This is a genomic window from Polyangium sorediatum (assembly GCF_029946465.1).
Classification (GTDB): Bacteria; Myxococcota_A; Polyangia; order Polyangiales; family Polyangiaceae; genus Polyangium; species Polyangium fumosum.
The window spans coordinates 1-57,671 of record NZ_JARZHI010000031.1; the positions used below are offsets into that span (position 1 = coordinate 1).

45 protein-coding genes (1 of these 45 running past the window's edge) are annotated in these 57,671 nt (G+C 69.2%); 16 read left to right on the plus strand and 29 right to left on the minus strand.

Annotated features, from left to right (window positions below; translation table 11 throughout):
- Positions 1-240: hypothetical protein (locus QHF89_RS28740; RefSeq protein WP_284721055.1), on the minus strand; the 240-nt coding region annotated here is incomplete at its 3' end.
- Between QHF89_RS28740 and QHF89_RS50235 the strand changes: the two genes are divergently transcribed.
- Together QHF89_RS50235 and QHF89_RS28745 are read left to right on the plus strand one after the other, a co-directional pair.
- Positions 203-385, plus strand: a complete 183-nt coding sequence (locus QHF89_RS50235; protein WP_425440847.1) for an MYXO-CTERM sorting domain-containing protein — start codon at positions 203-205, stop codon at positions 383-385. The two genes, QHF89_RS28740 and QHF89_RS50235, sit on opposite strands and share 38 nt — an antisense overlap.
- A gap of 357 nt (positions 386-742) precedes the next feature.
- The gene (locus QHF89_RS28745) at positions 743-1,009 is read left to right on the plus strand and encodes a UBP-type zinc finger domain-containing protein (protein WP_136968975.1); all 267 of its coding nucleotides are present in this window, start codon (positions 743-745) and stop codon (positions 1,007-1,009) included.
- A gap of 252 nt (positions 1,010-1,261) precedes the next feature.
- On the opposite strand, the gene QHF89_RS28750 is transcribed toward QHF89_RS28745, so the two are convergent.
- Positions 1,262-2,077: a hypothetical protein gene (locus tag QHF89_RS28750; protein WP_136968847.1), complete on the minus strand. Its 816-nt coding sequence runs from the start codon at positions 2,075-2,077 to the stop codon at positions 1,262-1,264.
- Positions 2,078-2,761: 684 nt separating this feature from the next.
- Here QHF89_RS28750 and QHF89_RS28755 point away from each other — a divergent pair.
- Both QHF89_RS28755 and QHF89_RS28760 read left to right on the plus strand, forming a co-directional pair.
- Positions 2,762-3,199 (plus strand): acyltransferase, encoded by a 438-nt coding sequence (locus QHF89_RS28755; protein ID WP_232379388.1) that lies wholly within the window; start codon positions 2,762-2,764, stop codon positions 3,197-3,199.
- The gene (locus QHF89_RS28760) at positions 3,196-3,633 is read left to right on the plus strand and encodes a hypothetical protein (protein ID WP_136968848.1); all 438 of its coding nucleotides are present in this window, start codon (positions 3,196-3,198) and stop codon (positions 3,631-3,633) included. The genes QHF89_RS28755 and QHF89_RS28760 overlap by 4 nt, the downstream gene beginning before the upstream one ends.
- 343 nt (positions 3,634-3,976) lie before the next feature.
- Here the strand turns inward: QHF89_RS28760 and QHF89_RS28765 are convergent, their stop codons facing one another.
- The 8 genes from QHF89_RS28765 to QHF89_RS28800 all read right to left on the minus strand — a co-directional run bounded on the left by QHF89_RS28765 (position 3,977) and on the right by QHF89_RS28800 (position 19,275).
- The gene (locus QHF89_RS28765; protein ID WP_136968849.1) at positions 3,977-5,476 is read right to left on the minus strand and encodes a L,D-transpeptidase; all 1,500 of its coding nucleotides are present in this window, start codon (positions 5,474-5,476) and stop codon (positions 3,977-3,979) included.
- Positions 5,477-5,594: 118 nt separating this feature from the next.
- Positions 5,595-6,821, minus strand: a complete 1,227-nt coding sequence (locus tag QHF89_RS28770) for a hypothetical protein (RefSeq protein WP_136968850.1) — start codon at positions 6,819-6,821, stop codon at positions 5,595-5,597.
- 28 nt (positions 6,822-6,849) lie between these two features.
- Positions 6,850-10,266, minus strand: coding sequence for a hypothetical protein (locus QHF89_RS28775; RefSeq protein WP_136968851.1), 3,417 nt, complete (start codon positions 10,264-10,266; stop codon positions 6,850-6,852).
- A gap of 87 nt (positions 10,267-10,353) precedes the next feature.
- Entirely contained in the window at positions 10,354-12,948 is a 2,595-nt protein-coding gene (locus QHF89_RS28780; RefSeq protein ID WP_136968852.1) for a hypothetical protein, read from the minus strand.
- 27 nt (positions 12,949-12,975) lie between these two features.
- Positions 12,976-14,400 carry a hypothetical protein gene (locus QHF89_RS28785; protein ID WP_136968853.1) on the minus strand — a complete coding sequence of 475 codons (1,425 nt, stop codon included), beginning with the start codon at positions 14,398-14,400 and terminating at the stop codon, positions 12,976-12,978.
- Between the two features lie 99 nt (positions 14,401-14,499).
- Positions 14,500-15,924: a YncE family protein gene (locus tag QHF89_RS28790; protein WP_136968854.1), complete on the minus strand. Its 1,425-nt coding sequence runs from the start codon at positions 15,922-15,924 to the stop codon at positions 14,500-14,502.
- Entirely contained in the window at positions 15,921-17,768 is a 1,848-nt protein-coding gene (locus QHF89_RS28795) for a WD40 repeat domain-containing protein (RefSeq protein ID WP_136968855.1), read from the minus strand. The genes QHF89_RS28790 and QHF89_RS28795 overlap by 4 nt, the downstream gene beginning before the upstream one ends.
- 46 nt (positions 17,769-17,814) lie before the next feature.
- Entirely contained in the window at positions 17,815-19,275 is a 1,461-nt protein-coding gene (locus QHF89_RS28800; RefSeq protein ID WP_136968856.1) for a glycogen synthase, read from the minus strand.
- A gap of 201 nt (positions 19,276-19,476) precedes the next feature.
- Here QHF89_RS28800 and QHF89_RS28805 point away from each other — a divergent pair, with 201 nt between their 5' ends.
- Positions 19,477-20,601: an RluA family pseudouridine synthase gene (locus QHF89_RS28805; RefSeq protein WP_136968857.1), complete on the plus strand. Its 1,125-nt coding sequence runs from the start codon at positions 19,477-19,479 to the stop codon at positions 20,599-20,601.
- On the opposite strand, the gene QHF89_RS28810 is transcribed toward QHF89_RS28805, so the two are convergent.
- The 9 genes from QHF89_RS28810 to QHF89_RS28850 form a co-directional block, all read right to left on the minus strand.
- Positions 20,583-21,290: a hypothetical protein gene (locus tag QHF89_RS28810; protein WP_136968858.1), complete on the minus strand. Its 708-nt coding sequence runs from the start codon at positions 21,288-21,290 to the stop codon at positions 20,583-20,585. The two genes, QHF89_RS28805 and QHF89_RS28810, sit on opposite strands and share 19 nt — an antisense overlap.
- A 37-nt stretch (positions 21,291-21,327) precedes the next feature.
- Positions 21,328-21,636 carry a ribbon-helix-helix domain-containing protein gene (locus tag QHF89_RS28815; RefSeq protein ID WP_136968859.1) on the minus strand — a complete coding sequence of 103 codons (309 nt, stop codon included), beginning with the start codon at positions 21,634-21,636 and terminating at the stop codon, positions 21,328-21,330.
- A 9-nt stretch (positions 21,637-21,645) separates the two neighbouring features.
- On the minus strand, positions 21,646-23,022 hold the full coding sequence (locus QHF89_RS28820) for a ParA family protein (RefSeq protein ID WP_284721057.1): 1,377 nt from the start codon (positions 23,020-23,022) through the stop codon (positions 21,646-21,648).
- A gap of 219 nt (positions 23,023-23,241) precedes the next feature.
- Positions 23,242-24,822 carry a bifunctional phosphoribosylaminoimidazolecarboxamide formyltransferase/IMP cyclohydrolase gene (gene purH / locus QHF89_RS28825; protein ID WP_136968860.1) on the minus strand — a complete coding sequence of 527 codons (1,581 nt, stop codon included), beginning with the start codon at positions 24,820-24,822 and terminating at the stop codon, positions 23,242-23,244.
- A 78-nt stretch (positions 24,823-24,900) separates the two neighbouring features.
- Positions 24,901-27,393: an endopeptidase La gene (gene lon / locus QHF89_RS28830; RefSeq protein ID WP_136927876.1), complete on the minus strand. Its 2,493-nt coding sequence runs from the start codon at positions 27,391-27,393 to the stop codon at positions 24,901-24,903.
- A 131-nt stretch (positions 27,394-27,524) separates the two neighbouring features.
- A complete protein-coding gene (gene clpX, locus QHF89_RS28835; RefSeq protein WP_136927877.1) occupies positions 27,525-28,781 on the minus strand; it encodes an ATP-dependent Clp protease ATP-binding subunit ClpX in 1,257 nt (418 codons plus the stop codon).
- 441 nt (positions 28,782-29,222) lie between these two features.
- A complete protein-coding gene (locus QHF89_RS28840; RefSeq protein WP_136968861.1) occupies positions 29,223-29,936 on the minus strand; it encodes an ATP-dependent Clp protease proteolytic subunit in 714 nt (237 codons plus the stop codon).
- A 270-nt stretch (positions 29,937-30,206) separates the two neighbouring features.
- Positions 30,207-31,472, minus strand: coding sequence for a trigger factor (gene tig / locus QHF89_RS28845; protein ID WP_136968862.1), 1,266 nt, complete (start codon positions 31,470-31,472; stop codon positions 30,207-30,209).
- 342 nt (positions 31,473-31,814) lie between these two features.
- The gene (locus tag QHF89_RS28850; RefSeq protein ID WP_136928010.1) at positions 31,815-31,985 is read right to left on the minus strand and encodes a transcriptional regulator; all 171 of its coding nucleotides are present in this window, start codon (positions 31,983-31,985) and stop codon (positions 31,815-31,817) included.
- A gap of 457 nt (positions 31,986-32,442) precedes the next feature.
- Here QHF89_RS28850 and QHF89_RS28855 point away from each other — a divergent pair, with 457 nt between their 5' ends.
- Genes QHF89_RS28855 through QHF89_RS28865 form a run of 3 tightly spaced genes read left to right on the plus strand, consistent with a single transcriptional unit; the run spans position 32,443 to position 34,728 of the window.
- The gene (locus QHF89_RS28855; RefSeq protein WP_136927880.1) at positions 32,443-33,240 is read left to right on the plus strand and encodes a ParA family protein; all 798 of its coding nucleotides are present in this window, start codon (positions 32,443-32,445) and stop codon (positions 33,238-33,240) included.
- On the plus strand, positions 33,237-34,148 hold the full coding sequence (locus QHF89_RS28860; RefSeq protein WP_136968863.1) for a ParB/RepB/Spo0J family partition protein: 912 nt from the start codon (positions 33,237-33,239) through the stop codon (positions 34,146-34,148). The genes QHF89_RS28855 and QHF89_RS28860 overlap by 4 nt, the downstream gene beginning before the upstream one ends.
- Positions 34,149-34,206: 58 nt before the next feature.
- Positions 34,207-34,728, plus strand: a complete 522-nt coding sequence (locus tag QHF89_RS28865; RefSeq protein ID WP_136927882.1) for a VTT domain-containing protein — start codon at positions 34,207-34,209, stop codon at positions 34,726-34,728.
- Here the strand turns inward: QHF89_RS28865 and QHF89_RS28870 are convergent, their stop codons facing one another.
- Genes QHF89_RS28870 through QHF89_RS28880 form a run of 3 tightly spaced genes read right to left on the minus strand, consistent with a single transcriptional unit; the run spans position 34,729 to position 39,334 of the window.
- Positions 34,729-35,742 carry a tetratricopeptide repeat protein gene (locus QHF89_RS28870; RefSeq protein ID WP_284721058.1) on the minus strand — a complete coding sequence of 338 codons (1,014 nt, stop codon included), beginning with the start codon at positions 35,740-35,742 and terminating at the stop codon, positions 34,729-34,731.
- A complete protein-coding gene (gene glnD, locus QHF89_RS28875) occupies positions 35,739-38,525 on the minus strand; it encodes a [protein-PII] uridylyltransferase (RefSeq protein ID WP_136968865.1) in 2,787 nt (928 codons plus the stop codon). The genes QHF89_RS28870 and glnD overlap by 4 nt, the downstream gene beginning before the upstream one ends.
- The gene (locus QHF89_RS28880; RefSeq protein ID WP_284721059.1) at positions 38,522-39,334 is read right to left on the minus strand and encodes a CheR family methyltransferase; all 813 of its coding nucleotides are present in this window, start codon (positions 39,332-39,334) and stop codon (positions 38,522-38,524) included. The genes glnD and QHF89_RS28880 overlap by 4 nt, the downstream gene beginning before the upstream one ends.
- A 318-nt stretch (positions 39,335-39,652) precedes the next feature.
- Here QHF89_RS28880 and QHF89_RS28885 point away from each other — a divergent pair, with 318 nt between their 5' ends.
- A complete protein-coding gene (locus tag QHF89_RS28885; RefSeq protein ID WP_284721060.1) occupies positions 39,653-40,573 on the plus strand; it encodes a hypothetical protein in 921 nt (306 codons plus the stop codon).
- Between the two features lie 21 nt (positions 40,574-40,594).
- Here QHF89_RS28885 and QHF89_RS28890 read toward each other — a convergent pair whose 3' ends face one another.
- Positions 40,595-41,485: a lysophospholipid acyltransferase family protein gene (locus tag QHF89_RS28890; protein WP_136968868.1), complete on the minus strand. Its 891-nt coding sequence runs from the start codon at positions 41,483-41,485 to the stop codon at positions 40,595-40,597.
- 89 nt (positions 41,486-41,574) lie between these two features.
- Complete coding sequence (locus QHF89_RS28895) at positions 41,575-41,862, minus strand: hypothetical protein (protein WP_136927888.1); 288 nt, start codon at positions 41,860-41,862, stop codon at positions 41,575-41,577.
- 81 nt (positions 41,863-41,943) lie between these two features.
- Between QHF89_RS28895 and QHF89_RS28900 the strand changes: the two genes are divergently transcribed.
- Entirely contained in the window at positions 41,944-42,804 is an 861-nt protein-coding gene (locus QHF89_RS28900) for an ABC transporter ATP-binding protein (RefSeq protein ID WP_136927889.1), read from the plus strand.
- Here the strand turns inward: QHF89_RS28900 and QHF89_RS28905 are convergent.
- From QHF89_RS28905 to rpsB, 3 genes are all read right to left on the minus strand, one after another.
- Complete coding sequence (locus tag QHF89_RS28905; protein WP_136968869.1) at positions 42,801-43,736, minus strand: polysaccharide deacetylase family protein; 936 nt, start codon at positions 43,734-43,736, stop codon at positions 42,801-42,803. The genes QHF89_RS28900 and QHF89_RS28905 overlap by 4 nt on opposite strands.
- A complete protein-coding gene (gene tsf / locus QHF89_RS28910) occupies positions 43,729-44,667 on the minus strand; it encodes a translation elongation factor Ts (RefSeq protein ID WP_136968870.1) in 939 nt (312 codons plus the stop codon). Before tsf ends, QHF89_RS28905 begins: the two co-directional genes overlap by 8 nt.
- A gap of 223 nt (positions 44,668-44,890) precedes the next feature.
- Entirely contained in the window at positions 44,891-45,796 is a 906-nt protein-coding gene (gene rpsB / locus QHF89_RS28915; protein ID WP_136927892.1) for a 30S ribosomal protein S2, read from the minus strand.
- A gap of 316 nt (positions 45,797-46,112) precedes the next feature.
- On the opposite strand from rpsB, the gene QHF89_RS28920 reads away from it, so the two are divergent.
- From QHF89_RS28920 to QHF89_RS28940, 5 genes are all read left to right on the plus strand, one after another.
- Entirely contained in the window at positions 46,113-47,552 is a 1,440-nt protein-coding gene (locus tag QHF89_RS28920; RefSeq protein WP_136968871.1) for a DUF7125 family protein, read from the plus strand.
- The gene (locus tag QHF89_RS28925; protein WP_136927894.1) at positions 47,549-47,932 is read left to right on the plus strand and encodes a response regulator; all 384 of its coding nucleotides are present in this window, start codon (positions 47,549-47,551) and stop codon (positions 47,930-47,932) included. The genes QHF89_RS28920 and QHF89_RS28925 overlap by 4 nt, the downstream gene beginning before the upstream one ends.
- A 90-nt stretch (positions 47,933-48,022) precedes the next feature.
- The gene (locus tag QHF89_RS28930; protein WP_136927895.1) at positions 48,023-48,454 is read left to right on the plus strand and encodes a PilZ domain-containing protein; all 432 of its coding nucleotides are present in this window, start codon (positions 48,023-48,025) and stop codon (positions 48,452-48,454) included.
- A gap of 1,170 nt (positions 48,455-49,624) precedes the next feature.
- A complete protein-coding gene (locus QHF89_RS28935; protein ID WP_284721061.1) occupies positions 49,625-51,733 on the plus strand; it encodes an IPT/TIG domain-containing protein in 2,109 nt (702 codons plus the stop codon).
- 19 nt (positions 51,734-51,752) lie between these two features.
- A complete protein-coding gene (locus tag QHF89_RS28940; RefSeq protein WP_136968873.1) occupies positions 51,753-53,759 on the plus strand; it encodes an IgGFc-binding protein in 2,007 nt (668 codons plus the stop codon).
- A gap of 62 nt (positions 53,760-53,821) precedes the next feature.
- Here the strand turns inward: QHF89_RS28940 and eutB are convergent, their stop codons facing one another.
- Positions 53,822-56,140: an ethanolamine ammonia-lyase subunit EutB gene (gene eutB / locus QHF89_RS28945; RefSeq protein ID WP_136968977.1), complete on the minus strand. Its 2,319-nt coding sequence runs from the start codon at positions 56,138-56,140 to the stop codon at positions 53,822-53,824.
- 304 nt (positions 56,141-56,444) lie between these two features.
- Here eutB and QHF89_RS28950 point away from each other — a divergent pair, with 304 nt between their 5' ends.
- A complete protein-coding gene (locus tag QHF89_RS28950; protein WP_136968874.1) occupies positions 56,445-57,482 on the plus strand; it encodes a hypothetical protein in 1,038 nt (345 codons plus the stop codon).
- On the opposite strand, the gene QHF89_RS28955 is transcribed toward QHF89_RS28950, so the two are convergent.
- Positions 57,483-57,671 carry the 3' end of a hypothetical protein gene (locus QHF89_RS28955; protein ID WP_136968875.1) on the minus strand. 1,212 nt of this gene lie beyond the right edge of the window, so the window shows 189 of its 1,401 coding nt (coding positions 1,213-1,401); its start codon lies off the right edge, out of view — the gene reads right to left on this strand; it ends in the stop codon at positions 57,483-57,485.

Sequence of the window (57,671 nt, forward strand, 5' to 3'; positions counted from 1 at the left end):
CGGCACCGGCGGCGCCGGCGGCAGCGGCGGCAGCGTGATCGGCACCGGCGGCGCCGGTGGCAGCGGCGGCGGCAGCGGCGGCAGCGGCGGCAGCGGCGGCAGCGCGACCGGCAGCGGCGGCAGCGGCGGCAGCGGCGGCAGCGCGACCGGCACCGGCGGCGCCGGCGGCACCGGCGGCAGCGCGACCGGCACCGGCGGGATGATGGCGACGAGCACGACCACGGGAGCAGGCGGAGGCAACGGGGAAATCCCCTCCAGCGAGGATGGCTGTGGCGCCTGCGTCGTCGGTGGCGGATCGGCGAAAGGCGCCCCTTGGGTCGGTCTTGGGCTCTTGCTCGCGCTGCGGCGGAGGCGGCAGAGCCCTCGGGGCGGCGCGCCATCGTGACCCCCCGTTTCGGGCATCGTGCTCGGAGGCGTGTCGAGGGACCCGGCCGGGGCGTGACAGCTCCGGTGCCGGGTGTCGGCGCTGGGAGGTACGCCGCTCAGGGGTGCCGGACCCCTTAGCGGGGGCGGGAGCGGACGCGGCAGCGGAGGCGGCAGCGGGATAGGGTTCCGGTCGTTCTGACCCGGGGTCGCCAACCCCGTGAATCTCGGCTGAATTTCGACGGGTCGGGGACCCCCTGCAATGCCCGGTTCGCACGAGCGGGCCCGAGAGAGAGTGGAAGGGCGATCGCCGGTGAGGTCGAGCTACAATCGACCTACCATCGAGGAGGACTTCATGAGCACCAAGACGAGCGTGACCATGACCGCGCCGTGCGAGCACGTGGCGCAGGCGACCATCGACTCGGTCGCTCGTCCCGCCCCCGGCTGCGAGGACTGCATGAAGATCGGCGGCCGATGGGTGCACCTTCGCGAGTGCCTCACGTGCGGTCACATCGAATGTTGCGACTCGTCGCCGAACCGCCACGCGACGGCGCATTACCATCGGACGAACCATCCCATCATCTCGTCGGCCGAGCCCGGCGAGACCTGGTGTTGGTGCTACGTGGACGGGCGCTTGCTGGAGTAACGGGTCGAGAAACGAAGGGAGCGCCGGGGGCGGGAGCGGACGCGGCGAGCGGGAGCGGCGAGCGCCCTCCCGCGCCGGGATCTGCCCGCAGGTCAGGGGCCGCCGGCGTGGAGCGCCGCCCCAAAGAGGAGGGCGGCGACGCGCAAAGCCGCGCTCCTCCTGGGGTCGTGGCCTCGCGGATCCCGTAGGTCGACTCCGCGCGGACGGAGAGATTCACCGCGTCGGCTCCAGGTCATTCTTCGATCGCCCGGATCAAACGAATTCACCCCCCGCCATGACCGGTTGGTTCACTTGTGTCAAGTGGGCGGGCGGATCGACGCGGGTAAACCCGGTGGTATCTACATTCGTCCTCCAACCGGGTTGGACGCCGGGCTCGAGAGGTTCGACCTCCAAGGTCCTCGTCCACAGGTCCGGCGGCAGCGACTTGTCCACGCGCAGGTGTTGCTTCACCCTCCTCCAGACCGTGCCGCCTTGGACGCCGAGCGTGAAGAAGAGATACCGCTCCTTGACATCCCAGTCGCCGCTGAGGCCGATGCTGGGGACATCGTGTATCTCTATCGTGAGGATCCCGCCCTTCTTTCCAAGGTAGCGGCGGCTCGCCTCTGCCTGATCGTCCGCTGTATGGACGTTCTCCGTCCTCGGATTCGCGTCCCCTCCTCGCCGGTGGAAGAGCTGCGCGCCCCCCCGAATGACGGAGCCCGGCATCCCAACGGCGGAGCGATACCCCTCGCGGTACCGCGCGAGCCATGGCGCGAAATTGGGGCTGCCGGGGTTCCGCGCGTACTGGTCGACGCTGACCTCCCACCACGTCCGCGACTCCTTGGTCGGCGCGGCGACAGGCGTGATCGCATCGACATCGGCGGCATCCCCGGCCGGGCTGGGCCTCCCCCGAATTTCCATGCAAAGGATATGCTCGTGCCATACGAGCCTCGGGGTCTCGTGGAACCTGCTCATCCGCGAGGCATCATACCGCATCCGAAATAACGCGTGGACGTTATGGCCGAGGACCTCGTCGCTGGTGCGGTTCGTAGCGAAGATGGTGATATTCTCGAGGCGCCATTTTCCCATAGACTCGATTCCTTCCTCATGAGCCGAACGTCGGTTCTGCGCCAACGGACGTTCGAGACGGTATGTCCGATACGACGGCACCTCCGCTCGCCAAAGAAATCATGCGCCCCGTCCAGCTTAGCGCATCGAGCATCGCCCCCCGCGCGGAGAGCACAGGTAGGTTCACTAGAACATCGATCGGTTTGACAACCGCTCGATGTTCTAGCTCTTTTGTCCCGAGGGGGACGCCTCGCGTCCCCCTCTCGCCCGGGCAAAGCCCGGTCGATTCACCCCCCGAGGCGATCTCGCTTCGCGATCTCGCAGAGCGCCGAACGGGTCGGCGCTCTAGGAATTCGCAACACGACAAAACCTCCGCCCCGACGACCCACGCGAAGTGGGGCGAGGAGGGCAAGCACGGCCTGGTCCTGCAGAGGCCGAGCACGACGGTAAGCTCGCCGTCCCCGAGCGAGATCCCCCACGTCCGCGTCCCCCCTTGCACGGGCGCTTGACTTTGGCCCGCTCCCGCTTCCGCCCCGCTCCCCCTGCGATGCGTGGAACAGATCGTCCCCGGCACACGCACGTCGGGCACGTTCGGGACTCACCTACCTCTTGCGGTCCCTTGGTGTTTCGTCCAAACATCGTTCGGCGGACGGACGCCAAAAAAGTTCGCCAGGTCCGAGCGACCGGGATACTTCCAGGTACAACATGAACCAAACGCGCTACATCACCGCTCTCTGCGCTGCCGTGCTGCCCCTCGCTCTGGCCCTCGTGGCCAATGGCTGCGGCAACAAGGAAGAAGAAGTTCCGCCCGCGCCCTCGGCCATCCCCGCGCCGACGCCGACGCCGGCCCCCACGCCGACGCCGCTCGTGGTCGAGGAGGATGCAGGCTCGGACGCCTCGGACGCAGGCGAGGACGCGGACGCGGGCAAGAAGGTCGTCGGTACGGGCGATTCGACGGGCATCCGCGCCTGTTGCTCCGCGCTCCGTCAGAACGCGAACTCCGCGCCGCTCGATCAGAAGGCCTCGTACCTGGCCGCGGCTGGCATGTGTGACGGCCTCGTCAACTCGCCGGAGGGTCGCCAGGCCCTCACCGCGGTCCGCAACATGCTGAAGGGCGCCGGCGCCCCCGCAGCTTGTAAGTGAGACGCCCCCGCGTCCCGAGCGCCGCGGCCCGCCGATCGGCGGATGCGAGCCCGCGCGCGCGTCGCGTGGCCCTCGCCGCAGCGCTCGGGTTCGTGGTCGCCTCGTTCCCTTTCCGCGCGGCGCACGCGCTCGAACCCCCGCCGAGCCCAGGCCGCGCGAAGATCACCTCCGGCATCGCCTTGATGGTGAGCGGCGCGGTCGTCACCGGCCTCGGCGCGGGGCTCTACATCGCGAACGAAAACGCCGATCGCGCCGCGTGTGTCCCCTGCGCGAAGTCGTCCTGGGTCTTTCCGACCGTGCTCATGGGGATCGGCGGCGCCATGTTCGTCGCGGGTATCCCCGTGTTCGTCCTCGGACAGGTCGAACGTTCCCGCGAGCCCGCCGCCGTCGTCTCCCTCGGACCGTTGGGCGCGTCCGCGCGTTTCACGTTCTAGCGACCTGGGACCGACATTCCTCGAAGAACGCTTCCCGCGGGGGTCGACGCGTGGCGACCCCTTCGCGTCACGACGACCAGCGGAGGTCGACACGTGGCGACCCCCTTCGCGTCACGCTGACCGGCAGCGGTCGACACGTGGCGACCCCTTCGCGTCACGACGACCAGCGGAGGTCGACACGTGGCGACCCCCTTCGCGTCACGCTGACCGGCAGCGGTCGACACGTGGCGACCCCTTCGCGTCACGACGACCGGCGGAGGTCGACGCGTGGCGACCCCCTTCGCGTCACGACGACCGGCGAGGGTCGACGCGTGGCGACCCCCTCGGCCGCCCCTCACGACCCTCAACCCCCGTGCGTCCACACGAGCGTCCCGCCTTCGAGGTTGACGGCGCCGTGCCACTCGGGGGGGACGACGGGGTCGGTCCAGTCGAAGAGCCACTTCGCGTCGGCCGGGGCGAGGTTCACGCAGCCGTGGCTGCGCGCCTTGCCGAACTCGTCGTGCCAGTACGCCCCGTGCAGCGCGTAGCCCTCGTGGAAGTACTGGATGTAGGGCACGTCGCGTAGATCAAACGAGTCCGAGCCTTCCTCGCCGTCCATCGTCCCGGAGACGTGCTTCGCGTGCACGTAAAACACCCCGCGCATGGTGGCGGTCGTCTTCTCGGGATCACTCATCCCGCCGCGCCCCGTGGACACGAGCGTCGCGAACACCGGCCGCGTCCCCTCGTACGCCACGAGGAACTGCTTCTTGATCGACACGTCGATCCACTTCTTGCCCGCGCGCGCATGCCCGACGGGATCCTCGCGTGGCGTCCCGATCAGCATCGTCTCGGCGGGTAACCAGAACCCCTCGGTCGTCTCCCACAACCCGCGTTCGCCGCCCTTCGTGTTGCCCGTCAGGATCCAGCCCGATCGCCAGGGCGCGATCCCTTTTTCGTGCATCCGTCCGTCCGCCCCCTCGACGAGCTTCGACGCGCCGTGGCTGACGACGATGCCCGGCAGGCCCGGTTTGTCCACGACCACGCCGTGGTGCGCGCTGATCTTCGCGGGCTTCGTGCGATCGAGCGGGATCAGGTCGAGCTCGGTCGTGAGGCCGAACTTTCGGCTCGTCCATTCGAAGGCCGTGACGAGCCCGAAGGCCGACTCTTCCTTCGCGCGGCCGGCGTGCACGGTGTAGCGGAGCGGCTCGACGGCGCCGTACGGCTTCGGCAGATCGCGGCCCTCGCCGAGGAACGCGGGCACGGTGTCGAGCGGGACGTTCGGCGTGATCGCGAGGCGGACGTGCTCGCGCACGGTGGGCCCTTCGACGCGGCGTTGGTCCTTGTCGGTCGGCAGACGGAAGTAGAGGTGGGGCGCGGGGGAGCGCGACATCACGTAGGCGTAAGGCAACGTGGCGGCGCGGTCGGGGCCTCGCAGGGCGGCCTGGATGACCTGGTGATCGATCGCGAGCGTCGCGCCTTTGCCGACACACACGTAGCCGCGCGGCACGATGCGGTACCAGCCGCCCTCGCAGCGCCGGGTGCCGGCGGAGGCCTCGGCGCGGTCGACGACGGCGCCGGCGCGCAGGTAGCCGAGCTTCGTCGAGCGATCGTCGGGCGCGACGTAGATCCACGTCCGCATCGCGATGCTGCCGATCTTCGCGCCGTGGCCCGGCTCGGTGTCCTCCGCGGCGCGTTTGTCGGCGGCGGGGGTGCCTTCGGGCTTGCTGGGACGCTCGAGCGTCGCGCCGGGGGGGGTCCGATCGAGGACGCGCCCCGGCGGATCCTCGACGTTGCCGCAGCTCGGGAGAGCGAGCAGCAGGGCGAGGAGCGCAGGCCTTCGGGAGGGACGCGCGCGCGGGGACATCGGGGAGGTTCGCCGCTGCTTAGGACGAACGCGCGGCTCGGGCAACGTCTTGGCGAGGGGACTGCGTGGGAGGGTGGGTCAGGTTACGGGGTGGCGGACGGGCGGGCGGGGGCGCGGCTCAGCCGCAGATGCCATTGGTGCACACCATGTCGAGACAATCCGCATTTTTGAGGCAGCTCTTTCCGGGAGCACATTTCACGCAGCTCCCGCCGCAATCGACGTCGGACTCGGTCCCGTTCTGCACGGCGTCGCTGCAGGTCGGGACCGCGCACTTGCCGTCGGTGCACACACCGCTACTGCAATCGGCGCCCACGTTGCACGTGCTGCTGGTCGCGCACTTCAACTGACAGATGCCGCCACAGTCGACGTCCCCCTCGCCGCCGTTCTTCACGCCATCGAAGCAGCTCACACAAACGCCGTTGTTGCACGTCGAGGCCACGGCTACGCAGTCCGAAGCCTGCGAACACCCGATGCAAACACCGGCGCCGTCGCACTTGCCCATCCCCGTCGGGTTGTTCGGCGTCGCGCAGGGCGACTGCGACGCGAGCGGCGGGTTCACGGGGGCCATCTCGTTGCACTGATCGGCCGTGCAAGTATTGCCGTCGTTGAAGGGGTCCGTGGCATCCACGATCGTCTCGACGAGCCCCCCATGGCAAACCTTGGTCTTGCAGTTGCCGGTCGTTTGGTCGCTCGGGGGGAGCGCGCTCCCTTCATTGCGCGGCGTCGCAACGCATTGCTTTTCCGTGCACGCCCAGTCGCTACAGAAATCATCGGAGGGACAATCCCCGTCGCTCCCGCAGCCGATGCACACCCCCATGTCGTTGCACGTGCCATTCGTCCCGCACGGCGCCCCGTTCGCCGGCGTGTGGCTCTCCTTGCCGCCCTCGCAGGCGTCGACCGTGCACGGGTACATGTCGTCAGGGTCGGCGTCGCCGCTCGCCGCGAACATGCAGACCTGGCCGACGCACGAATCCACCGTGCACCGGTTCTCGTCGTCGCATTCCTCCGACGTCGCACACGGGATCTCGCATTGACCCGCCACGCACTCACCCATGCTCGTGCCGACCTGGCACGTCGTCCCGTCCACCGCGGTGTGCTGGGGCGCGCCCTCCGTGCAGGTGTCCTGCGTGCAGGGATTCGCGTCGTCCGGCGTCTCCGTGTCGCTCGGCACCACGACGAGCTTCCCGCCCTGGCATTCCTTGCGGATGCAATCGTCGGGCGTGGTCGGGTCCGTCTGCCCCGCCGTGCACTCTCCCGGGACATTGGCCTCGAGATCCAGGCATCCGCCCGCCCAGACGACCATCGCCGTCAGAACGAGCCCACCCAGTCGACGTCCCCATGCCATCACACACCTCGCCCGAAAAAAACCTCGCTCACGGCGCGCACACGTCGTTCTCGCAGTGGTTCGAGAAGCACTGCGCGTTGTCGGTGCACGTGAAGCCCGTGTCGCCGAGGCACACGCCCGCGCCGTCGCAGACCTCGGGGCCCGCCGCGACGCACGTGCCGTCGGTCGTGCCCGCCGGGACCGGCATGCATTGGCCCTCCATCCCATCGAGCGCGCAGGAGAAACAATCGTCGGCGCAGGCCACGTTGCAGCAGACGTCGTCCACGCAATGGCCGCTCGCGCAGTCCGCGTTCACCCCGCACAAGTCGCCGAGGTCGCCGATGCACATGCCCGCGCCGTCACACGTGCCCGGCGTCGTGCACTCCATGTCCGGATCGGTGCCGAGCGTGATCGGCTCGCAAACGCCGTCGGCGCCGCTGCCCTTTTTCCCCGCCGAGCACGCCTCGCAGATGCCCGTGCAGGCGTCGTCGCAGCAGACGCCGTCCACGCAATGGTCGCTCAGGCATTCCGCGTCCGCGCCGCAGAGCTTGCCCTGCAAGGTCTTGCACGCGCCCGCGCCGTCGCAGGTCTCGTCCGCCAAGTCGCACGTGCCGTCGTCGTTTTGCCCGCTCGCGACGAACGAGCAGACGCCCGGCGAGGCCGCGAGGTCGCACGCCAAACACGTGCCCGCGCACGCCGTGTCGCAGCAGACGCCGTCCACGCAGGTTCCGCTGAAGCACTCGGCGTCGGCGTCGCACGTGGCCGCGTTTTCTTTCTTGCACGCGCCCGCGCCGTCGCACGACTGGCTCATCCCCGTGCACGTCATCGGGTCGTCCTGCCCATTCGCGACGAACGAGCAGACGCCCGGCGAGGCCGCGAGGTTGCATGCCAAGCACGTGCCCGTGCACGCCGTGTCGCAGCAGACGCCGTCCACGCAATGGCCGCTCATGCACTCCGCGTCGCCGCCGCACGTGGCCGCGTTTTTTTTCTTGCACGCGCCCGCGCCGTCGCACGACTGGTTCATCCCCGCGCACGTGGCCGCGTCGTCTTGCCCCGCGGGGACGTTCGTGCAGGTGCCCGCCGAGCCCGCGAGGTTGCACGTCTGGCACGTGCCAGCGCACGCGCTCGTGCAGCAGACGTTCTCGTCGGTGCAGAACCCGAGCACGCAGTCCCCGCCGTCCTGGCAGGGCTCGCCCGGATCCTTCTTGCACGCGCCCGCGCCGTCGCAGGAGTTCGTTCCGACGCATCCCGGCGCGTCGTTCGTCGAGATCGGCACGTTCGTGCAGGTGCCGACGCTGCCCGCGACATTGCAGGCCGTGCACGTCTCGTCACAGGCCGCATTGCAGCAGACGCCGTCGGCGCAAAACCCGCTCAGGCACTCCGCCGCCCCGGCGCACGTTTCGCCCGCGACCTTCTTGCAGACGCCCGCGCCGTCGCAGGATTGGTTCGCCCCGGCGCACGTCCCCATGTCATCCTGCCCCTTCGCGACGAACGAGCAGACGCCGGCCGCGCCCACGAGGTTGCAGGCCTTGCACGCGTCGGTGCAATCCGTGTCGCAGCAGACCCCGTCGACGCAAAACCCGCTCAGGCAATCGCCGGAGGCCAGGCAAACGCCGCCGTCCTTCGATTTGCAGGCGCCGGCCGCGTCGCAGGACCGCGTGCCCGCGCAGGCGTTCGTGGGGTTCGTGTCCTCCGCGGAGACGAGCGGCGCGCACGTGCCGACGCTGCCCAGGAGGTTGCAGGCGAAACACGCGGTGTCGCAAGCGCCATTGCAGCAGACGCCGTCCACGCAGAAGCCGCTGACGCAATCGACCGCGCCCGCGCACGTCTGGCCGCTGTCCTTCTTGCACACGCCCGCGCCATCACAGGCGTTCGCGTTCGTGCAGGTGGGCGCGTCCTCGATCGCGGCAGGCACGTTCGTGCACGTGCCGACGCTGCCCGCGATGTTGCACGCCTTGCACGTGTCGCTGCAGGCCGCGTCGCAGCAGACGCCGTCCACGCAATGGCCGCTCAAACACTCGAGGGCCCCGCCGCACGTCTGCGCGGGCGCCTTCTTGCACACGCCGGCGCCGTTGCACACGGTGCCGCCGTTCTGGTCGCACGCGGCGTTGACGGGCCGGTTCGGGTTCGAGGGCACGCCGGCCGCGCTGCACACGTCGTCGGTGCACGTGTTGCCGTCGACGGGTTTGTCGGCCGTGTCGGGCGACGTGACGATGTGGCCCTGGCCGTCACATTCGACGACCTTGCAATCGAGGGCCGTCTGGCCGTCCGGCAGCGCCGTGCCCTCGGGCGTGTAGCTCACGCCGCACTGGTTGTTGATGCACGTGCGGACCTTGCAGAAATCGTCGGCGCCGTCGCATTGCGCGGCCTCGTTGCAGCCGACGCATGTCCCGCCGCCGTCGCAGTAGAGCCCGGCGCCGCACGCCGTGTTGATCGCCTCGCTCGGGAACGACGGCGCGCCGTTCGTGCAGACGTTCTTCGTGCAGGCGTTGTCGTCGTTCGGCAGGTCGGCATCGTCGACGATCTCCTTCGTCGCGCCCGCGCCGTCACACACGACCTGCATGCAATCGCCGGCCGCCTGGCTGGAGAACGGGGTGCCGTTCGCCGCGAACGTCTGTCCGCAGACGTGGTTGTCGCACGTGCGCTGCTGGCAGACGTCGTCCGGCGGCAGGTGGCCGCAATCGGCGGGGTCGTTGCATTCGACGCAGCCCGACGCGCCGTCGCAGACCTCGGGTTTGCCCGGCTCGCAGGGCTCGCCCGCGCTCACGGGCGGGTTCGTCGCCGCGCCCATCGTGCACACGTCGAGCGTGCAGGAGTTCATGTCGACGGGGATGTCCGTGTCGTCGACGACGGCCGTGTCGTCGCCCGCGACGCAGATATGCTGCAAGCAATCCCCGGGCACGGGGACGTAGCCCGGCGTGGGCAATCCGTCGAGATCCGTGAAGAGGCAGGTGCCCGCGCCCGCATTGCAAGCGTCCTCGGTGCAAGGATTGCCGTCCTCACACGGCTTTTGCGCGCTGCACTCGACCGAGCACGCCCCGCCCTGGCACGTCCCCTGCGCCGTGCCGAAGAGACAGCTCGCCCCGTTCTGCGCCGGCGTGTGGACCGGCGCGCCCATCACGCACGCGTCGTTCGTACAGCTCTCGCCGTCGTTCTCGATGTCGGCGTCGTCGTTCGTCGTGACGACGGCGCCGGCCACGCAATCGACCCGCTGGCAATCCCCGGCGACTTGTCCCGGCATCGGCCCGTCGTCGACCGGCACGAGGACACACGTCCGATCATTGCCGCACACGTCGACCGTGCAAGGGTTCTGGTCGTCGCAGTTCTCGTTGACGAGGCAGGCCTTCGTATCCTCGATCGGTAGAGACCCGTTGGTATCGAGCCCACACGAGGCGATCGGGGAGACGAGGGCGGCGGCGAGGAGCGTGGTGAGGAGAGAGGCGAGGATGCGGGGGCGATTGGGCATCGGTCGGGTGTTCTGTTCGTTCTGCAATCGGTCTTCGAGGGGAACGAGGCCGCCGTCATCCCCCGCAGGACGGCGGCCTCTGCGATGTCACGGCATACAGTTGTTGCCGCCCGGGCACTTGTTGCTCACGCAGTCGCTGTCGCTGCTGCAGTTCTGGCCGTCGTCGAGCTTGCACGCATTGGCGCCGTCGTTCGTGCCATCGCAGCTCTTGTTTCCGACGCATGCGTTCGCGGGGAAGGTGTCCTCGGCGTATTTCGCGACGGGCTCGCATTGCCCCAGGTTGCCCGCCTGATTGCAGGAGAAGCACGTCGTGTCGCATTCGCTCTCGCAGCACACGCCGTCGACGCAGGGGGCATTCAGACAATCCGCCGCGCTGGCGCAGGTCCCGCCCAGGTCGCCCTTGCACTCGCCCATGCCATCGCACGATTTGTCGTTGCCGACGCACGCGTTCACCGGGAAGTTGTCGTCGGTCCCCGACGGGATGTTCGAGCACATGCCGACGCTCCCCGAGACGTTGCACGCCTGGCACGTCCCGGTGCAGGCGCTGTTGCAGCAAACGCTATCCACGCAGTTCGTGGAGAGGCACTGCGACGCCATCATGCACGTCTTCCCGAGGTCCGTCTTGCAGCCGCCGTTGCCGTCGCACGATTGATCACCCGAGCAGGGGCCGTCATCCTGGCCCGACGGGACGTTCGAGCACGAGCCCAGCATCCCTGGGACGTTGCACGCCTGGCAGGCCCCGCAGCTCGACGAGCCGCAGCAGACGCCATCGACGCAGAAGTTGCTGAGGCAATCGCTCGCCCCGTTGCAGTTCGTCCCGTTGGAGCCCTTGCAGCCGCCGGAGCCATTGCACACGCTGCCGTTCGTGCACGTCATGCTCGCGCTGACGTCGGGCTGACCGGAGGGGATGTTGACGCACTTGCCCTCGTTCGCCATGACGTTGCACGCCTGGCAGGTCGTGGTGCACGACGACTCGCAGCACCGGCCGTCGACGCAGAAGTTGCTCACGCACTCGCTCGTGCCGCCGCACCCCTGCCCGTCGTCCTTCTTGCAGGCAGAGTTGCCGTTGTTCGTCCCGTCGCACGAGCTCGCGCCCGTGCACGAAGGCGCGTCCTCTTGCCCCTTCGGCACGGGGCTGCACGTGCCGAGGCTGCCCGCCAGGTTGCACGCGCGGCACGTCCCGTTGCAGTTCGTCGAGCAGCAGACCGCGTCGTTGCAGAACGTGCTCGCGCAATCGCTCCCGTTCGCGCAGCTCTTGCCTGGCGACTTCTTGCACTGCCCTCCGCTGTTGCAGACGTCGCCGCCGTTCTGGTTGCACGCCGTGCCCGAGGGCTGATTCGGGTTCGACGGCGTGGTCCCGTTGCACGTGTCCTGCGTGCAGTCGATGCCGTCGACCTTGGGATCCGTGGGATCCGCGACGGTGACCGTGTTGCCCGCGCCGTCGCAGACGAGGCGCTTGCAGTCGTCCTCGGTTTGTCCGTTCGGGAGCGCCGTGTTGTTCGGCGTGTACTCGACGCCGCACACGTTGCTGACGCACGTGCGCTTCTTGCAGAAATCGTCCGCGCCCTGGCAATCAGCGGCCGTGTTGCAACCGACGCAACCGCCGTTCGAATTGCAGACCTGGTTCATGCCGCAGGCCGTGCCCTGCATGACGGGCGAGGAATTCCCCGTGCCGCTCGAGCAGGTGTCCGTCGTGCAAGCGTTGTTGTCGTTCGGCTTGTCGGTGTCGTCGTTGACCTCCGTCGTGCCGCCGTTGCCATTGCAGACGATCTTCTTGCAGTTGCCCGCGGTCTGGAGGGCCGGGCTCGCCGTCGTGTCCGTCCCCATGTACTTCGGGACGCACGCATTGTTGACGCAATCGGCCTTCGTGCACTCGTCCTCGGTGATGATGCCGATGCAATGTGTGGCCAGGGTGCACTGGACGCAGTTGCTCGCGCCGTCGCACACCTTCGTCTCCTCGGGCGTGCACAACGTCCCCGAGGTCGTGGGTGGGTTCGACGGGGTGCCGTTCGTGCAGACGTTCTCCGTGCAGGGATTCACGTCGACGGGCACGTCCGTGTCGTCGGTGACGTCCGCGTCCTTGCCCATGACGCAGAGCTTCTGCTTGCAATCCCCCGGGGGCTGGGTGGCGCCCGGGGTGGGCAGGCCGTCGATGTTCGTGAAGACGCACTTGCTCGTGGCGATGTTGCAGAAATCGTCCGTGCAGGGGTTGCTATCGTTGCACGGGTTCTGCGCGTCGCACGAGATCTGGCAGACGCCCATCTCGCACGTGCCGCTCTGGTTGCCGCGCTGGCACGCCTTGCCTTCGGGCGCGTCCGTATTGCTCGGCGCGCCGGCCATGCAGACGTCGATCGTGCAGGGCTCGTTGTCGTCCGGGATGTCCGCGTTGTCGGTGACGTTGACTTCCGTGCCGGCCGCGCAATCGATCCGCTGGCAATCGCCGACGGTCTGCGCCGGGTTCGGCCCGTCTTCGATCGGCGTGTAGACGCAGATCTTCTCGTCGCTGCACGTATCGACGGTGCAGGAGCTATTGTCGTTGCAATTTGCGGCAGACTCGCAAGGCTCCTGGGTCTTCACAGGCTCCGAGCCGTTCGTGTCGAGCGCGCAGGAGGAGGCCTGTACGAGGGCAGAGGCCACGAACGCCGTGGCGAAGAGGGCAGACAAAAGGCGGGGGCGGGGCATGACGGAGGTCTCCGGGGATACGTGGCATCAATTGCAGAGCTTGTTGCCACCACAGCTATTGGAAGCGCAATCGCCGTTCTTCGTGCACATCTGGCCTGCAGCGCACTTGGTCTGGCAGGAACCGCCGCAATCCTCGTCCGACTCGGTGCCGTTCTTGACCCCGTCGTCGCAGGCTGGGGCGACGCACATGCCGGCATTGCAGACGCCGTTGAAGCAATCAGCAGGCACGTTGCAGGAGGCTCCCACCGCGCACTTCAGCACGCACAGGCCGCCGCAATCGACATCGCCCTCGCCGCCGTTCTTCGCGCCGTCGAAGCAGCTCACGCAGACACCGTTGTCGCAACTCTCGTCGCAGTCGCCCGGCACCTTGCACGCCTGGCCCGCCGTGCACCTGTCGATGCACTCGCCGCCACAGTCGATGTCCGTCTCGGTGCCATTCTTCGTGTTGTCGCTGCAACTGAAGCAAGTGTTGACGGCCACGTCGCACGTATGCCACGGCGGCCCCCCGCCGCAATCGAACGTCTGCGAGCATCCGAGGCAAACGCCGACGCCGTCGCACTTGCCCATCCCCGTCGGGTTGTTCAGCGTCGCGCATTGCGAGAGCGCCGGGAGCGGCGGGTTCACGGGGGCCATCTCGTTGCACTGATCGGCCGTGCAAGAATTGCCGTCGTTGAAGGGGTCCATCGTGTCCGCGTTCGTCACGACCTTCCCGCCCTGGCAAACCTTGACCTTGCAGTCGCCGGTCGTCTGGTCGCTCATGGGCACTTGCATTCCTTCATTGCGCGGCGTCGAGACACATTGCTTGTCCGTGCACGCCCAATCGCTGCAGTGATCGTCGACAGGGCAATCCGTGTCGCTCCCGCAGCCGATGCAAACACCCATGTCGTTGCACGTGCCGTTCATCCCACACGGCGCCCCATTCGCCGGCGTGTGGCTCTCCTTGCTGCCCTCGCAAGAGTCGACCGTACACGGGTTCATGTCGTCGGGATTGGCTTCACCGCTCACCGCGAACATGCAGACCTGGCCGACGCACGCGTCGACCGTGCACCGGTTCTTGTCGTCGCATTCCTCCGACGTCGTACACGGGATCTTGCATTGCCCGGACACACACTCGCCCATGCCGTCGCCGAGCTTGCACGTCGTCCCGTTCACCGCGGTGTGCTGGGGCGCGCCCGCCGCGCAGGTGTCCTGCGTGCAGGGATTCGCGTCGTCCGGCACCTCCATGTCGTTCGGCACCGAGACGAACTTCCCCCCCTGGCATTCCCTGCGAACGCAATCGTCGGGCATGGTGGCGTCGGTCTGCCCCGTCGTGCACTCGCTCGAAGGGTTCGAGCCTTGCTGGTCGAGACACCCGGGCGCCGAAACGACCATCGCGGACGTGATCACGAAGATCGACGCCAAGCCGTACGAGCGCACCGTGCTCCTGCGGAGGGAAGTCGCGAAGTTGGTCATGGAGAACTCCAAGGCAAGGCGCCGAGCCAAGACGCCGCCGCCAGTTTCGCCGATCTCGCCTCGCATGGGCGCAAAAAATCGGCGGCGCCGAGCGTGATCTCAGGGGCGCCGCAAGACCGCCACGGCGCGCGCCGACGCCGCCGCCACGAGCGCGAGACGCCCCCTGGGAGCCACCGAGACCACGTGGGATCCCTCCCCCGTTTGCAGCGTGGAAACGATTCGCAGCGGCTCGCCGCCGAGCACGACCGTGGTCGCGCCCTTGCCACGAGGCCCGCCGCCGAGCGCGACGAGGATCGTCCGGCCCTCGGGCGAAAGCGCGGCCGAGGAAGGGACGCCCCCGAACGCGACCGTGGCGAGCACTTCGCGGCGCTCCAGGGATACGAGCGTCCCCTCCCCCGCCGCGCCAATCACCACGGCGCGATCCTCGGGCCAAGGGAATGCAGCGATGGGCTGCGGCCCCGCAGGCGCGAGGCGCGGCTCGGCCCCCACGGAAAACCCCACGACCTTCGCCGTGGCCCGATCAAAGAGCAAGGCGCGCTCGGAGGAGGCCACCCGAGGCGCCGCCGAGGCGCGCGGCTCGAGGAGCGACGACCACGCCGCCCGGGCGCCGCCGAAGGGTTTTGCCGCAGGATCGAGGACAACCACGGATCCCGACTCGGTGGGCGTGCGCCCGTCGAGCAGCACGAGGAGCCGATCGCCGGCGGACGAAGGCAGGGGCGAAAATCCGCGGATCGGGGCCGGGAAGAGGATCTCGCCGTCCAGCGCGAGCTCGGTCCCCGCGAGGCGGACGACGCGGCTCCCCTGGGTACTCGCGGCGACGAGGACGGGCGGATCCCCGATCGCCGTGATGTCGAGGGCGCCCTTCACGTCGACTTTCTTCAGGTAGGCCGATGGCGCCGCGCCCGAGAGCCACGGCGCCGTATGCACGAGGGGCAGGCCCGTGGAGACGCCGAGCACGGCGAGCCGGCCCGCGGGGAGCCGCCGGAGGGCCGTGCCCTTGCCCGGGAGGCGCGCGCGGGCCTTCTCCGCGCCGGAATCGAGGGCGTGCGCCCGGAGCGTGCCGTCCTCGCAGAGGACGAAGAACATCGCCTCGTCGTCCGCAAAGGCGACGTCGACGGGCGGGGCGTCGAGGCGAATCGTGGAGGCCACGGCAAATGCGGCGGGCGCCTCGGGCGACGGAGGGGGCGTGTCCGCGGCCGGAGCGGCCGAGGCCAAAGCCGAGGACGCGGCGCTCGCAGAGGGCGCCGGGGGCGCCGCGGCCGAGCCGGGGAGCGCAGGTGGCGGCGCCAGGACGGGCGCGCGCTGGCCGCCGAGGCGGCCTTGCGAGGCGAGGACGGCCGCGCCACCGGCGAGCATGCCGAAGCCGCCGAGCCCCGCCGCGAGGAGCACGAGCCCGAGCGCGCCGAGCTGCACGCGGCTGCCCGCGAGCTTGGGCGAGCTCACCCAAGCGCGGCACGCGGGGCACTTCGTCGCCCCCTGCCGGATCGAGAGCGATCCGCATTTGGGGCACTTCGTCTTGCTCATCGGAGCACCCACACGCGGCGCGCGCGGGCCGAAAATGCCGTCGCGCTGCCGGCGTCTTTGCCGAATCGGACGCTCGTGACCTCGTCGGTGACGTCGACCCGAATGGGCTCGCCCGTCGCGAGATCCACGACGTACACGCCGGGAGAAGGCGCGCCCGTGGCGACGAGCGCCTGGTCGCCGGAGGGCGAGATTTCCAGCGCGGTCACGGGGCTGCCAAGCTCGAGGCGCGTGTCCTGCGCGAGCGTGGCCGGCGCATGCAACGAGAGCGCGCGGCCCACCCTGCAGCCGACGACGAGCGTACGGGGCGCGGCCCGAACAAATACGGGATCGGTGCACGTGTCGCGGGAAAGGTCGGGCGGCGCGAGGAGGCCCTTTCCTTCGAGCGGGATGCGCGTGATGCGGGAGGAGCCGAGCACGGCGAAGGCAAACCCCGACCGGACGGCGACGGCCGCGACGGGATCGACGAGCGAGAGGTGGCGGACGAGCTGCGCGCTCGGCGGCGTCCGAGGCGCGAAGACCTCGATCGCGTCGGGATAGGCGCGCGGGCGTGGATCGGCGACGGCCACGACGGCCCAGGTGCCTTCGGCGTCGAGCGCGACAGCGCTCGGGATCGCGCCTCCGAAGCGAAAACGCGCCATCTCGACGTGGTGCTCGGTGCCGACGACGAGGACGCTGCGGTCCACGGCCGAAGGAAAGATCGCGAGGCCGGCCGTGGAGGCAGCGGCGCCCGGGAGGAGCTGGGTGCGCGGCTCGATCCAGCGCAGGACACGGAGCGTGTCGGGTTCGAGCGCGCCGACGCGGGTCTGGCCGAGCGCATAAAGAGCGCCGCCGACGCGCTCGATCACGCGCGCGGATTGCGCCTCGCGCGAGCTCGTCATGACCACGCCACTCTGCGGATCGACGACGTCGAGCGCGACACGACGCGCGACGGCCACGTGGCCTTGCGGCAGGAGAATCGCGGCCTCGGCGTCGGCCGCGACGTCGATCTTCGCCGCGACCTTGCCTTCGAGCCGCTTCGCCCGAGCCGGCTCGACCGGCGGGATTGCCTGGGGATCGGCCGGTGCGCTCTCGGCGCTCGTCGTCGCGGAGGCGCTCGACGCCGGCGCCGCCGATCCGCCCGGCGAAGGCGCGGCGCTCGCCGAAGGAGTCTCGCCCCCCGCGCCGCGCCCTTCCCCACGCACCGAGAGCGCGCCCCCGAGGAGCGGCGCGACCACGAGCGCGAACCCGAAGATCACGAGGCCCACCACGCGCCCCAGCCCGAGCCGCGGCTGCGCGATGCCCACGAACTCGCCGCACATGAGGCAATGCGTGCTGCCGACCATCACGGGTTCGAGGCAATACGGGCAGGTGAACGTGGACAGCGGGCGCTTGCGAATCGCGGTCGCGCCTTCGAGCGCGGCCGGAAACACCGCCGTGCCGCGGATCCACCCGGGGACACTGACGAGCGAGACGCCCGAGGAGATCGGGATCCGGCCGGTCATGAGGCCCCGCACCACGAAGGCGCCCGTCACGGGCCCCATGACGCCGTCGGTGTCCTCGACGAACCAGAGGAGCTTGTCGCGGGCCTGGGGTTCGAGCTTGGCGAGGTCGCGCGGCAGCGCCTCAGCGACGGTGCCCTCGGGCCGATCGGGCGGGCTCGGCGAGGGAAAGAGGTCCGAGAGCGGATCCCACGCGGCGCCGGGGAGGAACCGCTTGCACCCTTCCATACGGAAGAGCGGCGCCTTCATCGCGCCCCCGCCGATTTCGCGGCGGACCGCCTCCAGCCGCATGGGTCCGCGGATGTTGCCCTGCTCGGAGACGTAGAATTCGACGTTCTGGGACACAAGCGCCCGAAAGGGGCGCATGCACTGTACTACGAAGCGTCCGCGCGCCGCATCTTCTCGGCGAAGGCTAGGCGACGCGCTTCGACATCGCCGAGCGATACACGTGCACGTAGCGGCGCGCCGGGCGATCCCAGCCGAGGTCGAGGCGCATCACGCGGCGCCGGAGCGCCGGCCAGCGGGGCGAGGCCATGGCCGCGAGGGCCCGCTGCACCGCGCCGACGAGGTGCGTCGACGTGGGTTTGTCGTACAAGAACCCCGTCCCGGTCTCGAGCGCCGCGTCGCAATCGACGATCGTGTCGAGGAGGCCGCCGGTCCGATACGCGACCGGGAGCGCGCCATAACGCTGCGCGTAGAGCTGCACGAGGCCACAGGGCTCGTAACGCGAGGGGACGAGGACGATGTCCGCGGCCGCAAACAGGCGGTGCACGAGCGGCTCGGCGGCGTCGCCGAGGAGACGCGCGCGCTCGGGGGCCTTGCCGATTGCGGCTTCGAGCTTCGTGACGATCGCGCGATCCCCCGCGCCCGCCACGACCACGGTCGCGTCGCTCTTCAGGAGCTTGGGCAGCGCGGTGGCGAGCAGGTCGCCGCCCTTCTGCGTGGAGATGCGGCCGACCGAGACGACGAGCGGGCGCTCGATGTCGATCGGGAGCCCGAGCTCGGCGAGGAGCGCGCTCTTGCAGCGCGCCTTGTTCGTCGTGTCCTCGGCGTCGTACCGCGCAGGCAGCGCGGGATCGGTCATCGGGTTGTACACGGCGTAATCGATGCCGTTCACGATGCCGACGATCTCGTTCTCCTTCGCGCGTGTCGCGAGCACGCCGTCGAGCCGCTCGCCGTGGTCGGGCGTGAGGATCTCGCGGGCATACGTCGGCGACACCGTGGTGATCGCGTCGGCGGCGAGCAGGCCCGCCTTGAGGAAGCTCACCTTGCCGTAAAACTCGAGGCGCGAAGGCTGGAAGTGCTCGTCGCCGAGGCCAATGACCCGGAGCGCGTCGCGCGGGAAGAGGCCCTGGCGCGCGAGGTCGTGGAGCGTGAGCACCGAGGCCGGGCGCGCGTCACCCTCCCGATCCCGCAGGAGGTACGGGACGAGCGCCGCAGGCCAGTCGTGCGCGTGGACGACCTCGAACGGCGTGCCCGCGAGCGCGCGCTGGCGAACGAGCTCGACGACGGAGAGCGCGAACACGCCGTACCGCCGCGCGGCCGCGAGATCCCCCTCGTCCTCGTCGGCGAGGCGCGACGGGCCCTCGCTGAAGAGCCCCGGGACGTCGAAGAGCACGAGCTCCACGCCCGAGCCGAGCCGCCCGTCGAAGACCGTGACCTCGACGCGCTCGCCGCCCATGGTGAGGACGAGCGGGGTCAGGCGCCGCGCGATCATGACGCCGGAGGCTTCGATCCCAGGGTAACGCGGCAGCGCGAGGGTGACCTTGTGCCCGAGGAGCCGGAGCGCCTTCGAGAGCGACGCGACGACGTCGGCGAGGCCGGTGACCTTCACCATCGGCGCGATCTCGGAAGCGACGAAGAGGATGTCCATGCGCGGGCGGGTGTAGCACGACTCGTGTCCCGCGGGGGATGCCTCGCGTCCGTGGTTTCCGCTCGGGGCTTCGCCTGGACAAGCCAGTCTTCGCCCCGCACCCCGTCGTCCAGCGGAGCCTGGCCGATTCACCCCCTCGATGGTGAGCTCACTGCGCGAACTCGCGGCGCCGATCCGGTCCGTGCTCTAAGATGCCCCGCCATGACGCGCATCAGCGCGCACGAGCTTGGCGCCACGGAAGGCCCTTTCGGGCGAGGGATGAAGGTCGTACGCCCGGACGAGGTGCCCGAGGGGTCCGTCGTCTCCATCCTCCGCGTGCCCCCGGAGGCGAAGGGCATGCGGCTCGACCGGTTCGTGCAATCGCAGCTCAGGCGGACGAGCCGGACCCGCGCCCAGAAGATCATCGCGCTCGGCGCCTACGCCCCGGATGCGCGCCGCCTGCGCGGCAACGACCGCGTGCAGCCCGAGCAGCTCATCCTGCTCTGGCGCCCGCCGTGGGACGAGAAGGCGCCCGACGTCACGCTGCGCATCCTGCACGAGGACGCGCACCTGCTCGCGGTGGACAAACCCGCCGGGATCCCCGTGCATCCCACGGCGCGGTATCACCAGAGCACCGTGGTCAAGCTGCTCGAAAACGCCCGCGACGGCGAGCGGCTCATGCTCTCGCACCGCCTCGATCGGGAGACGAGCGGGGTCCTCTTGCTCGCGCGGACGAGCGAGGCGGACAGGCAGGTGAAATGGCAGTTCGCCCGCGGCGCGACGCGGCCCGGCGCGCAAGAGCGCAGCGTGCACAAGGAATACCTGGCGATCACCTGGGGCGCGGACGAGGAGGACGCCTTTCGCGTGGAGGCGCCGCTCGAGCTCGATCCGACGAGCCGCTACGGCGTGAAGATGCGCGTCGCCCGGCCCGGCGAGGGTCTTCCCTCGGCCACGCGTTGCGCGGTGCTCGGGAGGCGGAGAAACCCGGCGACGGGGCGGCTCTACGCGCTCGTGCGCTGCACGCTGGAGACCGGCCGGCAGCACCAGATCCGCGTGCACCTCGCGTCGCGCGGGACGCCGGTCGTCGGGGACAAACTGTACGGGCCGGACGACGAGCTCTTCGCCCGCGGCGCGGACGGCCAGCTCACGGACGAGGACCGCGAGACGCTCGAGCTCGACCGGCACGCGCTGCACGCGGCGGTGCTGGAGCTCGATCACCCGGCGGACGAGGGGCGCAGGCTCCGCGTGGAGGCGCCGCTGCCGCCGGATCTCGCAGACTTCTGGGCGAGCCTGGAAGAGGTCGCGGTTTCCGTTTCTGCACCAACGGATCAGTACATCGGGATCTGATCCCCCGACGAAGGCCGAGGCGCCGGCGGGAGCGCGCCGCCACGACGGCGCCCCACGGCGCCGAGCGCGCCGCCGAACGTCGCCGCGAGGAGCGTGACCACGGCGCCTCCGAAGCTGAGCCACGCGGCGCGGATGAGCTCGCCGTGCTGGAAACGGAACGACGGGGGAAAGGGCTCGGTCCGCTGCGCGAACGTGATCGCGGATTCGAAGCCGGTCGGGCGGCCGAGCTCCTCCGTGCCGAAGAACGGCGGCGCCCCGTTCCCGACGACGAACACGAGCAGCGCGAGCGAGACGGCCCAGGTGAGCACCCCCGCGAGCGCGCCGTCCCCGCGGCGGATCGCGCCGCCAAGCTTGGCCGCCGCGTAGCTGCCCACGAAGAGCGCGACGAGCGAGGCGAAGCCCATCCACAAGGCCATGCCCGTAGCGAGGCGTTCGAGCGACGCGCGGCCGCTCGGATCGAGGACGGACACGCCGGTCGCGAACCCGAGCAGCCCGAGGAGCACGAGCGTGCCGAGCGAGAGGAAGAGGCCGGCGAGCACCGAGCTCCACCGGATGCGCGAGAGGTCTCGCTCCTCGAAGGCGTCGAGCATCTTCCGCACGCCGGACGGCGGCATTTGCTCGTCGATCGTGGGCGTCGCAGGGACTTCGCCGAGATCCTGGGGAGGTGGCTTGAGGGGCGCGTTCGACATCGCCCCGGCGCGGTGCAAGCGCCGAGCCGCGGACGGATCAGATCCCCTTCGGGACCTTCTCCAGATCAACCTGTTCGAGCGCGTGACGGATGAGCGCGCTGCGGCTCGCCTTGGTCAAGCCGCGCGCCTTCAAGGCCTCGACCATCTCGTCCAGGCGCTCGAGGTCGTCCGTGTACATCGAGATGCAGATGACCTTGTAATGCGTCGGGCGCTCCGCGGCGGGCTTCTGCGCCCGCGCGCTCGGCTTCCCCGCGGGCGTGTAAAACGCCCCGGAGAGGACCCCTTCGACCTCGTCGCGATCGAGGAGCGCGTGCGCGGCCTCGGAGAATTCGCCCTCGTGCTTCATCGTCCTCTCCTAAGCGGTCGCTGCGGCGGTTCGCGCGGGCTTCGTGTCCTTCGTGTCCTTCGCGCCCTTCGCCGCGCCCTCGCGGCTCTGGATGATGCGGTCCACGACGACGCCGTAGTCCTCCGCGGCAGGCGTGCCGGCGGCGTACTCGAAGATCGTTTGCCCCTGCGCCGGCGCTTCCTTCACCTTCATCGCGGCGCGCACCGGGGGGAGGCATCGATCGCCGAAGTGCTGCTTCAACGTGGTGACGGCCTCGCGGCAGATCTTCGCGCGTGAATCGAAGAGCGTGGGGAGCACGCCCCAGATCTGCACCGGGTGGTGCAGGAGCGCGTTCACGTTCTTCACGGTCTTGATGACCTGACGCACGCCGACGAGCGAGAGGTAGTCGCAAGCGACGGGCACGAGCACGCTGTCGGCGAAGACGAGCGCGTTCTGGTTCATCAAGGACAGGCTCGGCGAGCAGTCGAGCACGACGTAGTCATAACCCGCGGCGGCGGCGCTCAGGCGCTCGCAGAGCACGCGGTCGCGGTTCTGCCGGCCCGCGAGGTAGAGCTCCGCGGCGGCGAGCGTCTCGTTGGAGCCCAAAAGGTCCAGGTTCGGACGAACGACGCGCGTCGCGTCCGCGACCCGGAGGCCCATCACGAGGACGTGGTAGAGCGAGCGCTCGACGGTCGCACCGAGCGAGACGGACACGTTGCCCTGCGCGTCCGTGTCGACGAGCAGGACCTTCTTGCCGCGCGACGCGAGGCCCGCGGCGATGCTCACGGCCGTCGTCGTCTTGCCCGTGCCGCCCTTGTGGTTGAACACGGCGAGGTACCGCGGCACGGACGCGTCCGCGGCCGGCTCCTTCGGCGCCTCGGGCGCGGCGGGCGTCGCCTGCGAGGCCTGCGCCCCCGGGGCCGTCCGCTTGTTCGCGACCTGCGGCACCACGGGCACGGCCACGGCCGGCGAGGTCGACGAGGAAGCACGCTTCGGAGACGTCGTGGCGCTCGATGGGCCCGACGCGCGCGTCGCCACGGCCCGCGGCACCACCTGCGGAGGCGGCGAGGGCGCGACGGCCTGCGGCGTGACCTCGGCGGCGATCTCGCCGAGCCGCACGCCGCTCGCTTCGCGCTGGAGCTGGGTCCGGCAGGGCATCGAGCACGCGTAGGTGCGACGGCCCCCGAGGTACATCACCTGCGACGCGAGCTCGGGCTGGAACCGCTTCGCGCAGGCATCACACGTCGCGAGCTTGTCCCCCTGCCCTTCGCCGCCGAGCTGGCTCTTCTCCAGGCACTTCTGGGAGCAGTAGAACGAGAACCCGCCGCCCCGCTCCTCCATCTGGTAGCGGAACTGGACGTCGAAATCCGACCCGCAAACGCTGCACGACTCCCTGATCCCGGCCACCGCCACGCTCCTTGACGCTCGCCGCGGCGCCCCGCCGCGACGCTGTAAGCCACCAACAGCACAGCTAGATCGGGGGGGCCAAATTTTTGTGTGCGTTTTTTTTGCCGGGATCCGCGAGGCTGGATCCATCGGCGGTGCCCAAGGACACCACGAGAGGCCTAGGCCAGCGCGTTTGGCGAGGCGCGGGCGGCGCGGCGGGCAGGGCGAGAGACGCCGCGATCAGTGCCGGAAATGCCGGACGCCCGTGAAGATCATCGCAGCGCCGGCCTTGTCGGCGGCCGCGATCACGTCGGCGTCCTTCACGCTCCCGCCCGGCTGCACGAAGGCGGTGACGCCCGCTTCGAGGGCGAGCTCGACGCCGTCCGGGAACGGGAAAAACGCGTCGGAAGCGAGCACGGCGCCGCGGGCCTCGGCCTCGGCCTTGCGGCACGCGATGCGCACGCTCTCGACGCGCGACATCTGCCCCGCGCCCACGCCCACAGTGCGGCCGTCCTTGGCGAGGACGATGGCGTTCGACTTCACGTGCTTGCAGACCTTCCACGCGAGGTCGAGCGCCGCGAGCTCCTCCGGCGTCGGCGCGCGCTTCGTGACGACCCGCGCCTTCTCGACCTCGCCGCGCGCCGTCGCGTCGCGCCCCTGGACGACGAGGCCGCCGCCCACGCGCTTCCAGGTGAGCTCGTCGAGCTCGGCCGGCAGGAGCACGCGCGTGGCGAGCAAGCGCAGGTTCTTCTTCGCGCGGAGGACCGGGAGCGCGTCGTCCGCGAACGAAGGCGCCACGACGCACTCGAGGAACGTCTCGGCGAGCGCCTCGGCCGTCGCGCGATCGACGGGCCGATTCAGCGCGACGATCCCGCCGAAGGCGCTGAGGGCATCGGCGTCTCGCGCGAGCCGATACGCGCGCTCGATGGAATCGGCTACGGCCACGCCCGAGGGGTTCGCGTGTTTCACCACGACGGCCGCGGGCCGCTCGTGCTCACGTACGGCTTCGAGCGCGGCGTCGACGTCGACGAGGTTGTTGAACGAGAGCTCTTTGCCGCCGGCGCCGAGCGCGTCGGCGAGCGAGAGCGAGCCTTCGGGCGCCACGCGCTCGCGATAAAACGCGCCCGATTGATGCGGGTTTTCGCCGTACCGAAGGCCGTACGCGCGTTCGAACGTGAGCGTCAGGTACCGCGGATACGCCTCGCGCTTCGGCTGCGCCTTCTCCTCGGCCGGATCCGGATCCCCGAGCGACGACAGATACGCCGACACCGCGCCGTCGTACGCGGCCGTGTGCGCGAACGCCTTGGCCGCGAGCTTGCGGCGCGTCGCGGCCGACACCTCGCCGCTGCTCGCCTCGATCTCGGCGAGCACGGCCTCGTAATCGGCCGGATCACACACGACGGCGACGCGCCCGTGGTTCTTCGCGGCGCTGCGCACCATCGCGGGCCCGCCGATGTCGATCTGCTCGATGACCTCCGCGAGGAGCACGCCCGGCTTCGCGACGGTCTGCGTGAAAGGGTAGAGGTTCACGGCGACGAGGTCGATCGGGGCGCCGCCGAGGCGCTCGAGATCGGCTTGATCGATGTCGCCGCGCATGAGGATGCCGCCGTGCACGCGCGGATGGAGCGTCTTCACGCGCCCGCCCATCACCTCGGGCGAGCCCGTGAAGGACTCCACGCTGGTGACGGCGAGCCCCGCGTCTGCGAGCGCTTTGAGCGTGCCGCCGGTCGAGAGGATCTCCACGCCCCGCGCCGCGAGCGCGCGCGCGAACGGAAGGAGTCCCGCCTTGTCGTAGACCGAGATGAGGGCTCGTCGGATCATGGCGGCGAGCGACTAGCGCGCCGCGGCGATCCTTGCCAGCAGGGAGACGAGAGGAAACGAGGAGGGAGAGCGCTGGGCTTACGCGCCCGGCTGTTCGGCGGGCGAATCGGCCGGGAGGGACGGCAGGGACGGAGCCGCCGACCCGTTCGGCGTGACGAGCTCGCCGTCGCGGTACTCCAGGCGGGCGTGCGGCGGGCCGAACGTCGCCTCGGGGTCCTTCACGATGAGCGCCTCGCGCAAGACGTCGTCGACGTGCTCGACGAGCACGAGCCGGAGCGCGCGAAGCACGCGGCGCGGGACGTCGCGCAGATCCTTGCGGTTCTCCTTGGGCAGGACGACCGTCGAGATGCCGCTGCGGTGCGCCGCGAGCAGCTTCTCCTTGAGGCCGCCGATCGCGAGCACACGGCCCCGCAGCGTGACCTCGCCCGTCATCGCGAGGTCCTGGCGAACGGGGACCTTCATGAGCGCGCTGCACACGGCCGTCACCATCGTCACGCCCGCGCTCGGCCCGTCCTTGCGCACGAAGTCGGGGAAGTGCACGTGCACGTCCGCCTTCTGGTACGCGTCGCTCGACAGCCCAAGGCGTTCGAGGTGCGAGCGCACGTAGCTCATCGCGGCCTGCGCGCTCTCCTCCATGCCCTTCTCGATCAAGCCCGTCACCACGAGCTTGCCCTTGCCGGGCAGGACCACGGCCTCGGCGGGCAAGAGATCGCCGCCGACGCTGGTCACCGCGAGGCCGTTCACGAGGCCGACCTCGTCCTTCTCGGCGCGCCTGCCGAGCCGGAACTTCGGCACGCCGAGGAACTTCGGGATGCTCTTCGCGCTGATCTCGATGGGCTTTTCCTTCCCCTCGTTCACCACCTTGCGCGCGACCTTGCGGCAAACGCTGGCGATCTCGCGCTCGAGGGAGCGAACGCCGCTCTCCTTCGTGTAGTGGTGGATGATCGTCCGGACCGCGCCCTCGCTGAAGTCCATGCTCAGGTCCTCGAGGCCGCACTCCTTGCGCTGCCGCGGGATGAGGTACTTCAGCGAGATGTTGAGCTTCTCGAACTCGGTGTAGCCGGAGAGCTGGATGATCTCCATGCGGTCCTGCAGCGGCACCGGGATGCCGCCGAGGGTGTTCGCCGTCGTGATGAACATCACGTCGGAGAGGTCGTAATCGAGGTCGAGGTAGTGATCGTTGAACGCGTGGTTCTGCTCGGGATCGAGGACCTCGAGCAGCGCCGCCGCGGGGTCGCCGCGGAAGTCGGTCGACATCTTGTCGACCTCGTCGAGCAGGAAGACGGGGTTGTTCGTCCCGGCCTTCTTGAGGCTCTGGATGAGCTTGCCCGGCAGCGCGCCAATGTACGTGCGGCGGTGGCCGCGAATCTCGGCCTCGTCGCGAACGCCGCCGAGCGAGAGGCGGACGAACCTGCGCCCCGTGGCGCGCGCGATGCTCTTCGCGAGGCTCGTCTTGCCGACGCCGGGAGGCCCGACGAAGCAGAGCACCGGGCCCTTGAGCTTCTTCGTGAGCGCCTGGACCGCGAGGTACTCGAGGATGCGCTCCTTGATCTTGCGCAGGCCGTAATGGTCCTCGTCGAGGATCTTCTCGGCCTCGACGAGGTCGAAGCGCTCCTCGCTCTTCTCGTACCAAGGTAGGTCGAGGATCCAGTCGATGTAGTTGCGCACGACGGTCGCTTCCGCGCTCGTCGGGTGCATCATCTTGAGCTTCTTCAGCTCTTTCTTGACCTTCGCGGTGGCTTCTTTGCTCATCCGCTTGGTCTTCAAAGCTTCTTCGATCTCTTGGATCTCGTTCTTGAACTCGTCGCGCTCGCCGCCGCCCAGCTCCTTCTGGATGGCCTGCATCTGCTCGTTCAGGTAGTACTCCTTCTGCGTCTTCTCCATCTGCTTCTTGACGCGGGAGCGGATCTTCTTCTCTACCTGAAGGATCTCGATCTCGGCCTGCATCAGCTCGATGAGGCGCTCGAGCCGCTGCTTCGGATCGTCCGTCTCGAGCAGGCTCTGGCGATCGGCGAGCTTGATGGTCGGCAGGTTCGCGACGATGGCGTCGGCGAGGCGCGAGGCGTCGTCGATGGCCTGCACGGCCATCAACACCTCGGGCTGGATCTTCTTGTTGAGCTTTACGTAGACCTCGAAGGTGCTCTGCACGCTCCGCATGAGCGCCTCGACTTCGACGCTCGACGCGGCCTTCTCGGGGATCTCCTCGTACTCGACGAGGAAGAAGGCGTCCGACTGGACGAACTTCTTGATCTTCGCCCGGCGCTTGCCCTCGATGAGCACCTTCACCGTGCCGTCGGGCAGGCGGAGGAGCTGCATGATCACGCCGACGGAGCCGACGGCGAAGATGTCCTCGGCCGTCGGATCGTTCGTCTTGGCGTTGCGTTGCGCCGCGAGGAAAATCTCCTTGCCCCGGTTCATCGCCTCGTCGAGCGCGGCGATCGAGCGCTCGCGGCCGACGAAGAGCTGGGAGACCATATAAGGAAAGACGATGATGTCCCTGAGCGGCAGGAGGGGTGCGACCCCGCGCTCCGGGGCGGACTTGCCGCGATCGCTGTCGTTCTTGAAGAACATCCGACGTCTTTCTCGCCCCGGCGCGCGAGCCGGGGCAAACAGGCCTACGGGTGATCGCTCGCTCGTGACGATGAGCGAGGCGACGCGAGGAAGAGGATTGGAGTTGGGGGGAGGACGCGCCTCCCCCGGCGCTAAGCGAGCTCCGCTTCTTTCTGGTAAACGATCAGCGGGGCTTCGTGCTTGAGGATGACGTCCTCGCTGACGACGACCTCTTTCACGCCCGCGCGCGAGGGGACGTCGTACATGATGTCGAGCATCGCCGCCTCGAGGATGGCCCGCAGGCCGCGCGCGCCGCTGTTGCGGTCGAGCGCCTGCCGCGCGACGGCGGTGAGCGCGCCCTTCGTGAACTTGAGCTTCACGCCGTCCATCTCGAGCAGCTTCTGGTACTGCTTCACGAGGCTGTTCTTCGGCTTCGTGAGGATGTCGATCAGCGCGTCCTCGTTCAGCTCGTGCAGCGTGGCGATGATGGGCAAACGGCCGATGAACTCCGGGATCAGGCCGAACTTGAGGAGATCCTCGGGCTGCACCTGCGAGAGCAGGTCGCCGAGCTTGAACTCCTTCTTCGACCTGATCTCGGCGCCGAACCCGAGCGTGTTCTGCCCGACGCGGCGCTGGATGATCTGATCAAGCCCGACGAACGCGCCGCCGCAGATGAACAGGATGTTCGTCGTGTCCACCTGCAGGAAATCCTGCTGCGGGTGCTTGCGGCCGCCCTTCGGAGGCACGTTCGCGATCGTGCCCTCGATGATCTTCAGGAGCGCCTGCTGCACGCCCTCGCCCGAGACGTCACGCGTGATGCTCGGGTTGTCGCTCTTGCGGCTGATCTTGTCGATCTCGTCGATGTAGACGATGCCGCGCTGCGCGCGCTCGACATCGTGATCGGCGTTCTGCAAGAGCTGGACGATGATGTTCTCGACGTCCTCACCGACGTAGCCCGCCTCGGTCAGCGTCGTGGCGTCGGCGATCGCGAAGGGCACGTTGATGATCTTCGCGAGCGTCTGCGCGAGCAACGTCTTGCCGGAGCCGGTCGGGCCGAGCAAAAGGATGTTCGACTTCTGCAGCTCGACGTCGTCCGCGTGCACCCGGCTGTCGATGCGCTTGTAGTGATTGTGCACCGCGACCGAGAGGACCTTCTTCGCTCGGTGCTGCCCGACCACGTACTCGTCGAGGATGGCCTTGATATCGGCCGGCTTGGGGATCGGGGCGGAGCCGGCGTACGGCTCGTCCTTCTCGACCTCCTCGGCGATGATGTCGTTGCAGAGCCCGATGCACTCGTCGCAAATGTACACCGTCGGCCCAGCGATGAGCTTCTTCACTTCCTTCTGCGATTTGCCGCAAAAGGAGCAGCTCAGATTGCCGTTCGAGTGATCGTCCCGCCTTCGCTCCACTTCGCCTCTCGCCTCTCTCGCCTCGCCGCGGCCCTCGCGCCGAAACGGCTGAGGGCCCTTTTCATTCGAGCCTTCCCGGTGTCCGCAGAGGCGATCACCGAGGCGCTCGACGACGAAAACGATGCTGAAAATCCGCGTTTTTCCAGCGTATCGCCGTGAGCGGATTCTAGTCCCCTACCCTGTGACCCGCAAGTTAACGCTCGTGCTTCGCGCGCTCGGTCGCCGCCCGTCCCTACGGCTCCAGGCGGCGCGAGGCGTGCATTTCATGCACCTCGGGGCGCATTCATCTGACCGCAAGTCCCACCCACGACACGGCAAGACGCATACGGACGGATTGGTTTCGTCCAAGGCGCGTCTCCTTTCACGCGGCTCCTCATAGCCCGGGCCGCGTGCTCCCCACCCCGCCCACCCTTCTTCGCGGGCGGGCGTCGCGATCCTGCTTCACAAAGCCTGGGGCGTGCCCTTGATGCGCTTCGGCAAGACCTCGTCGATCAGGCCGTACTCCTTGGCCTGCGGTGCGCTCAGATAGAAGTCGCGCTCGATGTCCTTGGCGAGCTCCTCGCGATTCTTGCTCGTCGCGTCGGCGAGGATGTCGATCAAGGTCTCTTTCATCTTCTTGATCTCACGCGCCTGAATCTCGATGTCCGTCGCCTGGCCGCGCGCGCCGCCAAGGGGCTGATGGATCATCATGCGCGCGTGCGGCAGCGCGTACCTGCGGCCCCTGTGGCCCGCCGCGAGCAGCACCGCGCCCATCGATGCAGCCTGGCCGATGCACATCGTCGAGACCGGGCAACGGACGTACTGCATCGTGTCGTACATCGCGAGGCCGCTCGTCACGATGCCGCCAGGGCTGTTGATGTAGACCTGGATGTCCTTGTCCGGATCCTCGCTCTCGAGGAAGAGGAACTGCGCGATGACGGCGTTCGCCACGAAGTCGTCGATCTCGGTCCCGATGAAGACGATCCGGTCCTTCAGCAGACGGCTGAAGATGTTCCACTCGCGCTCGCCGCGATGGGTCACCTCGGTGACCGTCGGCAGGACGTAGCCCTGCTCCCGGAGCGTGGTGAGGCCCGACGCCCGGTCGCGTTCCACCGCATCGTGGTCCCGCTCGAGAAACTCCATCGCCTGCTTACGTGTCTCGACTCGTCGGATCATCCAGGGCTCCGCTGTGGTTCGGCAAAAGGGTGCCGGGAGGCCCTAGTCGTGAGCCAGAAGCCTGCCGTTCGCAAGCCCGAACCGTGGGGTCGGTGTGAAGAAATGCGACGGCCGAGCGTGAGCCGTTTTCGCGCTTCCGCGCGGGAATTTCGTTCGCGCTGGGAGAAGGAAGGAAGCCTGGAGAGACGTCGAACGACGTGAAGACGAAAACGGGCGTGCTGGGAACACCAGCACGCCCGTTCGTGAAACCGCAGATCGAGTGCGAAGCTCTCAGGCTTCCGTGATCTTCGAGGCGGCCTCGATGAGATCGAGGATCTTGTCCTCCAGGATCATGCCGATCAGCATCTCCTGCTTCTTCGGATCGCGGTACTCGGCCTTGACCTTGGCGACGTTCTTGCCGGTCTGCTCGGCGAGCTCCTCGTAGCCCTTGTCGATGTCCTGCGGCGTGACCTGGACCGTCTTCGCCTTCGCGATCTCGGCCATGAGCAAGCCCGCGCGAACCTTCGTCTCGGCGTCGGCGTGCACGCGCGCGCGGAGCTCGGGCGTCATCTCGAGGCGCTGGCCCTGGCGGCGCGCCGCCGTGACGAGCTCGCGCTCCGTGAGCTGCGCCTGCTGCTCGACGAGCGAGGGCGGCACCGGGATCGGGTTCGCCTTGCAGAGCTCGAAGACGAGCTTCTCCGCGACGGAGTCGGTCGCCTTCTGCTTGAGCTCCTTCTCGATCTTCGCCGAGAGCGCCGTGCGCATGGCCTCGAGGTTCTCGTGGCCCACGTCCTTCGCAAACTCGTCGTCGACCTCGGGGAAGTTCCGCTCGCGGACCTCCTTCAGCGAGACGTGGAACGTGCCCGTCTTGCCGCGGAGCGACTCGTTCGTGTGACGCTCCGAGAAGCTCACCGTCGCGTCCTTGGACTCGCCGACGTTCATGCCGGTGAGCACGTCCTCGATCTCCTTGAAGATCTGGCCGCTGCCGATCTCGGTCTCGATCTCCTGCTCTTTCCCCTCACGGACCTTGCCGTCGACGTCGAGGGTGAAGGCGATGCGCACGAGGTCTCCAGCCTTGGCAGGACGCTCGGGCTCGGGCGCGGAGAGCGTCGCGTGCTCGCGGCGGAGGCGCGCGACCTCGGCGTCGATCGCGTCGGCCGTGACCTCGGTCTTCGGCCGGCTGACCTCGAAGCCCTCCCACTTCACCTCGGCGATGTCGGGGCGGACCTCGAAGCGCGCCTTGTAGGAGAATGACTCCTCCGGGCGGAGCTCGACGGGGGCAATGTCAGGCTGCGAGAGCGGCTGCACCTGCTGCGACGCGAGGGCACGGTTCAGCGTGGTGTCGACCAGCCGGCGGGCGACGTCCGCGTGGATGCTGCCCGAGTAAAGATGGGCGAGCACATGGCGCGGCGCCTTGCCTTGGCGGAAGCCCCTCACGCGGGCGGAGCGCTGGAGGTTGGCGTAGGCCTTGTCCACCTCGGTGCGAACCTGCTCGGCAGGAATCTCGACCTTGAGCTCGACGAGGACCGGGGAGAGCTTTTCGACGGTGACTTGCATGGGCGTTCGTTGGAAGGAACGGCGCCATGCCATGCACGGCGGGAGGGGTCAAGCGAGGGCGGGTTTGAAGACAAAAAAAGAACCCCGACGGAGAGGCGCCGTCGGGGCTCTGGTGGACGTTCGGGACTTCGGATCACCTTCGGTGTCCTGCGCCCCGAACCCCCGCGGGTCCAAGCAACCCAGGAGGTCTGGCGAGACGTAGGGCTCGGCCCCCCGATGCGTCCGATGCCGGAGGGCATCGGGTGGACGCTCGGGGCTTCGGATCACCTTGGGTGTCCTCATGCCCCGCGCTCCCTCGGGCGCATCGGGGGACGGAGGCCCGCCCGCGGCGGGCCCCCTGCCTCAGAAGTCGCGCATCGAAGCGAAGGGATCGTCGTCCTGGTCGAGTTCGATCTCCTCCTCAAAGGAGGTGTCCTCGACGATGTCCTCGAGGCTCAGGTTGACGCGGGTACCCGCGCGGATGATCTCACGCTCGAACTCGGCGAAGTTCTGGAAGCTCTTCGGCAGCGGCATGGCTCTCTCCTCGGCAGCGCGCAGGTTCGGCAGCCCGCGCGCGAAATCAGCGCTCAGGTCGATCGGCGGTCGTGGTTCGGGAAAAGCGGCAGGACGCGGGCAGACGCGGGCAGGCTCGGCGCGGCCCAGAAGGCACGCGCGAGCACGCGGTCGCACGCGGTCGACTCGTGGTGGGTGGCGAGGGCGCTCGCGAGCCGAAGCCCGCGCGCCCCAGCGCCCCTTCGGCCCCCGGAACGGCGCGACGTCGTGGACGTCGATGACGTTGTCCCACATGCACCCACAGCGAGCGACATGTGCGCCACTGTAGATACTGGTGAGGCAAGGGCCAAAAAAACGTGATCGACGTGCCCTCGACGGGGGGGCGAGGGTCGTGTAAGCAGCCGCTATCCACGGGATCGTCCCCCGGGACGGACGACCCTCCACCGCGCCTTCAGGCGCGGCGTTCCCGGCACATTTCATGGCCCCTTCGCCCCTCATCTATGCCGTCGCCAACCAGAAGGGCGGCGTCGGCAAAACGACGACCTCGGTGAACCTGGCCGCGAGCCTCGCCGCAGCCGAGAAGCGGACGCTGCTCGTGGACTGCGATCCGCAGGGCAACGCTTCGAGCGGGGTCGGCGTGCGCCGGCCCAACATCGAGCGCTCGCTCTACGACGTGCTCATCGGCCGCTCGACGCTGCGCGAGTCGGTGATCTCGACGTCGGTGCCGCGGCTCGACGTGGTGCCGGCGACGCAGGACCTCGTGGCCGCAGAGATCGAGCTGGTCGACGCGCCCGACCGCGCGACGAAGCTCCGTGACGCGCTGCGGCCCCACGTCGCGGGTTACGAGTACGTGATCCTCGACTGCCCGCCGAGCCTGGGGCTGCTCACGCTGAACGCGCTCGTGGCTGCGGACCGGGTGCTCGTGCCGCTGCAGTGCGAGTACTACGCGCTGGAGGGGCTCACGTACCTGATGGCGACCATCGACCGCGTGAAAGCGGCCTTCAACCCGGACCTCGGCGTCGAGGGGATCGTGCTCACGATGTACGACGGGCGGACCTCGCTGACGCACCAGGTCGCCGACGAGGTGAAGGGTCACTTCAAGGTCTTCGACTCGATCATCCCGCGCAACGTGAAGCTCTCCGAGGCGCCGTCGCACGGAAAACCGGTGCTGCTTTACGACGCCTCGTCGAAGGGCGCGCAGGGCTACCTGAGCCTGGCGCGCGAGATCCTCGACGTGAACCGGCCGAAAGGCAAAGCCGCGAGGCCGAGGCCATGAGCACGGATCCGAAAAACGCGCCGCGCCGCGCCCTCGGACGCGGGCTCGACGCGCTCCTGCCCGCAGCCGCGCCCCCGTCGCCTTCTGGCGCGTCGTACGGCGACAAGAGCGTGTTCACGTGCCCGATCGAGCGCATCGGCCCGCAGCCCGGTCAGCCGCGGCAGCACTTCGACGACGAGGCGCTCGAAGAACTCGCCGCGTCGATCCGGGAGCACGGGATCCTGGAGCCGATCGTCGTGCGCCGCGCGCAGGCGGGCGCCGACAAGTACGAGATCATCGCGGGCGAGCGGAGGTGGCGCGCGGCGCAACGCGCGGGCCTGAAGGACGTGCTCGTCGTCGTGAAGGACGTCTCGCCGAAGGAGGCGTTCGAGCTCGCGCTCGTCGAGAACGTGCAGCGCGAGGACCTGAACCCGATCGAGCTCGCCGAGGCCTTCGACAGGCTGCTCCGGGAGCACGGCTACACGCAGGAATCGCTCGCGGAGCGCGTAGGCAAGAACCGCACGACGGTGACGAACAGCCTGCGGCTCTTGAAGCTGCCCGCGCGCGTGCGCTCGATGGTGATCGGCGGCGACCTCACCGAGGGCCACGCGCGCGCGCTGCTCGGCGCGCCCGACGACAAGGCGATGGAAGAGATCGCCGACAAGGCGGTGCGGGGTCGGTTGCCGGTGCGGAAGGTCGAAGAACTCGTGCGCACCTCGCGCGGCCCGAAGGAGGGCGGCGGAGGCAAAGGCACGAAGGCCGACGCGCCCGCGCCGAAGTCGCCGGGGGTGAAGGACCTGGAAGCGCGGCTCATGCGCAAGCTCGGCGCGAAGGTCGAGGTGCGCGACAAGGACGGGAGCGGCGAGATCGCGATCGCGTACGGATCGCTCGACGAGCTCGATCGCATTCTTTCCCTGCTCGGCGCCTGAACGAGACGTGTGAGGGCGGGCGCTTGCGGTGCCCGCCGGCTCGCCGCACGATGCCCAGGTGCCGAACGTCGTGCCCGCGCTCGCGATGTTCTTCGGGCTGATGGTGCTCGCTGGCTTCGTGCCACAACCGCTGACGCCCGCGACGCTCCTGGCCGCGAAGACAGCGCCGCCGTGGGCCCTTGCGCTCGTCGCGGCCGTAGCGGCGGCGAGCGCGGCGTTCGTGGATCATCGGCTCGTGCGCACGACCTTCCAGATCAAGGCGCTCGCGGAGATCCGGAAGAAGCCGCTTTTCCAGCGTGCAGAAGGCTGGGTGAAGGTCGCGCCGTTCCTGACGACGGCGGCATTCGCGGCGCTGCCGCTGCCGTTCATCATCGTGCGTGTCTTGATGCCGCTCACGGGGTACCCGGCGTGGCGATACGCCGTGGCCGTGGGGCTCGGGCGGGCGCCGCGCATCTACGTGATCGCGGTCGTGGGCAAGGAGCTCGACATCCCGACCGAGCTCCTCGTCGGGGCCCTCGCGCTCGGCGCGCTCGTCTCGATCGCCGCGTACGTGCAGCAGAGGCGCGCGCCGAAGGCGTGATCAGCGCTTGTTGATCGCCTTGATCTCGCGGAGTTTGTCCTTCGCGGCCTTGCCGATCGGCGCGTCCTTTCCGAGCTCCACGGCCTTGCCCATGGAGAACTCGGCGCTCTGCGGCTTCTGGAGCGCGAGCTGCGCGAGGCCCATGTAGTAGTACCCCGCGGCGTAGTCGGGCTTCACCTTCACGGACTCCTGGTAGTCCGCGAGCGCGCCGGCCTCGTCGCCGAGCTCGTGCTTGCAGGTGCCGCGGCGGACGAACCACTCGGGGTCGGTCGCCTTGAGCTTGATCGCTCGGTCGAACGCGGCCACGCAGTCGCCGAACGCCTTGCCGTAGCCGAGCATGCGACCGACCGTGACGAGCATCGCGGGGTCGTCCTTCGTGCCTTCGAGGACCTTCTTCAGGTGCGGCACGGCCTTCTCGTGTTGCTTCGCCTCGGCGAGCATCGCGGCGTACTCGAAGCGCACCTCGACGGTGTCGCCCTTCGCGATCGCCGTGTCGTAGGCCTTCGACGCGCCCTCGACGTCGCCCTTCAGGCCGAGCGCATAGCCGAGGTTGCGCAACATGCCGACATCACCGGGCACCTTTTCGAGCGCCGCGCGGAGGTGCTTGATGGCGTCGTCGGTGCGCGGCGGGCTCGTCGAGAGGTAGATCGCCGCGAGGTTCTGCGCGGCCGCGGCGAGCCCCGGCTTGAGCTTCAGCGCGGCGAGGTAGGACGCCTCGGCGCCGGCGAGGTCGTTCTCCTTTTCGAGCACGAGGCCCATGTACGCGTGCGCCTCGGCGTTGTCTGGCGACGCCTTGAGCGCGCGATCGAGGTGGACTTTGCCGGCCGCGTACTGCTCCTTGTCGATGTAGGCGACGGCGCGCTGGAAGTCGGTCTGCGCGGCGCCCTCGTTGATGCCTTCGTTCCCGCCAAGAGGCGGATCGGCGACGAGATCGGGATCCTTCGGCGGCGGCGTGCTGCCGCCGCACGCCATGAGGAGGAGCGCCGTGGCGCAAGGGAGGAGGAAGGCTCTCATCGCTCTGTGCGAGGAGGAGGAGGAGAAGACCATGGCCCGCTGTTTCCTTCTTGCTCGAGCGATTCGAGCACCGACTCGATTCCTTGCCGCACCTCGGCGGCACGCTTGCCCGGCGCCACTTTACCGCCGTCCGCCTCGCTGACGTAGAACACGTCGGCGGCGCGCATGCCCTCGGTGTTGATCTTGGCGACCACGATGCTGAGGCCGAGGCGGTAAAGCGCGTCGGAGATGGCGTGCAAGAGGCCCGGGCGATCCCGGGTCATCACCTCGAGGACCGTGTGCCGCGGCGAGGCGCGATCGTCGATGGAGACCTGCGTGCGCACGCGCGGCGTCGCCCGCCGTGGCAGCGCGCTCTTGCCGCGCTTGCTCGCGAGCTCGGCCGTGGTCGTGCGGCCTTCGAGCACGGCGTCGAGGTCCCGCACGAGCACCGGCAACGCGCGCGCGACGCCCTCGACCCCCTCGGCACGATCGCGCACCCAGAAGAGGTCGACGGCCTCGACCGCGCCGCCCGGCAGATGCCGCGAGTGAATCTGCGCGGCGTGCACCTCGAGGCGCGAGGCCGCGAGCGCCGCCGTGATCGACGCGAGCAGGCCCGGTCGATCCGCGGCGACGACGCAGATCTCGGCGGCCTGCGGGTGCCGGGAAGGGACGAGCGCGACGCTGACCGTCCGGCCCTCATGCTTGCGCGCGAGCTCCGCGTGCGAGGCGATCGCCGCGGGCGCGTTCGAGAGCAGGTACCGCTCGGGCATCGACACGAGGTACGTCGGGACGAACGCCTGCCGCGCGGCCCGCTCCTCGTCCGAGGACGCGGGGAGCGCGAGCGCGGCGTCGAGCACGGCCGACTGCGCGCGGGCGGAGCGCTCGTCCTCGCCGGGGTTGCCGGCGAGCGCGCGATCGGCGGCGAGGTAGAGCTCGTCGAGCATGCGCGCCTTCCACGAGGTCATCGACGTCGGGCTCGTCGTGGAGAGGTCGGCGACGGTGAGCAGGTAGAGCTCGGAGAGCGAGTCCCGGTCGGGGATCACGCGCAAGAACTCCTCGATCGTCGCGGGATCGTCGAGGTCCCGGCGGGTCGCCACGTGGTACATGACGAGGTGCTGGCGCACGAGGTGGCACGCGGCCGCGACGTCCTCGGCCGGCAAGCCGAGGCGCTTCAGGATGCCGTCGGCCATGACGGCGCCGCGCTCGCTGTGATCCTTGCCGCCGATCGCCTTGCCTACGTCGTGCAGGAGCGTCGCGAAGAAGAGCATCGTCTTGCGCGTCGCCTCGGCGGCGAGGCGGCACGCGAGCGGGTGCTCGGCCGTGAGCTCTCCGCGCACGAGCGCCGCGAGCCTGTCGACGGCGGCCACCGAGTGAACGTCGACCGTGTACACGTGGTAGACGTCGTGGTGCACGCGCCCGACGACGGGCAGAAACTCGGGGATCATCGCGAGCAAGAGCCCGAGGTCATGCATCTCCGCGAGCGGAGAGCCGCGCTTCAAGCGGGTCTCCTCCGTGGTCGAGACGAGCGCGCAGAAGAGGCGCGCGGCCTCGGGGCTCTCGCGCAGGCTCTCGGTCCAGGAAGGATCCGCGGCGGCGCGCGCGATGGCGTCGCGGGCCCACGGCAGGAGCGGCGCGCGGCGCTCGACGGCCGCCGCGAGCATGCGCAACGCGAGCGCGGGCTCTTTCGTGACGAGCTCGAGCTCGCTCATCGTCACGCAGCCGTCGAACATGCGCACGCCGCCGCCGAGGTCCTCCTCGCGCGGCTTCTTCTTGCCGAGCAGCGGCGCGGCGCGCGCGAGCATGGTCTCCCGCGCGCTCGAGATGATGCGCGCGCTGCGGTAGTACGCGCTCATCATCTTCTCGACGGCCTCGCCGCCCTCGCCGTAGCCGAGCAGCGACGCGATCGACTCCTGCTCGTCGAACGTGAGCCTGTCGCTGCGCCGCCCCGCGTGTGCGTGGAGCAGGTTCCGGATGCGGAAGAGCAGCTCGCGCGCAGCAGCGATCTCCGCCGACTCGCGCGGCAAGAGCGCTCCCACGCGCACGAGATCGTCGAGCTCGTGCACGCCGAAGCGCGCCTTTCCCGCCCAGCACGCGATGTCGAGATCCCGCAGGCCCCCCGCCCCGTTCTTCACATCGGGTTCGAGCAGATACACCGACCCGCCGAACCGCGCGTGCCGCTCGCGCACCTCGTCCTCGAGCTGCGCGAGGAACCGAGGCAGCTCCGTGTGCGCGAAGAGCCCGGCGTCGCACCGCGTCTTCAGCTCGTCCGAGAGCGCGCGGCTCCCCGTGATGTGCCGGTAGTCGAGCAAGCTCGTCGCCGTGGGCAGGTCCGTGCGAGCCGCCTCCACGAGCGCCTCGACCTTGCCGACCTGATGGCCGATCGTCACGCCCATGTCCCAGAGCGGGTAAAGCAGCGCCTCCGCCACGGACGCGGCGGCGCCGAGGTCGCGCGCGAGGAGCCGCACATCGAGGTCGCTGCCGAGCGCGAGCGCGCCGCGCCCGTATCCACCGACGCCGCCGAGCGCGACCTCTTCGAACGCGCCCGCGACTTCCTTCGGCGCAGGCTCGCCGCCGGGCAAACGCAGGCGCCCCTCGCGCGCCTCGGTCCGCAGGATCTCGAAGAGCTGCGTGAGCAGCTCGTCACAGACGCGCGCGTGCTTGCGCCCGAGCACGAGCCCACACGCGTCGAGCGGCGCGGCGTGGCTGCCCGATGGCACGAGCGCTTCGAGCTCGGCGCGGCGCGCGGACCATTCGCGGCGAAGATCCACGAGCACGCCCGTCGGATCCTTCACCTCGGCGGTCATGGTCGTCGCTTCGGGGGGCGCAGCGCGGTGACGGTCTGCGCGAGCCGGAACGGTTCGAGGCCCATGCTGCGCAGGCGCAGGACCTCACTCGCGGCCGAGAACAGAAGGCCCCCGTCTTCGAGCTCGTTCGCGAGCCGCGTGGCGACCTGCTCGCCGGCCTGCGTCGTCAGGTAGAGCAGCACGTTCTTGAACAGGATGATGTGGAACGGCCCCTGCGGCACGCGCTTGACGAGGTCGCACTCCTCGAACTCGACCGCGTTGCGGACGAGGAGGCCGACGCGCAGGCGGCCGTTCTGTTCGTCGCAGAAGCGCTCGACCCACGCGGGCGGGATGTCGCGCGCCGCCTCGCGCCCGTACGTCGCCTCGCGCGCGACCGCGATCGCCTCGGCCGAACGATCCACGCCGAGCACGCGGAAGCGCCGACGCGCCGCCGTGAGCAACATGCCCATCGTGTACGCCTCTTCGCCCGTGCTGCAGCCGGCCGAGAGCACCGCGAGCTCCACGTCCGCGGGGAAGAGCTTTTCGAGCTGACGCTCGATCGCCTCCCACTGCGCGCCGTCGCGGTAGAAGCGCGTCTCGCCCACGCGGAGCGAGGTGACGATCTGCTCGACCGCGGTCTTGTCCTTGAGCAGCTCCCGCGCGACCGCGTTCATCGACAGGCCGCTCCTGTACGACTGATGTTCGAGGTAACGACGCACGCGATCGCGCACCCAGCCGGGCGTCGCGCCACTCGAGCCGAAGCCGAAGAGCTCTTCGGCGAGCTTCAGCGCGACGTCGACGGCGCGATCGCCCGAGTCAGGTCCAGACACGGATGAGCCCTTCGCGCGCGCCATGACGTTCGTGTTCGCTCTCGAGAAGCTCGCACGACGCATGCACGCTCTGTCGCGCGCCGTCCTCGGGGCGCGCGCAGGGCATGTCGTCGGTCGACTGGCTTCCCGCTTCCATCGCGCCGCCAATTTATCACCAAGGCTCGGCCATCCAGGCCAAACATTCATCTTTCCGCCCCCCGCCGCCGTGAACCGGAGTCCACGCCCCCGCTCGTCCGGCGAGATACACCTCGACCCCCGAGACGCGCGCCCGCCCGAGGCCCCTCGCTTCAACCCCGGAAAGCACGTATGGCTTGGAACTTGCTCCCTTTCGCCCTCGCCATGCGCAAGACGATGCTCTGCTCGACCGCGGCGCTCGCCTGGTTCCTCACCGCCGGGACGGCCTCGGCCCAGGCGCCGCCCCCGACGCTCGAACCGCTTCCGCCCGGAGCGCCCCTCCCGCCCCACATCGTCCAGCACTCCGACGGCCGCACGACCGTCAGCCGCACCCCCGAGGAAGGCGTCGACGTCCACGCGCAGACGAGCGCCGGCACGGTCCACGCCTACGAATGCGGCCGCGTCGACGTCGATCCGCGCGCCCCTGCATCCGCGTCCGCGCACGGCGCGTGCCCCCTCCCCCACGCGCTACCGTACCCCTACCCCTCGGCGCCTCCGCCCGCCTACGCCTACCCGCCCCCGCCTCCGCCGATCGCGCCGCGCAAGCCCAAACCTCGGTACGCCCCGGATCCGGCCCGCCGCGGCGCGCTCATCGCGTCGAGCATCATCTTCGGCCTCGGCACGGTCACGACCGGCGCCGCGTACCTCATCTCCCTCGGCGCGAGCGCGGCCTGCGGCGCCACGGAGGCCTGCAGCGTCGAGCCTTCGAAGTCCGCGCTGTACGCGATGGGCGCGATCCTGACGATCACGCCGAGCGTCCCGCGCTTCGTCGTAGGCGACTGGGGCAAGGGCCTGCTCTACACCGCGCTTCGGGGCGGCTCGTTCGCAGCGGGCACGATGATCGATTGGGACGACCCGACCCGCCTTGTCCCCCTCACGTTCGCGTTCCTCGTGCCGCTCACGCTCGGCATCGTGGACCTCGCGACGACACCCCACCGCGAGCAGCTCGAAGCCAAGAAACAACAAGCCGCGAGCAGCTTCGAGCTTCGTGGCCTCGGCCCGACCGTCGCGTACGATCTCCGCGGCAACACAATCCCGGCCCTCGGCGCGATCGGCACGTTCTGACGCTGCCGCCCGCCGTTCTGCTCAGGACCGCCTCTTCTCCCTCGACAACCCCTTCCACCGCCGGTGCAACCACAACCATTGCGCCGGGTACGTCTCGACAAACGATGCGAGCGCGTCCGTGATCCGCGCCGCGACATGCTCCACGTCGGTCCGCGTGGCGAGCGCCTCGGGCTCGATCAGGTCGAAGGCGTCGAGCTCGTGCAAGCCATCGTCGCGGCGGCGGCCGAAAGCGACGACGATCGGCGCACGCGCGCGTGACGCCATCAGCACCGGCGCGAGATCACACCACGCAGGCGCTCCGAGGAACGGGAGTTGCGCGACGCCGGCAGCACGCTCGGGCGCTTGATCGATCATCATCGCGACGACGTCGCCACCGGCGAGCGCTCCCCGCACGCGGGCCGTGGCACCGCGGGCGTCGACGAGAAGGACACCTCGTTCAGCGCGCAGGTGTTGCCACGTGCGATCGAGCGCGCGCCAGGACAAACGCTTCGTGAGGACGTGCAAGGCTGGCGCGCGCCCCGACGGACCCACGTGCTCCCGAAGCCACGCCGCCGCCGCACACGCCGAGAGATCCCAGTTGCCCGTGTGCGCCGTCGCGACCACGACACCACGCCCACGCGCGAGCGCGCGCGCGAAAAACTCCGCGGCGCGCGGCGATACCACGAGCTTCGATGCGAGCGGCGCCTCCGGCCTCCCTGCGGTCCAGAGGAGCTCGAGCAGACCTGCGCCGAGCGAGCCGTACATCGCCGCCGCCGCGCGCCTCGGCGCCGGCACGCCTGCGCGCGCCATCGCGGACTCGACATGACGTCGCCGCACCCGCAATAACCCGCCCACGAACGCGCCCAGCGCCGCGCCGAACGAGCGCAGCGCGTGGTACGGCAGGAGCCCCACGAGGCGCGCCACGAGCCACATCCACAGCGGTCCTCGTGGACGCTGCGGGACGGCCTCGGGCGCGCCTCCTGCGCGAGCGCCGAGCGTCTCGGCCGCTCGGCCTCGTGCGTTCAACCCAAGAAGCCCGCTTTGCGGCCCGCGGCGAGCTTCGTGCCGCCGTCGACGCTCACCGCAAAGAGGTCCTCTCGCGCCACGAAAAACGACTCGCCCTTGATCGAGCGCGCCCGGATGACGCCATGGGCGATCCGCAGCGACTCCACCTTCGCGATGTTCAGCGAGACGCCGTCGTGCGCGACGTACAGCGTCAGGAGCTGACCTTCTGGCAGGCGGAGCCAACCCTCGGGGTCGGTCGTGACGGAAGCGGTGTCGAGCACGGTACGGAGCATGTCCTCGGTCATGCGGCACATTTCCCGCCGTAAGCCCCACGCGTCAAGCGCGAGGGCCCCTCGGACGAGACCGCGTGGTAGCCTCCACGCGCGATGTCCGCCGGAGGCACGAGCCAAGCACCCCGGATCCCGCCGGAGGATCACGTCTTCGTCGACAACGTGAAGAAATCGTTCGGGACGACGCAGGTCCTGAAGGGCGTGACGATGCACCTCCGCCGCAAGGAGACGGCGGTGATCATCGGCGGCTCGGGCGCAGGCAAGACGACGCTGCTGCGGCTCCTCATCGGCCTGGAAAAACCCACGAGTGGGCACATCTGGGTCGACGGCGAGGACATCGGCCCGCTCGGCGAGCGTCAGATGAACCGCGTGCGGCAGAAGTTCGGCATGGTGTTCCAGTACGCCGCGCTGCTCGACTCGCTGAACATCTTCGACAACGTCGCGTTCCCCTTGCGGGAGCACCGCAAGCAGATGTCGGAGAAGGACATCCGCGACAAGGTCGTGGGCATGCTGAACCTGCTCGGCCTCGAGAACAAAGAGCAGCGCATGCCGAGCGAACTCTCGGGCGGCCAGAGGAAACGCGTGGGCCTCGCGCGCGCGCTCATGCTGGAGCCGAAGATCCTGATCTACGACGAGCCCACGAGCGGCCTCGATCCGCAGACGAGCCGCATGGTCGACGATCTCATCGAGGAGACGCGCGACCGGTTCGGCGTGACGAGCGTGGTGATCTCCCACGACATGGCGAGCACGTTCCGCATCGCGCACCAGGCGTTCCTCGTGATCCAGGGTCAGGTCGTCGCCTCGGGCACGCCCGACGAGCTCGCGTACGGCGAGAGCGAGATCGCGCGCGAGTTCATCGCCGCCTCCGGCATCGCACCCGAACGCATCTCGCGCGTCGAGAGCCTGAAACAAGCTGCGGAGGGCGGAGCCGCCGTGCGGTACCACCCGTCGAGCTAAGGAACTTCGTTCGCTGCTTCTTCGAGCGTGACGAACCGCGCGCCGCGCTTCGCGAGCACGTCGAGGGCCGCGGAGAGCGCGTCGAGCCTTCGGGCGAGCGGGATCCGGAGCTCGCGCTGGTGCGGGACGAGGTGCGCGAGGCCGTCGTCCGCGTCGAGAAAATCGATGCCGTGAAGCTCGAGGTTCACGAGCGGCTCGCCCGCGCACGGAGCGGCGAGCAGGCGCGCGGTACGAGGCCCAGCGAGGGCGAGCGAGGTGCCGATGAAGGGCAGGCGCAGCCCGGGCGTGACCTGGATCGGGAGCTCGACGAGGGCGCGGTTTCCCGGGCGAAACAAGGGTTTGCCCGGGCGATACGGGCGTGTCGGCGCGGCGAGCACGCGCGGGGTGTCGAGCACCGAGGCGCTCGTGCGACCGACGAGGCGCATCGCGCCCATCACGAGCGCCTTCGCGCCGTAGTACGCGGGGCACGGGAACACCGACGAATCGAAGCGCAAACCGAGCGCCTCCAGCGCGTCGAGCACGACGTCGGTCACGGTGTACCCGGGCGCGCGGAAACCCACGGGGCGACGACCCGTGGCGCGCTCGATCGCGTCCTGCCCGGCTGCGATGTCGCGCTGGATCTCCTCGGGCGAGCCGCGCGTGAGATCGTACCGGTGCGAGAACGAGTGGTTCTCGACGACGTGCCCGCGCGCCGCGAGCGCCGCGAGCTTGGCCGCGCTCGCGGGCCTCGCGAGATCCGCGCCGATGGCGAAGAGGGTCAGGGGAAGATCGTGCGCCCGCGCGAAGTCCGCCATGCGGACGAGGGCGATGTCGTAGACGGCGTGACGGGCCACGGCCTCGTCCGCGAGCGGAGCGAGGCCGTGGATGTGGTGGTAGTGCGAGATCCCGTCGAGATCGACGGAGACGGCGCCGAGGAGCGCCCTCTCAGCCACCGGCCATCTTCGCAACTTCCGATGCGAAGTCGGGGCCCTGCGGCTTCTCGATGCCCTCGCCGCGCTCGAAGCGGACGAAGCGCACGATCTTCACGGTGCCGCCCGCGGCCTTTTCGGCAGCCTGGCGGAGCTTGTCGATCGTCTGGCCAGGGACCACGACCGACTCCTGCTCGGTCAGCGTGACCTCGCTGAACCACTTGTTGAACTTGCCCTCGATGATCTTGGGCCACGCGCTCTCGGGCTTCGGCTTCGGGTCCTCGCGGAGCTGCCCCTCGAAGATCTCCTTCTGCTTGGCCTTCGCGTCGTCGCCGATGTCCTCGCGGACGAGCGCGACCGGGTTCATCGCCGCGATCTGCATCGCCGTCTCGTCGGCGAACTTCACGACCTCGGCGTGCTGCGCGACCGCGTCGCTCTCGGTCTCGAGCGCGAGCACGACGCCGATCTTGCCGCCGAGGTGCACGTACGCGTGCGAAAGGCCCGACTTGCCGGCGGGGACCTCAGCGCGATCCCAGCGGCGAATGTCGATCTTCTCGCCGATACGCGCCGTGAGGTCGACGATCACGTCGCTCACCTTCTTGCCGTTGAGCTCGCTGCTCTTGAGGTCGGCGCCGAGGGGCGCGGCCGCGGCGAGCGCGAGCACGTCGCCGACGAAGTTCTTGAACTCGTCGCTGCGCGCGGAGAAGTCCGTCTGGATGTTGACCTCGACGAGCGTGGCGGCGCGCTTGTCCTGCGAGACGGAGGCGCGGACTTCGCCCTCGCTGGCGACGGCGCCGGCCCGCTTGGCGCTCTTCGCGAGGCCCTTCTTCAGGATGATCTCGACGGCCTTTTCCATGTCGCCCTCGGCCTCGACGAGGGCGTTCTTGCAGTCGCTCATGCCCGCCTGCGTACGCTCGCGGAGCTCCTTGATCGCCTGCGGATTGATGCCGGCCATGGCTCGTATTCCTCCGGAAAATGTATCGTTCGTGTTGGGGAAATCTTCAGAGGTTCGGGCGCCGGCTCGGCTCGTCCGAGCGGAGCCCCGAACGTGGACAGGATGCTCTCAGGGGTCCCCGGGGGCCGATGGTGGCAGGAAGGGCGCCACCCCGAGCGAGGCGTGAAACCTCGAGCTCGAAAGGGAGCGCCCTCCCGTCACGCTCGCCCGGCCGGGCGCGTGATCACTGCTGGGGCTGATCGCCGCCGCCGCCGCGACCGCCACGGCCGCCGCGACCGCCGCGGCCGCCCTGGTACACGTTGATCTCGTCGCGACGGCCGCCGCCCTGCTGCGGGCCGCCCTGCTGCGGACGCTCGCGATCCTGCTCGCGCTCCACGTCCTTGCGGCGCTGCGAGCCCTCGAGCGCGGCGTCGGCGATGCGGGCCGTGATCAGCCGGATCGACCGGATCGCGTCGTCGTTGCCCGGGATCACGTAGTCGATGAGGTCCGGGTCGCAGTTCGTGTCCGTGATCGCGATGACCTGGACGCCGAGCTTGCGCGCCTCGTTCACCGCGATCGACTCCTGGTGCGGATCGATCACGAAAATCGCCGCCGGCACCCCGCCCATGCCCTTCAGGCCGCCGAGGTACTTCTCCAGGCGATCGCGCTCTTTCTCCATCCGCGCGACCTCCTTCTTGACGAACTGCTCGTACGTCCCGTCCTCCTTCATGCGCTCGAGCGTGCGGAGGCGGTCGAGGCCCTGCTTGATCGTGCGGAAGTTCGTCAGCGTGCCGCCGAGCCAGCGGTTCGTGACGAAGTACATCCCGGAGCGGCGGGCCTCTTCCTGGACGATGTCCTGGGCCTGGCGCTTCGTCCCGACGAACAGGATGCTGCCGCCGCGGCCGACCGCGTCGACGACGAAGTCGTACGCGCGCTTGAAGAGGCGCACCGTCTGGTCGAGATCAACGATGTGAATGCCGTTGCGCGCGCCGTAAATGAACGGGCGCATCTTCGGGTTCCAGCGCTTCGTCTGGTGGCCGAAGTGCACGCCCGCGTCGAGCAGCGAGCGGAGGGGCAGCGGGAACTCACCGGGGCCGGGGGGCACGAAGGTGCCGGCGGACTCGGCAGTGGACATCGAAACGTCGGTCATGGCACGGATTCCTTACTCGGGTTCGGTTGGACCTCCGCTCCCCATCCTGCGGACAACCCCCCGGGATCAACAGATCCTTGGGAGCACCGGCCGCAGGTCCCACCTCATGGGGCGTGTGCCGGGGGAGCGTGTGGAGTCCGTTTGCCGTTGCAAATGCGGGGGCAAACGGGGGCGCGCATCCTGCCCCGCGCGTTGGGGCTTGTCAACGGAAGGAACGGGCCTTTCGTTCGGTTCCTCGCGGTGAACCTCCTCACGCGCTATCCCTACGGGAGAACCTGCGACGGCGGACGGACCATCGGCATCCCAGGGGCACGCCATGAAACAGGATGACGCCGAGCGACCCAGCCTCGACCGGATTCCCACAGGGATCACGGGTCTCGACACCGTCCTCGGCGGAGGCTTCCTGGCCGGCAGCGTCCACCTCGTCGTGGGCCCGCCCGGCAGCGGCAAGACGATCCTCGCCAACCAGATCACCTTCCGCCGCGCCGCGACGGGCCAGACGGCCGTGTACGTCACGCTGCTCGCGGAGGCGCACGCCCGCATGCTCGCGCATCTCGCGGCGTTCGAGTTCTTCGACCCGACCTTCGTGCCGCACCGGATCGTCTACATGAGCGGGTACGGCGTGCTCGAACAGAGCGGCCTCGACGGCCTGCTCGAGCTGCTCGGCCGTACGATCCGGGAGCACGGCGCGGTGTTCCTCGTGCTCGACGGGCTCGGCACGGCGGAGGAGTTCGCCCCGACGACGAGCGTGTTCAAGCGGTTCTTGTTGACGCTCTCGACCTCGGCGAGCTTGACCGGCTGCACGATGCTCCTGCTCGCCACGCAGCGCGCCTCGGACATGCCGCGGCCCGAACAAGCGACGGTGGACGGGCTCATCACACTCGACAAGCGCCGCATCGGCGCGCGCTCGGAGCGCGAGCTCGTGGTCGAGAAGATGCGGGCCACGAAGTACGCGCTCGGCGCGCACGCGATCGACATCGACGAGAAGGGCATCCACGTCTACCCGCGGCTCGAAGCCTGGCCCTTCCAGCCGCCCTCCTCGGCGCCCCCGCGCGGGCGGATCGGCTTCGGCGTGCCGGGGCTCGACACGATGCTCGGCGGAGGTGTCCTCGCCGGTTCGTCCACGGTGCTCGTCGGAGCGCCCGGGACGGGCAAGACGCTGCTCGGGATGAGCTTTCTCCTCGAAGGCATCCGTCGCGGCGAGCGCGGGATTTACCTGGGTTTCGGCGAGGCGCCCGCGCGGATCGTCCAGGCGGCGAAAGGCATCGGGCTCGACGCCCAGGGCGCGCTCGCTCGCTCCGAGCTGACGATGCTATGGTACCCTCCCACCGAGGGTACGGCGGACGCAGTTGCGTGGCGCCTGCTCGAGGAGGCCAGCGAGGAGGGGCAGAAGCGCGTGTTCATCGACGAGCTCCGCGGCTTCCGCAACATGGTGACGGACGTCGAGCGACTCGATCGCTTCCATGCAGCGTTGTGGGCCGCGCTCGCGAGGCGCGGAGCGACCACGCTGCTCGCGGAGACGAACTCCACGTGGGAGCGCGCGCCAAGCACGACCTCGCTGCCGCAGACCGCGTTCGTGGACAATGTCATCCTCCTCGAGGAGGAAGAAAAAGGGCGGCGGCTGCGCAGGTACGTCGCGACCCGCAAGGTCGCGGGCGGTAAGCACGATCCCTCCTCGCGGAGGCTCCGGATTTCGAGCCAGGGCATCGAGGTGGAGCAGCCGAACGCGCGAGGGCGCCTCCGGGGGAGCGCGTGAAGACGATCCTCGTCGTGGACGACGAACTCGACATCGTCGACGTGCTGAGCGACCTCCTCACCGCGGAGGGCTACCGCGTGATCACGGCGTCGAACGGGCGCGAGGGGCTCACGCGTATCGCCGAATCGCGGCCCGACCTCGTGCTGCTCGATCGGATGATGCCCGTCGTCGACGGGGCCGAGATGCTGCGGCTCATGCGCGAAGACGCGTCGCTCGGGGGCATCCCAGTCGTGATGATGAGCGCGGCGGAGGGGCGGAGGCTCTCGCAGGAGCTCGGATGCGCGGCGTTCCTCAAGAAGCCGTTCGACCTCGGGACGCTGCTCGACACGGTCGCGCGCCTCGCTGGTAGGGGCGATCGCGAAGAGGTCGCGCGGAGCTAGGCGACGCCAAAAAGCCTGGGGCGTTCGGCCTTGTCACGAGCGGCGCTCCCGCGGGAAGATGGCTCCCCGAGCGCGCGCCGAGGAACGTCCATGAGCAACCAAGATCGTGAAGAAGAAGCACCGCTTTCCGAAGGCCCCGTATCGGGCCCAGCATCGGACCGCCGCACCGCGTTGCGACACATGGCCGTCTTCCCCGCGCACGTCGACACGGGCAACGGGACCAAGCGCACCGCCGTGATCCGGGATCTGAGCGTCTCGGGCGCCCTCCTGCTCACCCGCGCGCGCGTGAAAATCGGCGATGAGGTCACGCTCTCGCTGTACCTCACGGGCGATCCAAACCAGGCCCGCGAGGTGAAGGGCCGCGTCGTGCGGGACGAGCGGCGCAGCGTCGAGGTCTCGGACATCTGGCCGTACGCCGTCGCCATCCACTTCAACGAGCCCTTCGAGGACATCGAGCCGGCCGTGAAGGCGCTCGCCGAGAAGCAAGCGAGCCTCGGCCTCGTCGGTGGCAAGGATCCCTGAGAGGACGCTCCGCAGCGTATCGCCGGGGTTTCACCCCGGACCCGACCAGGGGCTCTTCGCCCCTGGACCCGAACCAGGGCCTGAGCATTGGTCTCATCTGGGAAGCGCCGCGCCCGGGGCGCTGCCCCGGACCCCGCGGGGGGCTGTCCGCCCCCTCGACCCCGGACCAGCGAGGCGCTGGACCCAGGGTTGAAAAACTGCGCGATGCGCAGTTTTTCAAACAGGCCGACGAAGATGCCGGGGGGACAGCAGAAGCCGTAGCGCGGCTGTCTTGGTGGGGAACGCCGCCGCCGGTCAAGGCCAGGGATGATCCTGCCTACCAAAGGCCGCAGCGCGGACAGGTCGGCGGCCAACGCCTCGTCGCATGACGTCGTGGCGTGACGTGGTGGCCTCACGCTCCAAACAGCACGGCTCCGTCCCTCCACGTGATGGGGCCGTAGGTCTTCGGGCGATGAGCCGATGGTCTCCTGCATCGTGACCATCTCTCGACGCCACGAGCCCGTCGCCCCTTCCATTGCCCCCGTTCCTCCAAGGCACGGCCTCGTACCTCCGGAGGCTCGACGGCACGCACCAGAGACACGTCCCCGTCCCTCCAAGGCACGGCCTCGTTCCTTCGGAGGCTCGACGGCACGCCGCAGAGACACGTCCCCGTCCCTCCAAGGCACGGCCTCGTTCCTCCAAGGCACGGCCTCGTACCTTCGGAGGCTCGACGTCGTCTCTCCGGACACATGTCCCCATCTCTCGCACACACGTCCCCGTCGCCTTGGGACTCGGCCCCCAAGCTTGAAGACACGGCCTCATCGAGAAACTGCGCATCGCGCAGCTCATCGAACCGACGCCAGCGAACCCCCCCATGGTCTTGCCACCGGCCCGCTGGAAGGCCGCACGGCTGTCTCGGTTGGCAACGTCGCTGCCGGTCTTGACCGGGCCTGTTCGATGAACTGCGCATTGCGCAGTTCATCGAGCTTGGGTCCAGCCCCTGGCTGGTCCGGGGTCCCGGGGCGGACAGCCCCGGGTGGGGCCTGGGGCAAAGCCCCAGCCAAGCGGCTTCACGATGAGACCAGTGCTCAGAACCAGGGCAAGCCCGGGACCTCGCGTGCATCGACCGCAATGCGGTCGATGCGCAGCCGAACCTCGCCCGTACCTACCCGCATCGCGTACACTCGTGATGTGCGCGATCTCCAAGCCAGCCCGAGAAAATTCGTCCTCCGTGGCTTCCTGCTCCTCGCGCTGACCGCCTCCGCGTGTATCGCCGGCGCGCCCGAGGGCATCCGTCGTCAGACCGACGGCGACGAAGAAGACCCGCTCATCAATTTCGACGGCGGCGTGCCGCCCATCGACGCCGCGCCCGACATCCCGAACGCGGATCCCTACGCCGTCATCGGCGCCGATCCCACGCACGGCCCCTTCACCGGCGGCCAGCGCGTGCTCCTTCGCGGCAACGGCTTCGCAGCGGCGACACGCGTCTGGTTCGGCGAGGTCGAGGCCGACACGTCCACGATGCTGCCGATCGATCCGACCCGCTTGCAGATCGTCGCGCCCAAGGGCTCCGCCGGCCCGGTCACGCTCACCGTGCAGAAGGGCGACGACGAATCCACGCGCCGCTCGCTCCCCGGCGGATACGCCTACGACGCGCTCTACGCGGCGCCCTCGAGCGGGCCCGTCGCCGGCGGCACGGTCGTCGAAATCGCCGGCGACGGCACGAGCTGGGGGCCCGGCACGGTCGTCAAGATCGGCGGCAAACCCTGCACCACGCAGACCGTCAACGGACCGACCTCGATCACGTGCACCGTCCCCAAAGGCACGCCCGGCGCGAAGCCCGTCGCGGTCGACGCGGGCGACGGCCAGCCGATCGTCGTGCTCGACGCATACACCTACGAGGACAGCACGAACGGCTTCAAGGGCGGCCTCTCCGGGGATCTGCTCGCGGGCAAGCTCAAGGTGCTCGTCTACAACAACTTCACGGGGGATCCGATCCCCGGCGCGCACGTGATCGTGGGCAGCTCTCTCCCGTCCGCGCTCGTGAAACAGGTCGATTCGACGGGCGTCACGCTCTTCGACGATCCCTCGCTCTCGGGCCCGCGCACCGTGACCATCGCGGCCAAGTGCCACAGCCCCATCTCGTTCGTCGACGTCCCCGTCGACACCGTCACCGTCTACCTCGATCCCGTCCTCAGCCCTGCTTGTGTGGCCGACGGCGATCCTCCGCCGGTCGGCGGCAAACCCGGCGCGGGCGGCGGCATCCGCGGCGAGCTCGTCTGGACCGGCAACGTCGAGTTCAAGAAATCCCCCTGGATCAACGTACCCGCGCCCGCGCCGGGCGAACGCCAGGCCGCGTACGTCTTCCACGCGACGCAGGATCCGACCGCGTCCTTCCAGCTCCCACACCCCTCGACCGCCATCCTCCCCGATACCCCCGGCGAGCTCGGCTACCAGTTCCAGCTCGGCAGCAGCGCCGGCAACCGCGCCCTGTACGCGCTCGCCGGTGTCGAGACCACGAACACCGTCCCGACGAAGTTCACGGCGTACGCGATGGGCATGGTGCAAGGCGTGAGCGTGCAGCCGGGCGTGTTCACCGAGCAGGTCTACATCGTGATGGATCGGTCGCTCGATCAAGCCCTCACGATGAACGTCACGCCGCCCGCGCCGGGGCCGAAGGGTCCGGATCGCGTGCGCGCCACGGTCTCCGTGATGCTCGGCAACGACGGCTACGCGATCCTGCCCGCGGGCGTGAAGACGCCGCTCTTGCCGCTCGCTGGGCCCATCCCCTTCGTCGGCCTGCCTGCGCTCGACGGCTCGTTGTTTGGCGCGACGTACCACTCCACCGCGCGCGCGGTCACGGGCGCGCAGGCCTCGGCGCCGATGTCCGTCGTCGGCCGGCTGCTCTCGACGAGCACCGCCGAGGGCCTCGTCGTGGAGGGGTTCGTCGGCGTGCCGACGCTGAACACGCCGGTGAGCGGCGCGGCCTGGGATGGCCGTCACCTCGCGACCACGTTCGGCGCCGGCGGCTCCGCGATCGACCTCTCGGTCTACGACATCGCGAGCGGCGGCGGCCTCATCCGCTGGACCGTCGTCGTGCCCAAGGGCTCGCACGCCGTCGAGGTCCCCGATCTCTCGGGCTTCCCCTTCCCCTCGGGCGGCCTGCCGGGCGGGCCCGTCACGATCGGCGTCTATGGCGCGCGCGTCGAGAAGTTCTCCTACGGCGCGCTCCGCTATCGCGACATCCGGCCGAGCGGCATGAGCGCCTATGCCCTCGACTACTTCAACGTGTTCCTGTGATCGCGACGAGGAGACGCGCATGAACGAGCGATCCAGGCGCTCGAAGAAGCTCGGCCGCGGCGCCCTCGTCGTCTTCGCCACGGCGCTCGTCGCGAGCTGCTTCGACAAATCGACCCGCTGGGAAGAGGTCGAGCCCAAGCCCCCGCCGCCGCCCGCGTGCGTCGTGGGCCTCGAACGATGCACGACCGCGCTCGAGCGCTGCACCGACGACGGCGCGGGCCCTGCGTGGACCCTCGTCGAGGACTGCGCGGCCGAGGGCCTCGTCTGCGCGCCGACCTTGCTCCGTTGCACGGCGTGCCTCCCGAATGCAGGGAGCTGCAAGGGACAAGAGGCCTACCGCTGCAACGCGGATGGCACCGCCGCGACGCTCGTCGACACGTGTGATCCGTCGAAGGGCATCGCGTGCCGCCTCGGGAACTGCGTGGATCTCTGCGGCCGCGCGACCATCGAGAAGAGCAACGTCGGCTGCGAGTACTGGGCGGTCGACCTCGACAACGCGATGATCGACGCGACCAGCAACGCGGCCGCGCAGCAGTTCGCGGTCGTCATCTCGAACCCGCACCCGGACGTCGCCGTCTCCGTGCGGATCGCGCAGGACGACGGCCTGCCGGGCTCCGAAGCTGCGCCCTACGACATCGCGACCGCGGTCATCGCGCCCTTGAACCTCCAGGTCTTCAAGCTCGGCCCACGCGAGGTCGACGGCAGCCCCGAGGGCGAATACGACACGGGCACGCACACGGCGCTCACGCGGCACGCCTACCGCGTCCGCTCGGATTTCCCCGTCGTCGCGTATCAGTTCAACCCGCTCGAAAACGTCAACGTCTTCTCGAACGACGCGTCGCTCTTGAAGCCCACCGAGGCGCTCTCGTTCGGCGTCGAGGACAGCCTCATCACGTCGTACGTCGTCGTCGGCTGGCCGCAGACGATCGCCGCGACCGACGATCCGGACACGAACTTCAACCCGAACGACCCGACCCACCTCCGCTCGTTCCTCACGGTCGTCGGCACGCAGCCGAACACCACGGTCCGTGTGCATACGAAGACCAAGGTCGTCGGCGGCGGCCCCGTGCCCGAGACGCCGGCGAACGGCACGATCGAAGCGCGCCTCGACGCCTTCGACGTGCTGAACCTGGAGACGGGCGATTTCAACGCCGACTTCACGGGCAGCACCATCGAGTCGACCGGGCCCATTGCGGTCTTCACGGGCGGCGAGGCCTCGGACGCGCCCCATTTCCCGACCCTGGCCTACCGCCGCTGCTGCGCCGATCACCTCGAAGATCAGCTCGATCCGATCCGCACGGCTGGAAAGTCGTTCGCCATCCCCCACACGCCGAGCCGCACGCGCATGGTCAAACAAGCCGGCGCGCTCATCGACGAGGTCCCCGAGCCCGATTACGTGCGCTTCGTCGCCGCCTCGAAGGCCGGCGCGAAGATCACGACGAGCCTGCCGCCTCCGTACGACGTGATCGACCTCAAGTGGCTCGGCGATTCGGCCGAGGTCACGACCTACCGCCATTTCACGGCCGAGAGCACGGAGCCCATCATCGTGGCGCAGATCATGGGCAGCCAGGACGCCGCGGGCGTGCGGCGTGGCCTGCCCGGCGGCGATCCGAGCCTGCTCATCGTCCCCCCGCTCGAGCAGGCCCGGCCCGATTACGTCTTCCTCACGCCCGACAAATACGCATTCGATTACGTCTCGATCGTCGTGCCCACGGGCCAGGGTGTCCTGCTCGACGAGATCCTCATGGGCCCTGATAGCTGCGAGGTCGAGGCGGCCGACGGCCTCACGATCGAGGAGCGCGGCGGCGAGCCGCCTGCGTACCTCGTCTACAACTGCCAGCTCAGCTTCCCCCTCATCGAAGCGCTCGCGAACTTCGTGATCACCCTGCCGGGCAAGCAAAACGACGGCGTCCACCGGGTCGTCGCCGGCGTCCCGGTCCTCGTGACCGTGGGTGGGTTCGATTCGTACGTGAGTTATTCGTACGCGGCGGGCACCGATCTCCGGGCGATCGCGCTGCCGGAGTGATCACGGAGAGGGGCTCGCCTTCACGGACGAGCCCCTCGCACAACGTCAGGGCAGCACCTCCGTTAGAGGTTCTTGAGCTGCGCCACCACCTGCTTTGCGGACGCGACCGGATCCTTGTCTTTGTACGTCGTGTCGGCGAGGCCGGCGAAGACACTCGTGATGTCGTGGTCGACCTTGCCCGCCTGGGCCCAGACCTCGACCTTCGGGTTCGTCATGTACACCGAGAACGCGCGGTGCTCGCTGCCCGGCCGCTCGCCGATGATGTGCACGATGGCTCGCCTGCTCTGCGCATCGGCGAGTTTTCCGTAAAGAACCTCGCCCGCGTGATACCCCGCGCGCACGCGCCCCGCCGTGCACACGATGTGCTCGGGCGCGACCTTGTAGCCCGCCTTTTCGAGCTCCGCGCGCAGCGCCGGCAGGAACTTGTCGACGTGGCCCGGATCCGAGATCGAGAAGGCGTTCAGGCCCTCGGAAATCATGATCTGCACGTCGTATTTGCCCGCGTGCGTGTCGCGCAGCGTCTCGAGCTCGCGAACCGCCTCGTCCTTGAGCTGCTCGCCCGTCGGCGGGTGCAGGATGTAATCGTCGCGATCCTTCGCGCCCGTCCAGATCTTCACCGCGCTCGGGATCGTCGCGACGAACGCCGGATCGAGCTCGGCGAGGATGCTCTTCTTGCCGTCGGCCACGAGGTCGCGGATGTACTTGTCGAGCGTGGGGTTCAGATCCCACGGGTTCGCCCCGTGGCCCTCGGCGATGAACACGCCACGCGCCTTCACGGCGTCGAGCGCGTCGAGCGTCTCCTGCGCATTCATGATCTCGTCCACGGAGCGCATGTCGGCCGGGTCCTTCGCCTTCACGTACTTCGCGTAGACGTACTTCACGTTGCCGAAGTACTGCGTGGGCTTGCCCATGGCGTCGATCACGCCGAGCTCCTGGAAAAATGCCCACATCTTGTCGTCGACCTTGAAGCCGTGCTTCTCGCGGATCCGGACGTGGTCCTGGAACGCGGTCGTCAGGTACGAGAGCATCGGATCGTTCTTCGTGGGCAAACCCATGAGGTAGGCGGGGTTCGCCGGCATGATCTCGTCGATGCACCAGTCGAGATCGTCGAGATCCACCGACATGTGCAGCGTCGAGCAGATGTCCAAGCCGATGGGCAGGCCGTGAAGCTTGCCCATCACGATGTCCTCCAGACAGCAGCGGACGAGCTGCTGCTTCGTGCGGAAGACCTCGGGGCCGATGAAGCCCGCCACGTCGTTCAGGTGCACCCAGGGCGCCTCGGGTTGGCCCGCGGCCTTTTGCGCCTCGGCCACCTTCTTCTTCAGCGCGCGCGCAAAGCCGTACTTGCGCGCCTCGTGCACGACCATGTCGAAGCCCGCGCCGTGGCCGTTCGTCGCGTCCGCGCCCTGGCCTGTCTCGAAGTAGAGCCCGTACTTGCCCGAGCGCGTGGCCGCGTGGTTCAGCATCTTCTCCACGGTCACGTCGAACGTCGCGTTCGCGTCGACCGTGCTGCCGAGGCTCTGGAACCAGAGCGCCGTCGAGAGCGGGAACTGCTTCTCCACCTCGGCCTGCACGTCGATGTGCGCGAGACAGCAATGCGGCATCGAGTCTTCGAGCTTGAACGTGACGAGCACGTCCTTCAGCACCTCCTCGATGGCGTGCACGCTCGCGACCTCGCTCGACACGGGGTTGTTGCCGAGTACGACGTCGCCGACCGCGAAGGCGAAGCCGTTCATGACCTGCCAGAGGATGTCGTTCGTGTCGTCGGTGGGCGAGTTCGGCTGGATGCGCGCGCCCATGTACCCCTTGGCGCCGATGTTCGAGCCCGGCAGCGGGTTGAACACCGTCTGGCCGACCTTGATGAGCTCGTCGTTGCCCATGAGCTTCACGATCATGCCGATGATGTCGCTCGGCAGGCCCACCATGACGGCCTTGATCTCGTCCTCGGTCTTTTCGAGCAAGAACGATTTGAGCTCCGACATCTTCCACGCGCGCACGCCGTCGAGCGCGGCCGCGTCGGTCGCCTTGAGGACGAGGTCGTACACCGCGTCTTCGAGCATCGGGCGGTCCACGAGGTCGCCGATCTTCGTGTTCGCAAGGAGCTTGCGCGCGTTCTCGCGCGACGGCTCGTCGGCGGCTGCGATCCCGAGGGCCTCGTCGCCTTCCTTGAAATCGTTCGCGGCGCCGATCACGGCCTTGTAGAACTCGTGGTCGTACTTCTCCTTGACGCGGATCACGTAGGCGATCACGTCCTCGCCTTCCTTGATTTCGGGGATGGATACGCCCGAAGGCGCCGTGGGCGCCCCAGGCGCCGGCGCGATGGGATCGGAGCCACACCCCGCCGCGAACGTCGCGGCGACGCCGCCGAGGAGCCCCATCATGAAGGTGCGACGGCGAAGCGCGAGGCGCGTCGCTGGGGGAAGCGCCGTCGCCGCCACTCGAATCTGCCGAGGTCTACGAGGACGAGTGAGCTCGTTTGTCAGCTTCTTCATGCGATCGTGCTCCCAAGCAACCATCCAAAGAGTGCGTCGCCCGCATAACGGCGAACCGCATCGAGCGGCCCACCACCCGCGGAAGGCACCTTTCGAATAAAGGCACCCCGAATCAATTGTAGGCCGAGCGTCCTCGCTCTGGCAACGCCCCTCGTCATGGATCGGGTATGGTGGTCACCCAATGAGGCACGACATGGCTTACAAGCGGTGGATCGGGAATTTCGTAGGGCTCTTCGCGCTTTTGGGCGGATGCCAGGTCGTTGGCAGCATCGAGCCGGAGCTCGTCCTCGCGTCCGGAGACGAAATTTGCGGCGACGGCGTGGACGACGACGGCGACGGCCTCGCCGATTGCGACGACCCCGATTGTGGCACGACCCTTTGCGTCCCGAACGCTCCGCCCGGCTGGGAAGGCCCGTTCTGGGTCCAGCGCGCGTTCTGGGACGGCGTGTCCGGCCCCTCGTGCCCCGCGGGCATCCCGGGCACCGCCCATTATATGTCCCCCGCGCCCGCGGCCTGCACGCCCTGCGCGTGCAGCGACGTCCAGGGCGGCGCTTGCAGCCCGCCGAAATTCCGGTGCTGGCCCTCCAAGAACTGCTCGGGAGATGCCGTCAACACGACGCTCGCCGACGTCGGGCAATGCGATGCGCCCTTCAGCCCGTTCGCCCTTGGCGCCGCGAGCTGCCGCATCATCGGCGCGGGCGCCCTGCAATCGGACGGCGCGTGCACGCCGAGCGGCGGAGAGCTCACGGAGCCGCAGCTCTTCCAGCAGATCGTCTCGGCCTGCGCACTCGGCGCGGGGCTCGGCTGCGCGGAGGGCTCCACCTGCGCGCCGCCGCTCGAAGCCGGCGCGCGGCTCTGCGTGCGGAGCAGCGGCGCCGACGTATGCCCGAGCGGCTGGGATGGAGAGACGCTGACGGCCTTTGCAGGCGGGCAGGACGCGCGGACCTGCGGCGCGTGCACGTGCAAGCTTGAAGGCGCCGGATGCGAGGGCGGCGCCTACCGTGCGTTCGATTCGAACAACTGCCAGGTGCCCGGATCGGGGGCCGACGCGGCTCCGCCGATCGACGTCACGGGCGACGCCTGCACCGACCTCTCCGCGCTCGCCGATTCCGGCACCTTTTCGATCCAGGCCCTCGAAGCCAGCGTGTACACGGGCGCCTGCACGGCCGCGGGCGGGATGCCGAGCGGCGCGGTGCTGGTCGACAGCGCGTTCAAGTATTGCTGCCGCTAGTCATTCCACACGAAATCGAGGATCCTGCCGGATTTCGCGGATCCGCTCGCGCGCCGCGGGTTCGTCCGGGCCGATGTCGGCCGAATCGCCGCCCGCGCCGATCGAGATACGCCGCCCGCCTTCGAGGTCGAGATCACAGAGCCCCTCGCCCCACAGGATCGCGGCCTCGATCGGGCGCCGTTCGGCGCG

Bases quoted from the DNA above. Each gene is read 5' to 3' on its own strand.
- QHF89_RS28815 (WP_136968859.1), bottom strand. From the start codon at position 21,636: ATGAAGCACGAGGGCGAATTCTCCGAGGCCGCGCACGCGCTCCTCGAT.
- QHF89_RS28850 (WP_136928010.1), bottom strand. From the start codon at position 31,985: ATGCCGCTGCCGAAGAGCTTCCAGAACTTCGCCGAGTTCGAGCGTGAG.
- QHF89_RS28890 (WP_136968868.1), bottom strand. From the start codon at position 41,485: ATGTGGCTCGTGGCGCGCCTCGTGGGGCTCCTGCCGTACCACGCGCTG.
- QHF89_RS28745 (WP_136968975.1), top strand. From the start codon at position 743: ATGACCGCGCCGTGCGAGCACGTGGCGCAGGCGACCATCGACTCGGTC.
- QHF89_RS28770 (WP_136968850.1), bottom strand. From the start codon at position 6,821: ATGGCATGGGGACGTCGACTGGGTGGGCTCGTTCTGACGGCGATGGTC.
- QHF89_RS28860 (WP_136968863.1), top strand. From the start codon at position 33,237: ATGAGCACGGATCCGAAAAACGCGCCGCGCCGCGCCCTCGGACGCGGG.
- QHF89_RS28750 (WP_136968847.1), bottom strand. From the start codon at position 2,077: ATGGGAAAATGGCGCCTCGAGAATATCACCATCTTCGCTACGAACCGC.
- QHF89_RS50235 (WP_425440847.1), top strand. From the start codon at position 203: ATGGCGACGAGCACGACCACGGGAGCAGGCGGAGGCAACGGGGAAATC.
- lon (WP_136927876.1), bottom strand. From the start codon at position 27,393: ATGTTCTTCAAGAACGACAGCGATCGCGGCAAGTCCGCCCCGGAGCGC.
- QHF89_RS28930 (WP_136927895.1), top strand. From the start codon at position 48,023: ATGAGCAACCAAGATCGTGAAGAAGAAGCACCGCTTTCCGAAGGCCCC.
- QHF89_RS28775 (WP_136968851.1), bottom strand. From the start codon at position 10,266: ATGCCCAATCGCCCCCGCATCCTCGCCTCTCTCCTCACCACGCTCCTC.
- tsf (WP_136968870.1), bottom strand. From the start codon at position 44,667: ATGGCCGGCATCAATCCGCAGGCGATCAAGGAGCTCCGCGAGCGTACG.
- QHF89_RS28950 (WP_136968874.1), top strand. From the start codon at position 56,445: ATGGCTTACAAGCGGTGGATCGGGAATTTCGTAGGGCTCTTCGCGCTT.
- eutB (WP_136968977.1), bottom strand. From the start codon at position 56,140: ATGATGGGGCTCCTCGGCGGCGTCGCCGCGACGTTCGCGGCGGGGTGT.
- tig (WP_136968862.1), bottom strand. From the start codon at position 31,472: ATGCAAGTCACCGTCGAAAAGCTCTCCCCGGTCCTCGTCGAGCTCAAG.
- QHF89_RS28940 (WP_136968873.1), top strand. From the start codon at position 51,753: ATGAACGAGCGATCCAGGCGCTCGAAGAAGCTCGGCCGCGGCGCCCTC.
- QHF89_RS28800 (WP_136968856.1), bottom strand. From the start codon at position 19,275: ATGGACATCCTCTTCGTCGCTTCCGAGATCGCGCCGATGGTGAAGGTC.
- QHF89_RS28920 (WP_136968871.1), top strand. From the start codon at position 46,113: ATGAAACAGGATGACGCCGAGCGACCCAGCCTCGACCGGATTCCCACA.
- purH (WP_136968860.1), bottom strand. From the start codon at position 24,822: ATGATCCGACGAGCCCTCATCTCGGTCTACGACAAGGCGGGACTCCTT.
- QHF89_RS28765 (WP_136968849.1), bottom strand. From the start codon at position 5,476: ATGTCCCCGCGCGCGCGTCCCTCCCGAAGGCCTGCGCTCCTCGCCCTG.
- rpsB (WP_136927892.1), bottom strand. From the start codon at position 45,796: ATGACCGACGTTTCGATGTCCACTGCCGAGTCCGCCGGCACCTTCGTG.
- QHF89_RS28855 (WP_136927880.1), top strand. From the start codon at position 32,443: ATGGCCCCTTCGCCCCTCATCTATGCCGTCGCCAACCAGAAGGGCGGC.
- QHF89_RS28895 (WP_136927888.1), bottom strand. From the start codon at position 41,862: ATGACCGAGGACATGCTCCGTACCGTGCTCGACACCGCTTCCGTCACG.
- QHF89_RS28780 (WP_136968852.1), bottom strand. From the start codon at position 12,948: ATGCCCCGCCCCCGCCTTTTGTCTGCCCTCTTCGCCACGGCGTTCGTG.
- QHF89_RS28840 (WP_136968861.1), bottom strand. From the start codon at position 29,936: ATGATCCGACGAGTCGAGACACGTAAGCAGGCGATGGAGTTTCTCGAG.
- QHF89_RS28900 (WP_136927889.1), top strand. From the start codon at position 41,944: ATGTCCGCCGGAGGCACGAGCCAAGCACCCCGGATCCCGCCGGAGGAT.
- QHF89_RS28810 (WP_136968858.1), bottom strand. From the start codon at position 21,290: ATGTCGAACGCGCCCCTCAAGCCACCTCCCCAGGATCTCGGCGAAGTC.
- QHF89_RS28755 (WP_232379388.1), top strand. From the start codon at position 2,762: ATGAACCAAACGCGCTACATCACCGCTCTCTGCGCTGCCGTGCTGCCC.
- QHF89_RS28795 (WP_136968855.1), bottom strand. From the start codon at position 17,768: ATGCGCCCCTTTCGGGCGCTTGTGTCCCAGAACGTCGAATTCTACGTC.
- QHF89_RS28790 (WP_136968854.1), bottom strand. From the start codon at position 15,924: ATGAGCAAGACGAAGTGCCCCAAATGCGGATCGCTCTCGATCCGGCAG.
- QHF89_RS28870 (WP_284721058.1), bottom strand. From the start codon at position 35,742: ATGAGAGCCTTCCTCCTCCCTTGCGCCACGGCGCTCCTCCTCATGGCG.
- QHF89_RS28805 (WP_136968857.1), top strand. From the start codon at position 19,477: ATGACGCGCATCAGCGCGCACGAGCTTGGCGCCACGGAAGGCCCTTTC.
- QHF89_RS28785 (WP_136968853.1), bottom strand. From the start codon at position 14,400: ATGACCAACTTCGCGACTTCCCTCCGCAGGAGCACGGTGCGCTCGTAC.
- glnD (WP_136968865.1), bottom strand. From the start codon at position 38,525: ATGACCGCCGAGGTGAAGGATCCGACGGGCGTGCTCGTGGATCTTCGC.